Here is a 44,356-nt window from a genome sequence, read left to right as displayed (position 1 = left end):
GCTTGGGGCTGTCGTAAACCAGCCTAGAGGCCCGTGGTTGGCTTGCCAACTGCAGGGCTACCGAAAGCCCGCCCTGTACTGCGAAGCAGTCAGGGTCGGGTAGTTTACGTTTTTTCCATCGGTTAAGGCAGGGATCCCTTGCCGGCAGATCGAGTCTTGGCTGGCAGGAGTATTGTGGGTGGAGAAGCGTTTGCAGAAGGATTGTCGATGAGCTACGACGCGGTGGTGATTGGGGCCGGGCACAACGGGCTGGTGAGCGCTTGCTATTTGGCCAAGGCCGGGCAAAAAGTGCTGGTGCTGGAGCGCTATCACACCGTTGGTGGGGCTGCCATTACAGAAGAAATTCACCCGGGCTTTCGCGTGTCGGTGGCTTCCTATTCCTGTAGTTTGCTGCGACCGGAGATCATTCGCGATCTGCGCCTGCCGGACTATGGCTTTGAGGTCTACGCCAAGCAACCTTCCTACTTCATGCCTTTCCCGGATGGGCAGCACCTCTTCCTGTATGCCGATAACCGTGCCAAGAGCAAGGCGGAAATTGCCAAGTTTTCTCGCAAAGATGCGGAAGCCTACGACCGCTGGGAGGAGTTTTGGGATCGGGTGAACGAGGTGGTGGAGCCAACTTTGATGCAGCCGCCGATTTCACTGGGGCAACTGGCGGATCGCTTTGCAGCTGCTGGCTATGAAGACGATTTCCGCCGCATTATGCTCCTCTCGACCACTGATCTCCTGGATGAATTCTTCGAGTCGGAGCAAGTCAAGGCGGCGATGGCTCCCCAATCTTTGATCGGCACCTCTGCCGGGCCGATGACTCCAGGTACGCCCTACATTTGGCTAGTCCATGCGGTAGGTCGGGCCATTGGCTCGCGTGGGGTCTGGGGCTATGTGCGCGGTGGGATGGGATCCATTACCCAAGCGATGGCCAAGGCAGCTCTGGACTTAGGGGTGGAGATCCGCACGTCTGCTTCAGTGGCGGAGATCTTGATGGAGAGTGGGCAGGCCGCTGGGGTTATCCTCGAATCGGGGGAAACCGTGCGGGCGCGGGCGGTTCTCTCCAATGCCCATCCCCAGATCACCTTTTTGCGACTCTGCTCCTCTTTGCCCCCAGACTTGCGTGACCGGCTAGAACGGCACTACCGCACCTCAGGCCCGGTGTACAAGCTCAACTTGGCCCTGGAGGAACTGCCCCGCTACACGGCGGCCCCTGCTGAAGTGCCCCCAGAAGTGGTCAGTTCCGCCACGGTAGACATTGCTCCCTCGGTGGCCTATCTGGAGCGGGCTTGGGATGACTGCAAGTACGGGATCCCTTCCCGGGATCCGTTTATCGAGATCTACAGCCAATCCCCCACCGACCCGACGATGGCTCCCCCAGGCAAGCACATTCTCTCCTGCTTCTGCCAGTTTGTGCCTTACCAACCCAAAGGGCGAGACTGGAACGATGGCCTACGGGAGGAATTTGCCGATCGGGTAATCGACAAAATTGCCCAATTTGCCCCCAACATCAAAAATGCCGTGATTGCGCGGCAGATGTTGTCGCCTGTGGATCTGGAGGCCCGCTTCGGCCTTGTGGGGGGCAGCATTTTTCACGGGGAAATGACGCCGGATCAAAGCTACAACCTGCGGCCCATCTCCGGCCTGGCCGACTATCGATCCCCCATACCCGGCCTTTACCTCTGCGGCTCAGGGGCGCACCCAGGAGGCGGAGTGACCGGGATCCCTGGCCACAACTGCGCACAGGTGGTGCTCAGAGATCTACCCAAGCTCTGACCGACGAAAAGGCCAAGCCAGAGCGGATCCCTGCTCTGGGATCAAACGGGTTGCCTGGGTTACAGCCGCACCTCAGTTCCCTCAAAGAACCCACGGATGATCAAAATGGCCCCTTCTCTAGCTTCAAGGTTGTTAGTAGGGAACTCCTGTTCTATGAACCACTGGCCGGAAATGCGCTCAGCAGAGGTCGTTGAATCGAAGACAAGGTTCAGATTTCCTCTTTGTGTTCCCCCACCAATATCAAGCCGGTTAAACGGCCCTGATAACTGTGCTCCGGCCAAGGTGCGGAAGACGAAATCCCCCGTTGCAGGCACGATGCCCTGCAAAACAACTGGAGTATCCTCGCCTTCTTCCCTTTCAGTTCGTAATGAGAAAAAGTAATCAAAGACTGTTGGGGCACCCGGACGATCAGGAACCGGCAATTCCGGCAATTGCGGTATCGGTGTGGGGAAAGGTCGTGGCGGCGGGCTGACCTGCACAAAGTTGAGGACTGTGCTGACGTTGGCTGGATCAAACTCCGCCTGTACGCGGCCGTTCAACAGGCGCCGGATACGCACCAACTGATTGGGCAAGATGTTGGGCCGAGTCGGATCTGGAGCAAACAGCACTGACTGCGTACCCACCTGGGCGGGACGATAGACAATCTCCGCCTGGTTGGGCCGGAAGTTTAGGCGGGCAAAGAGAGCCAAGGCGTCCTCGGGAGTGCCATCGCCCGCAACGCCCCGCTGCCGCACCACAAAGCTGGCGGAGAAACTACCTGTCTGGAGAATGGCAGATACTCCTTCTGGTGGGTTCACGAAGCTTCCTGCTGGTGGGTCGCCGTTGGGGCCAGGATCTTCATAGAGTACCCCCGTGGTGCGGACAATGAGAGAAGAATCTCCCTCTAGGACAACTTGGTTGCCATTCCTATTCACCAAGATTCGGCGCACGGTGAGAGTCAAGACAGTACCTTCCCTGGCGGCTCTAAAGGTTGTGTTCACTCGAATGCGCTGATCATTGGGGTTTGTCGAAATTGCAACCAGCCCGGCGATATTAAATTGCGTAGATAGCCTGCCGTCATTAGGGCCGAAGGCAATGAGATTCACCAGCGGTGTGGTTCGCCCAATTTGGATGGCCAGGGTGCTGGAGCGAAGGGTGGAGTCAATCGTCAAGTCACTGGCTGGGATCTCGTTCACAGGCAAGATGCGGGCTTCAACATTGGCGATGCGAGCTTCACCGCTGCCTTGGAGGGGGTTGGTGCGCACAGGGATCCTGTTGTCAAACCTCGGATTGACATAGTCCAAGCGGAGGCTGGTGGTCTCCAGCACTGAGCCGGGGGTAAAGCGATACTCCTGGGCCGAGACAAAGGCAGCCGGATCCACCTGGACAGGCCCAGGCAAGGTCGGAGACTCATTAACCTCGCCGCAGCCGCCTAGCAGCAAGACTCCACACAAAACCGCTAATGAGCGACCTTTGAAGTTCATAAGGCACTTCCTCACACACCTTGAATCTGGGCAAATCCACACACAAAATGGGGAGAAGGCACCCAACCCCTAACACTACAGGTAAGCTGGCCGCCCCTGCTCGAGGCTATGATACCCCATATCTAGGGGATGGGCCATTTCCAGAACAATTTCTTGCATTTGCTCTGCCGCTCGCTTGACAACGCTCTAGGATGCAGTAGAACTAACAGCAGGCATCCCCCTTGAAATTGTGCAGATGCATAAGACTTGAGCAAGCTCGGTGGATCCCCGCTGGACGCTGCCTAAGACATTTGATGTGGTGTGAGTGAGTGGAGATTTTTCGATGAGACGACGTTTTGGCTCAGCCCTTGGCCGTGGCGGCCTCTCTCTTTGGGCAACCTGTGCTTCGGTTGCGCTAATTACCGGCTGCAGTAGCGAGACCACCAGCGGGGTGCCGCCTCTACTGGCTTCTAGCGGTGCCACGCCTCCTCCTGTGGCCGTTGCCCCCACGATTGCCCCCAATCTCACGCCTATCACCTTCCGCCCTGGTCCGGATTTCGCCCCCATCACCCCGCCGCCCATCCAGCCCGACCTACCGGATCCGCCTAGCTTGCGGCCAGCTCCAGCTGGGGAGTTTAATCTTTTGCTGCTTTCTGGCATTCCGCCAGTGGGATCCGCCTTTGTAACTATCACCTTGCGCGGCTTACTTGCTCCAGGAGTGATCAGGAGCGTAGAGGTTCAGTTTTTTAACATCAGTCGCGGCACGGATATTACCGGTATCTTTTTGCCGACGGCAATCGAGCAGTTTAGAAATACGCTGATAGGCAGAGGCAACAGCTACGACGACCGAATCAACGGGATCACCCTCACCAACGGCTTCACCTTTCCGGCTAGCCTGGCTGCTTACAATGCCAATGTTGCTGCGGGGGAAAGAGTTTTGGTGATCGTGGTCATCCGAGATTCATTTGGTCAGGCTCTGAGGCTGGAAGCGCGCGCCGAAGCCAACTAAGCTGGAGCTGAGTAAGGCTGTTTGGGTTTGTGCCACGAGAGAGTTGAATGGCAGGAGGATGAGGGAATGAAAACGGGAAAAGTAGCTGGGGTTTTGGCTTGCCTGTGTTTGGGCTTGTTAACAGCTTGTCAACAAACTAAAGAGGGGAATCCAATCAGCTCGCTGCCAGGGCCAATCATCCCTGTGCAAAACCCAAATACGGAACCCGGAGGAACGGGGGTAGGGCTGCCATCCACTCCTCCGATTGGATCTGTTCCCCCAGGTCAACCCAGCCCTCTTGTGCCCCCTCCTGTGTCGGCGCCGACGATCCCGCCCCTGCCCAGCCCGAACCCCTCTCCCAGCATCGTTGGCCTGCCTCCAGGCCCCCTGGCGACGTTTACCAAGAGCTTCAGTCCTTCCACAACCTCACCAAACGCTCCCGTAACCCTAAGCTTCACAATCACCAACAACTCTGGCATCCAACTGACTGGCCTCAACTTTGCAGACAACCTGCCTACAGGGTTGTTTGTTGCCAATCCGCCCAACTCCACCAATGCCTGTGGTGGATCATTTGCTCCGACTTCAGGCGCGGCCCTAATCACTCTAAGCGGTGGAACACTGGCTGCCAATGCAACTTGTACAGTTACTGTTCAGGTTGTTGCTGCAGGCACAGGTACCTATACTAACCCTGCCGTAACTCTGACCAGTAACCAGGCTCCTGCTGTTCAAAGCACACCTGTTAATCTGTCAGTGATCTCGGTTCCTGCTCCAACGTTCAATAAGCAGTTTGTTCCTAACTCGACTCAAAACGGCAACGTCGTGGCTGTTGTCTTCACAATTACGAACACTGCAACTGTTCCCATAACCGGCCTCAGTTTCATCGACACTTTGCCCACAGGGTTACAAATTACGAGTCCAGCAGTTACCTCAAACACCTGCAGTGGTATGCTTACCCCTGGGACCACGATTTCTCTCATGAACGGAAGCCTAGCAGCAGGCACCTCCTGCGTAGTTTCTGTATTGGTCGAACAAACGATGCCCATGTCTGCGATCTACACCAATCCACCTGTTACTCTCTTGAGCAATGGCGCGCCGCCAGCGACTTCTAGTGCAGCTACTGTAACTTTCTTTTAATTAGAGTTCTTACCCTTGACCCAAGTAAAAGTGAGGCAGATGGGTCAAGCTGTGAGCATTCCTATGCTGCTCAGCAGAGCTTGGGGGGAGAGGCCAACCCTGTAGGCTGCCGCAGTTTGGCAGCCTCTCAGTCTCTGCACTCAAGAGTCAAAGGGATCCAGCTTTGCGCAAAAGATTATCTGGGATATTAAGCTGTTGTGCTGTTCAAGCCGGCTGCCCAATCCAGCAGGCGATTCACTTCTTCCGGGGTTTTGGCTTCCGAGTACAGCCGCAGCAGAGGCTCGGTGCCGCTGCCGCGAATCATCACCCAACTGCCGTTGGCGAGGGTGAATTTGTGGCCATCTTTGTCGAAATGTTTGATCACCTGCTGCCCCAAAATCTCAAGCGGGGGATCCTTTTGCAGCCGCTGGAAGAGCTGGGTTTGTTGATTTTGATCGGCGAGGTGGAGATCGCGGCGCAGGTAAACAGAGGTGAACCCTTCCCGTTCCTGCAAAGCTCGGTAAAGGGCGCTGAGATCTTGGCCGGTTTCCGTAACCGCTTCGATGAGATACAGGGCCGAAAGCAGGGCATCCCGCTCGGGAATGTGGCCCAGGTAGCCGATGCCGCCCGATTCTTCTCCGCCCAACAGCACCTGGGTGCTCATCATGCGCTCGGCGATGTACTTAAAGCCCACCGGCATTTCCGTAACCGGCAGGCCGTAGTGCTCCGCAACTTTAACAAACAGTTCGGAGCCGCTGATGGTTTTGACAATCTCGCCCCGCAAGCCGCGTCGCCCGGCCAGGTGGTCGATCAAGATGGGGATCAGGATCTGGGGGCTGAGGAAATGGCCCTGCCCATCCAGGGCGGCAATGCGGTCGGCATCTCCATCAAAGACCAGGCCCATTTTCAAGGGGGCCGGATCCGCTGCGATGATCTGAGCGGAAGCCTGCAGGTTTTGCGGCAAAGGCTCAGGGGGAAATCCCCCAAATAAGGGATCCCGGTGGGCCTGCAATTCAATCACCTTCTCCCCCAGTAGGCGCTTGAGGCCACCGGCGCCAGAGCCAAACATGACATCCACCCAGATCTTGGCCGGGGATCCCTTGAGCTTTTCCAGATCCACAAAGCGGCTGAGCTGAGCCAGGTAGCCGGGCCAGGGATCCCAGGTGTGGATGGGGGCCTTGTGGGATCCAAGAGGTTGCAGGTGGCGCATATCCTGCTCGATGGCGGCGGTAACTTCCGGCGGCACGGAGCCACCAAATCCTCCCTTGACCTTGAGGCCGGAATAGTGGGGGGGGTTGTGGCTGGCGGTGATCACCAAAGCGCCGTGGCAGCCCCGCTCCTTGGCACCCCAGCTAAAGGCCGGCGTTGGGGCCACACAGGTGGAGAGATAGACCGGGATCCCCAATCGGGCCACCACTTCGGCAGCGTGGGCGGCAAAGCGCTCCGAGAGAAAGCGGTTGTCGTAGCCAATCAGGATCCCTTCGCCGGGATAGGTGCGGGCCAACACTTGGGCGCCGGCCTGGGCGGCAAGGGCCAAGTTTTGGAAAGTAAAGGCATCGGCAATCACGGCTCGCCAGCCGTCGGTGCCAAAGCGGATGGGGGGGGTGGGCATGGCTTGATGTATCGGATCCCGTCGCATCAACTCATAGCATGATGCCAAGGTCAATGGTTTCAAGGAGGACGAAAAAGCGGTTGATCTGCGGTTTCTCAGCCCACTCTCAGGCAAAATGGGCTGCATTCTCAGCTGGAGCGGGGGTAATAAGAGAGGAGTTTCTCTTGCAGGGTTCATCAATCCAGCTCCCAGCCTGACGGCCCAAGGTATCTGCGAGGGAGTTCCTCCGCGTATTTACGTGGGTACAGTTCTGCAAGTTGTGGTGCCAAGATGTTCAGCCTACTCCTTCTGCTGACCTTGATTGGGGTGATCTTCTTCACCCGGCGGCTACAGCAACTCCTGCACAACATTCCGCAGCGCTACTGGCTCTCTCTGGGTGGAGGGATTTCTCTGGCCTATGTGTTCACGGCTTTTTTGGCGGAAGTGACGGAGCTGCAACAACACTTGATGCCCCTAGAAGTGCCTGTGTTGGGCTATTTGATTGAACACATTCATCTGCTCATGTTGCTGGGCATTGTTACGGTATATGGGTTGGAGGGGCTGGCCCAATCTTCCAAGCAAGAGGCATTGCTGCATCCAAGGATATTTTCCGTTCACATTGGTTTCTTTACGCTCTACAGCGTAATTCTGGGTTATTTGCTAAGACACACGGTGCAAGAATGGCTCAGTTGCCTGTTGCTGACCATCGCTTTGGCTATCCACCTCAGCATCGTCTGTAAAGATCTATTTGAGCATCATCCCCACTTATTTCAGCACCAAGGGCGTTGGCTGTTGATCGGATCCCTTTTTGTCGGTTGGCTGATGGGGCAAAGGGCCATTTTGCCGGAGATAGCCTTAGCCGCCAGCATTGCCTTTGTAGCGGGGGTTTTAATCTTTCAAGTGCTGAAGCACGAGCTACCCGAAACCGAAGGGCACTTTGGGGCATTTTTGGCGGGTGTTGTCGGTTTTGGTAGCTTGCTGGTGGCCATTTCGGCCATTCGGGCCTGGGAGTGAGTTCTACGGGTAAACCCAGCGTATCAGTAGCAATCACTGGGATCCCTCTCTGAAATTCTGCGGATTTTGAGTGGAGATTACCTTTTCTGAATCTTCGCTTAACAAAAAGTTAACTCTAGCCTGCTATTTTCTATCTGTTCCTTGAAGAAACACTGAGCCCTCATTGAGGAGTCAATAGACACTATGATGAAAACTTTCTTGGCAGGCCGTCGCTCTTTGCTCGTGGGGCTAGTTGCCACCGTGGCCGGTGCTTCTGTAGCCCTGTCTGGACTGGTGCATGCCCAGGCCAAAGATTGCCCCCGTCCGCCGGAGATGGATGTGCGCTTCTGCGACCGCGATGGCGATTTGATTGCCGATGTGCCGGAAGATCCGAACGAGTGGATCAATCCGGATACCCTGATCTTTGCCTACACCCCCGTTGAGGATCCCTCAGTTTACAAGAACGTTTGGGCTGAGTTTCTCGATCACTTGGCAGAGGTAACCGGCAAGAAGGTGGAATACTTCCCAGTGCAGTCCAATGCTGCTCAGTTGGAAGCGATGCGGGCGGGCCGTTTGCATGTGACCGGCTTTAACACCGGCTCTGTCCCTTTGGCGGTGAATGCGGTGGGCTTCCGTCCTTTTGCTATGATGGCCAGCTTGGATGGCAGCTTCGGCTACGAAATGGAGATCATCGTTCCTGCCGATAGCGATATCCAATCCATCGAAGATCTGCGCGGTCGGCAATTGGCTTTCACTAGCGAAACCTCCAACTCTGGCTTTAAGGCTCCTTCGGCGCTGCTGAAAGGGGAATTTGGCATGGAGCCCGGGGTTGACTACCAAACTGTCTTCTCAGGCAACCACGAGAACTCTATCTTGGGTGTGTTTAACGGTGACTACGAGGCGGCGGCTATTGCCAACTCCGTGATGACCCGCATGGCCAAGCGGGGCACGATTGATCCCAGCAAAATTCGCACCATCTACAAATCTCAAACTTTCCCCACCACAGCCTATGGAGTTGTCTACAACCTCCACCCAGAAGTGGCGGAAAAAGTGAAAGAGGCTTTCTTCACCTTTAAGTGGGAAGGCACCAAGCTAGCGGAAGAGTTTGGCAAGAGTGGTGGGGAGCAGTTCATTACCATCACTTACAAAGAGTATTGGGAAGTGATCCGCACTATTGATAAAGCCAGCGGCGTGGAGTACAAGCTCTAAATCCTCTCCAGCAGATCTTTCACTTATGGGATCCCTTCTCGATCGGGGATCCCTTTTTGTTGTCCTGCAACAGTCAGGATCGAGCCGGACAGTATCATCGTTGCAGACCTATCCTGCAGATCCCAGCATCCTGATCCCCCATGGCCCTGTTCACCCTCAACTCCGTTCGCAAAGATTTTGGCATCAAGGAACTCCTGAGGAATGCCAGTTTCAGCCTAGAAGAAGGCGATAAAGTCGGCATCATCGGCACCAACGGTTCCGGAAAATCCACACTGCTCAAGATGATCGCTGGCCTAGAACCCATCGATGGGGGCGACCTCTGGGTCAGTTCTGGGGCGAGGATAATCTACCTACCCCAACAGCCAGAGATGGATCCCGAGCATACGGTGCTGGAGCAGGTGTTTGCGGCTGCCGGAGAAAAAATGCGCTTGATCCGAGCCTACGAGGAGCTTTCCCATCGCTTGGCCCATCAAGGTGGGGATCCCAGTCTGTTATCCCAGTTGGCCAGTATTAGCGAGCGTATCGAGGTGGAATCCGCTTGGGATCTGGAAACCCAGGCCAAAACCATTCTCAGCCGTTTGGGCATTGCAGACTTTCAGGCCCGCGTTGGCGATTTGTCGGGGGGATACCGTAAGCGGATTGCCATTGCGTCAGCCCTCTTGGCAGAGCCAGATGCTCTACTGATGGATGAGCCCACCAACCACTTGGATGCCGAATCGGTGGAATGGTTGCAAGATTATTTGAATCGTTTTGCTGGGGCAGTGCTGCTGATCACCCACGACCGCTATTTTTTGGATCGGGTTACCCAGCGCATTCTGGAAATTGATCGCGGCGATCTGTATGCCTACAGCGGCAACTACTCTTACTACCTGGAGAAAAAAGCGGCTGCTGAAGCGGTCGAAAAGGGATCCCAACGCAAGTATGCCAATCTCTTACGGCGGGAATTGGAATGGCTCAAACGAGGCGCCAAAGCCCGCAGCACCAAGCAAAAAGCCCGCAAACAGCGCATCGAAGACCTACAAAATCAAGAATTCAAGCAAGCTCTGGGACAAGTGGATATTGCGACCGCCGGGCGTCGCATCGGCAAAAAGGTGATCGAGCTAGAAGGGATCCACAAATCCTACGGCGACCAACTCCTCATTCAAGACTTTACCTATACCTTTGCCCCCGATGATCGGGTGGGCATTATTGGCCCCAATGAGGCGGGAAAATCGACTTTGATGAATATCATCATCGGCAAATTGGCTCCAGATGCGGGCCGAGTGGAGATTGGCCCCACCATCCACATTGGCTACTTCGACCAACACTCTGACGATCTCAGCCTCAACCCCGACCAACGGGTGATCGAGTACCTCAAAGAAGTGGCAGAGCTGGTGAAAACTGCCGATGGGGAGACGATCACCGCATCGCAAATGTTGGAGCGCTTTCTCTTTCCCCCCAATCAACAATATGCCCCACTCCACTTCCGGTGGTGAGCGCCGCCGCTTGTTTTTGTTGAGGGTGTTGATGCAAGCGCCGAATGTGTTGATTTTGGATGAGCCCACCAATGATCTGGATGTGCAAACCTTGGCAGTATTGGAAGACTATCTGGAAGAATTCAATGGTTGTGTGATCGTGGTGTCTCATGACCGCTATTTTTTGGATCGCACCGTGAATCGCATCTTCGCCTTTGAGGGATCCGGCCAAATCCGGCAATATCCTGGCAACTATTCTGTTTATCTGGAGCATAAGCAGCGCCAAGAGAGTGAGATCAAATCCGCCCGCCCTGAGTCTGTCCCTCTCATTCCCCAGCCTGAAAAAGAGCTTGATAGGATCCCACAAAGCAGAAAACTCTCCTTCAAAGAAAAACGGGAATATGAGCAGCTTAAAAGCCAAATTCCGCAGATGGAGGCAGAAAAAGCTGAAATTGAGCAGATCCTTTATCACAACCCTCCCAGCGGCTACAGCGAAGTGCAAAAGTTAGCCCAGAAACTGGCAGACTTAACCGCCGCCATCGACTCCGGGACCGCCCGTTGGCTAGAATTGGCCGAGCGCCACCTCAACTAGCGTCGAGCCTGCTTCCAGCATCTCTTCTGTCGAATTTGCAACAGCATCTGGGCAACAATCGTCAAAACCGGCAGCTCGATCAGGGGGCCGATCACCAAAGCCAGAAGGATCAACGGACGCTGCGGAAAAGCAGAAGCAGCAATGGCCAAAGCAAGCGGAGAATTGCGAGCCAAGGTTGTACAGGTCAAACAGACCCACTCCTCATAAGCCAAACCCAGCCAGCGGCTGACCTGGTAAGCCAAGAGGAAGTTGACGGCGAAAAAAACCAGAATGGGAGGCAGAAGCTTGAAAAGTAGGGCTGGATTCTCAGCGAGAATGCTTCCTTCAGTGGCAAAAATAAAAACTATCGCTAGATTCAAAGCCACAATCTGCATGATGCTAATCCGGTCTTGATAGCTTTCAAGGGATCCCCTCTCTCCACGTTCCGTTTTGATTTGCCGAATGGAGTATTGTGTGAGTGCTGCTGCCAGCAAAGGCAAGAAAAGGATCCAAAACAAGCCTGACAATAAAATTTCAACATTTAATTCGACTAAATCTCCTGCCAAAAGCAAAAGATAAACTGGCAAAAGCAAAACTTGCAGAACCAAATTAACAGGCAACAGGGCCGTTGCTAAAACCACATTTCCACCCGCTATCCCTGTAAAAACCAAATACCAATCCGTACAAGGAGTTACCATCAACATGAGCAGGCCAACCCACAAATCTGGCAGATCCGATAAAAAAACAGCCCCCAATCCCCAGGCAAAAATCGGAGTCCACAGAAAGTTGATCGACAAACTGGCCAACGCCACTGCCAATACAGCTTTAGAAGCGCGATTAACCTGCTCAAGTTTCTGAAAAAAAACCTTTCCCCCAGATGCGAGTGGAATGCCCAGGAAAGTGAGATAAAGCAGCAAAGCCAACAGAGGTTGTACCCAGCCTCTTAAGATTTGGACAGAGTTTGGCCATCCTGTGAGGGCCAGACCCACGCCGATCGATACCACAACGAGCAAAGGTTGAGCTCTTTCAGAGAAACGCATGGATACAACTCGATGGATAGTGAGCAGCATTTCCAGTCTCTCAGCCCCTGTCAGTGTGGGATCCCACCTCGCAAGAACCAGAGAAGCGGCTAGAGTAACCTGGAAAGCGTTCCGCTCCTGTGTGCCATGACTCAGCAACTGACTCTCGACGGACTGGGATCCGAATCGAACGGGGGGCCGCGTCAAGGGCGGGTGATTGCCACCGATTTGCAGGGGGAGATGCAGCGCTCCTACCTGGAATACGCCATGAGCGTGATTGTCGGGCGGGCCTTGCCAGATGTCCGGGATGGCTTAAAGCCGGTGCACCGCCGCATTCTCTATGCCATGCACGAGTTGGGCCTGACGCCGGATCGCCCCTACCGCAAATGCGCACGGGTGGTGGGGGATGTGCTGGGGAAATATCACCCCCACGGGGATCAGGCAGTTTATGACGCGCTGGTGCGCATGGCACAAGACTTTTCCAGCCGCTATCCCCTGGTGGCGGGACACGGCAACTTCGGCTCTGTGGATGATGACCCGCCGGCGGCTATGCGCTACACGGAGTGCCGGCTGGCGGAGCTGAGCCACACAGCGCTTCTGGAGCAGGTGTCGGAAGAGATCGTCGATTTCATGCCCAATTTCGACGGATCCCAGGCGGAGCCCACCGTTCTTCCGGCCCGCTTGCCCATTTTGCTGCTCAACGGCTCTGCCGGCATTGCTGTGGGCATGGCCACCAATATCCCACCCCACAACCTGGGGGAAGTGGTGGATGGCCTGTTGGCTTTGATCGACCATCCCGACCTCAGCCCTGAGGAACTGTTGCGCTGGATCCCAGGGCCGGATTTTCCCACCGGCGGCCAAATCTTAGACACCCAAGGGATCCGCGAAGCCTACCTCACCGGGCGCGGTTCCATCACCCTGCGGGGGGTAGCCCGATTTGAGGAGATCCAGCCGGGCAAAGGACGCCACCGGCGGCCTGCTCTGGTGATCACTGAATTTCCCTACCAGGTGAACAAAGCCGCCTGGATCGAAAAAGTGGCCGAGCTGGCCAACCAAGACCGCATCAGCGGCATCGCCGATCTGCGCGATGAGTCGGATCGCAGCGGCATTCGCGTGGTGGTGGAGCTGAAGCGAGAGGCCAACCCACAGGCGGTTTTGCAGCAGTTGTATAAGCTCACCCCTTTGCAAAGCAACTTTGGAGCCATCCTGCTGGCTTTGGTGAACGGGGAACCGCGGCAGCTGAGCCTCAAAGAGATCCTGCAGCACTTTTTGCAATTTCGCGAGGCCACCCTCAACCGGATGTTCCGTGCCGAGTTGCAGCAGGTGCAGCGCAAGGCGGAAGAGGTGGCAGGAATGTTGCTGGCGTTGGCGGATCTGGAGGGGGTGATCGAGCTGCTGCGGCAAGCGCCCGATGGCACCACGGCCAAAGCCCAATTGCAAACTCGCCTGGGCTGTACCCCCCAGCAGGCAGAGACGATTTTGGCCATGCCTCTGCGTCGCCTGACGGGATTGGAGCGGGAACGGCTGCACCAGGAACATGCCCAGTTGCAGGCCCGCATCGAAGAACTGCAGGGGCTACTCAGCGACCGCCGCAAGCTCTTGAACTACCTGAAAAAAGAGCTGCGCCACTTGAAGAAAATCTTCGGGGATCCCCGGCGCACCCAGATCCTCTCGGCCTCGGAGCTGGAAGCGGAAGTGGCCCAAATCCCCAGCGGCGAAGAGACGGAAGAGACCCACTTCTTGCTGCAATTCACCCGCAAGGGCTATGTGCGCCGCCTGCCTCTGCCTGGCCGTCGCTCCCGCAGCAACCCCGCGCAACGGGAACTGGGGGAAGATGTGCTGGTCGGCCTGGAATGCGTCACGCTGGAGCAGGAAATCTTGGTGCTCACCGCCGGCGGCAAGGCTTTTACCGTGCCCATCGCAGGGATCCCCCTCAGCACTGGGTCCTCACGGGGGGTGCCTCTGGTTACCCTTCTCCCCAACCCCGAGCCGATGGTTGCCACCTTCACGTTGGCTCCGGATCCGGGCAAGGCAAGTTTGGTGGTGCTCAGCCGGCAGGGGCGGATCAAGCGGCTGGCCCTGGCAGAGTTGATGGGCCTTACCCAACGGGGATCCACCGTCCTCAAGCTAAAAGAGGGAGATGAGCTGGGCTGGGCAGCCCTTTGGGATCCCGGCTGCCAAGGCTACAGCGTTGCTCTGGCGACTTCAGGGGGACGGGTGCTGCGGCTGGCTGCCGAAGGGATCCCTTTGATGGGTCGAGCGGCTATGGGATCGCCGGCCCTGCGTTTGGGGCGCGCCGAGCGAATAGTTGGTATGGCGCTGCTGCCCCCGCAAGGGATCCTGGTTCTGGCCAGCCGGTTGGGCCACCTGAAGCGCTTGCCCCTGAGCGAGATCCCCATCTTGGAGCGGAGTCCGGTGGGCGCGCCGGCCTTTCACTTCTCCGACCGAGGGGATGTGCTGGTGGGCTTGGTGGGTCTCCCCCCCGAGCTGGAGAGGCATTCCCATCTGCAACTGGATGTGATCACGGAGTCTGAACAGGTGTACTCCTTCTCTCCTGCCGAGATCCCGCTGCAAAGCCGCTCCGGGGGCGGATCCCTCCTGGTCAAAGGGGAGCGGGTCAGGGAGTTGCGCCTGTTCTGGCCGCAGTGGCTGCCGGAAGGCGATGTGGGATAGCTCTTGGGGGAGCAGAAGATCCCTAGGACGAAGAGCCTTCCCCAGGCGAGGCCGAATCGGTCGGCGGGGAGCCGGGATCCGTCTCCGGCACTTCGGGATGGCGAACGGGCTTGGGTAGGGTGCCACCTGACCTGATAACCAAACAGCGCACGGTTTGGTGCAGCTCCTCCAGCAAAATGCTGATGGCAGAGCGGAAGTCTCGGTGGTCATCTCGCATTTGCTCCAGCATGGCGCGGATGACTTCCTGACAATCCTTCAGGATGTGCTGCTGCTGGGCAACAATCTGCACCAGTTCGCTTTGTTCCTTGAGCAGCTCCCGCAGACAGGAGCGCAGCTCTTCCACATGGCTCTGCCAAAGGGCCTGTCCTTCCCGCAGCTCCATCACGCTGGTGCGCAAATCGGCGGTCGAGTCTCTTAGGGCTTCGCTGTGGCGGCGCTCGGCTTCCAGTTGCTTTTGCTGCTCCTGCTGCTGCTGCCGCAGCTCAGAGTTGGCCTTGAGGTTGGCTTCCGCTGCCCTGAGCAATTGAGCCAATCGAACCTCAGTAACAACCCAACGCTCTTCCGGGGAGAGAGATCGACCTCGGCCAACTCGCCTGCAGAAGTACTTCACAGTCGCTGCACCCTATACACAACTCTCTACTTTAAATCAAAGCACCATAGGACTTCAGCCCAAGCAGAGACCTGTCTATCGGGCTTTGTCCCGGCTGTTTTCTGGGTTTACCCAATGTAGCCATGATAGCGGATGCCGAATCCAGAAGTTCGGAAGACGGAGCTGCCCCTCTCCAGGGATCCCAGTCGTTCTTCTAGGATGGTGGAGAGTTTGGATAAAAGAAACCATGCCTTCACTTGCAAATCAGGTGGTGCTGATTACCGGCGCCTCTGCTGGAATTGGGGAAGCCGTCGCTCTGGAGGCGGCCAAACGCGGGGCTCGCTTGGTGCTGGCGGCCCGCCGGGAAGGGCTGCTGCGAAACGTCAAAGACTTGGTGGAGAGTCGGGGAGCGGAGGCGCTGGTGGTGCCCACCGACATGGCCGATACGGCCCAGGTGGAGGCGCTGGCCCAAAAGGCTCTGGATCACTTTGGCCGGGTGGATATCCTGGTGAACAACGCCGGCTATGGCCAGATGGGGCCGGTGGAAGAGGTGGATGTGGCGGCCATGCGGCGCCAGTTTGAGGTGAATGTATTTGGCTTGCACGCCCTCACCCGTGCCCTCTTGCCCCAAATGCGGGAACGGGGCAGTGGCCGCATCCTCAACCTCAGCTCGGTGGCCGGCCAGCTGTCCATGCCTTTCAGCGGCGTTTACAACGCAACCAAGTTTGCTGTCGAAGCCCTCAGCGACGCCCTGCGGGTGGAAGTGGCCCCCTTCGGCATCAAGGTTATCTTGATCGAGCCGGGGCCGGTAGCCACCGAGTTTGGCCGCGTGGCGGAAGAAACCTTTGCTGCCGTTGTCAACCCCAACGGCCCCTACAAGGCGATCTTGGACAAGACCGCCGAGCTGGCCAGCTCGTTCAGCAAAATGGCCTGGCCGGTGGAAAAAGTGGTGGAGCCGATCTTGAGGGCGATGACCGATCCTCACCCTTCCGACCGCTACACCGCTTTCACGGGGGGTAAGGTGGCGTTGGGGCTGATGCGGCTCATGCCCGCTGCTCTGGCTGACTCCATGTGGCGGCGCGTCTATGGGCTGGATGGTCTGGGATCCCCCGGCTCGGCCTAACTGCAGGCTGGTGGCGGGCATCGGATGGGGCAGGGATCCCTCAGGAGCTCATCCTTGCGGGGGTAGGGTTGTGCCTTCCAGGAGGGACAGGTTAAGTTTGTTAAAGGACTTTTAATAACCGAGCGTTCTCTTCCCTATGAACAAGCCTCTATCTCCCCAGCGCTGGCTGATCGCCCTCCTGCTGGGCTTTTGTCTCTGGCAGGGATCCGGCCTGGTGCTGCAGCCTGCACCCGCCCATGCAGCTTTGGCCTCGGCCCTCACCTACGATCGCTTTTTGCGCTACGTCGAGGAGGGGCGGGTTACGGATGTGCGCCTCACGGACAACAATCTGGTAGCTGAAGTTACGGCTGTGGATCCCCAGACCCAGCATTCCACCCGCTACCGAGTGAACCTGCTGCCCAACACCGTACCGCAACTGGTGGACCGCCTCACCGAGCAGGGGATCGAAGTGGCAGTGGTACCCACCCGCAATGGCAGCGCCTTTTGGGCGCTTCTGGGCAACCTGGTGATCCCGCTGTTGCTGTTGGGAGGGTTGTTCTTTTTCCTGCGGCGTGCCGGTGCTGGAGCGGGCGGCCCTGGGCAGGCAATGAACTTCGGCAAATCGCGGGCCCGCTTTCAGATGGAAGCCAAAACCGGCGTTAAGTTCGACGATGTGGCCGGGATTGAAGAAGCCAAAGAAGAATTGCAAGAGGTGGTTACCTTCTTGAAGAAGCCGGAGCGCTTCACCGCTGTTGGGGCCAAGATCCCCAAAGGCGTGTTGTTGGTGGGGCCGCCGGGGACGGGCAAAACCCTTCTGGCCAAGGCCATTGCCGGCGAGGCAGGAGTGCCTTTCTTTAGCCTGTCCGGCTCTGAGTTTGTGGAAATGTTTGTCGGGGTGGGCGCCTCTCGCGTGCGGGATCTCTTCAAGAAGGCCAAGGAGAATGCGCCTTGCATCGTCTTCATCGACGAGATCGACGCGGTGGGCCGGCAGCGGGGGGCCGGCATCGGCGGTGGCAACGACGAACGCGAGCAAACCCTGAACCAGTTGCTCACGGAGATGGACGGCTTTGAGGGCAACACCGGCATTATCGTGATTGCCGCCACCAACCGCCCTGATGTGTTGGATGCCGCTCTCTTGCGTCCGGGGCGCTTCGACCGCCAGATTACGGTGGATCGGCCTAGCTTTAAGGGGCGCTACGAGATCTTGCGGGTGCATGCCCGCAACAAGAAGCTGGCGGAAGAGGTCAGCCTAGAGGCGATTGCCCGCCGTACCCCTGGCTTTGCCGGCGCGGATCTGGCCAACCTGCTCAATGAAGCGGCCATTTTGGCGGCCCGCCGTCAGCGCATGGCCATCACCAACCAAGACATTGAGGACGCCATTGACCGCATCACCATTGGCCTGACCAAGCCGCCGCTTCTGGACGGCAAGAGCAAGCGCCTGATCGCCTACCACGAGTGTGGCCATGCCCTGTTGATGACACTTTTGCCCCACGCGGATCCCTTGAACAAGGTGACCATCATCCCCCGTTCCGGCGGTGCAGGTGGCTTTGCCCAGCAACTGCCCAACGAGGAGCAGATCGACTCCGGCATGTACAGCCGCGCTTGGCTGCTGGATCGGGTGGTGGTGGGCTTTGGCGGTCGGGCGGCCGAAGAGATCGTCTTCGGCTACTCGGAAGTGACCACCGGAGCCAGCAACGACCTGCAGCAGAACACGAATCTGGTGCGGCAGATGGTGACCCGCTTTGGCATGTCCGAGCTGGGGCCCTTGATGTTGGATCCCCCCAACAACGAGGTATTCTTGGGCGGCGGCTGGATGAACCGCGTCGAGTACTCGGAGGATGTGGCCGCCAAGATCGACCGCCAGGTGCGGCAGATCCTGGAGAGCTGTTACCAGAAAGCCAAGCAGATTTTGCTGGAGCACCGCCCTCTGCTGGATCGATTGGCCGATACCTTGGTGGAACGGGAAACCCTGGATGGCGACGAATTCCGGGCGATTGTCTCGGAGTATGTGCCCATCCCGGAGAAGGTCGGCCTACCCAGTCCATTCCCGGAAGCGGGACGGAGTCCAAAGTTGGTCTAGGGGATCCCATCTCCATTGCCAGATAGACAACTGGGGGGGGTGTTGGGGCTGGATCCCGGCAGCTGCCCCCTTTTCCTCGCGAGTTTTGGGTTGCGTTGGGCTGTCGCATGCTCTCTTCGCTCTCTGCTTTGCCGGTTCACCTCTATCGCTGCCTGAGCTGCGGTCGGGAAGGGTTGACCCAATCACCAGGGCGGGAACAGGGATCCGCGGCGGATCGGGTTTATTGTCCCAGTTGCGGCCAGGTTTACCCCATCACCGCTTCTGGGGCTGTGGATTTTATCGGCAGCTCATCGGACCTGCATCTCACGCCGGCCCAAGCCATTGCCCATCTGCCTGGGTTTGCCTGGGGCTACGATCGCCTCTGGCGGCCCTGGGCCCTGTCGCTGCTGACGGGAGAGAGCTTTGGCAGCGAGCGGGAGAGTCAACTGCTGGCCGAGTTGGTGGGGGAGGGGGATCCCATCTTGGATTTGGGCACTGCCGGGGGGTACTGGAGCCGCTTGCTCCTGGCCAAGGATCCACAACGGACGGTGATCGGCCTGGACAATGCAGCAGGGGTATTGGCGGAAGCCGCTCAACAAGCGCAGCCCCACTGGCAGCACTACAGCCTGATGCGGGCTCGGGCTGAACAGCTTCCCCTCGCCTCTGGAACTTTTGGGGCGGTGATCAGCGGGGCCACCTTGAACGAATTGCCTTTGGATCCCTGTTTGCGGGAAATTGCCCGTGTGTTGAGACCGGGAGGAGCCTTTGTCTCGATGCACAGCCAGCAGGTCCAGGGATGGGGGCAGATGGTGCAGCAATGGCTGGAAGCCACCAGCCTTCATTTTTTCTCAGAAACCCAGCTGCGCGAGCACCTTCAACAGGTGGGGCTGCAGTTGGAGCGTTATCTCAGCTTGGGTTGGGTGGCCTTTGTGCGGGCAGTGCGCCTCTGATCTGGGCTGGGTTGAGGTGGCCATTCATTGAGTCCAGAGCGGAGCCATCACCCAAATCCAAGTCGCGTCGATCCCCAGCCCTCCTCTTCCACCGGGAGAGGGCCTGGGAGTGAGGGCGAGAGCGCAGGCTAGGGGATCCACTCCAGCCCAACGCCAAAGCTAAACTCCCGATCCAGGGTCGAGTTGCGCAGGCTATAGCGAGCAGAAAGACGAAAGGAAGGGCTAATGGCATAGGCAGCGGTGATCTCCGCCAGGGTGGCCTGTCCTTCTTCCGGCTCCTGGGGGGCAACCCAACTGTAGCTACCGGTCAAATCTGCAGCTCCGGGAGCCAAGGCCAAAACGGCAAAAGCCCCATAGCTAACTCCACTGAGGCTGCGGTTCTTTTGTTCCAAAGCCCGATACCCCAGTTGTGGCGCCAGATTAAAACGGGATCCCAGGGGGGCCAGAAAGTAACGCATTTCCGACCCGTACTGGCGCACTTCGGGATGTTCGGAAGATTGGCGATAGTCACCACTGAGGGTGAGGCGATCTCCCAGGCGCAAATCCTGCAGGCTGATTCGCCAGTGCGAAGAGGACTCAAAGCCGGCCTGCAAGCGGGTGGGCAAGACGGGCGTGTTGCGGATTTCTTCCAGGAGATTGGGCGGGTTTTGCAGCCAGCGGCGCAACACGGGGCTGTCTTCTAAAATTCGGTCATCCAAGCCCAAATCCAAAGCGGCTGAGAGGGTGGCCGGCACCGGATCTGGAATAGGGGCTTGCTGGGAATTGGCCCAAACTGGCCGCTCAGGCACCAGTCCAGCCCAGAGGAGCAGCATACCCAGGCGAAGCCCTTTGCCAGACTGTCTCACCACCTGCAACCACATTCATTGCGTCCCTACTGTAGCCGCTTTCCAAGGGATTCTCCACGCAGACGGGCAAGGCTGGAGGTGCTCCACAGCGCGGCAACAACACCTCAAAGACGGCCCAGCGACAACAGAAAGCCTAGCTGCTCCGGCTGTTGGCAACCACCCGCAAGCGCTCGACCAATTTTTGCAGTTGCCGTTCAAATTGCAGACTTTGCCGCTGTAGCTGACTGACCTTTTCACAGCTATAGAGGACGGTGGTGTGATCTTTTCCCCCAAAGTAGTCGCCAATTTTGGGCAGGCTGAGGTTGGTGTAGTGGCGCATCAAGAACATGGCAATTTGCCGTGCTTGGCTGATGTCGCGCTTGCGGGAGGATCCCAGTAAACTGTCTCGGTCGATGCCGAATTCTTCACAGACCACATCGGTAATCATGTCGGCGGTGATCTCTTTCGGCTCGCTGGGGGGATTGAGGATGGGCTGAATCGTCTCCACGCTCATCGGCAAGCCAGAAATGGAAACATAGGCGACGGCGCGGATCAGGGCACCTTCCAGCTCGCGGATGTTGCTGGTGTAGGTGGTGGCAATGTACTCGATCACGTCGGCGGGCAGGTTCATCCCCTCGTACTCGGCTTTCTTCTTGAGAATGGCCATGCGGGTTTCGATATCGGGCGATTGAATTTCCGCAATCAAACCCATGGAGAAACGAGAACAAAGCCGCTCCTGCAGACGCGGGATCAGATGAGGAGAGCGGTCGGCGGCCAGTACGATCTGTTTGCCGGACTCGTGCAGCGTATTAAAGGTGTGAAAAAACTCCTCTTGGGTGTACTCTTTGCCTTCGATAAATTGAATGTCGTCCACCAATAAAATATCTACATCTCGATAGTGCTCCCGGAAAGACTGCATGCTGTCTCGCCGGATGGCATCGATTAAATCGTTGGTAAACCGTTCGGTGGACACGTAGAAGACCTTGGCGCGTGAATTGGCCTCCAGTTGGTAGTGGCCAATGGCCTGCATCAGGTGGGTTTTGCCCAGACCCACCCCACCGCAGAGAAACAGGGGGTTGTAGGCGCGCCCAGGCTTGTCGGCCACAGCCAGAGCTGCAGCGTGAGCCATGCGGTTGTTGGGGCCAACCACAAACCGCGAGAAGGAATACTTGGGGTTGAGATCCGGCGCCCGCATCGGCAGGCTGCCGCCGACTTCCAGTCCTAGGGTGGTGGAGGCAGGTAAGCTGCCGGCTCTGCCCGATGTTGGGGAAATCGCCCTTGAAGGGGGTTCTGCCTCGACAGAAGCGTGGGGGGAAACGGAAAACTCCACCTGCAAAGGGATCCCGGCTACCCGCTGCACCACCTCGGTGATGGTGGAAGCGTAGTGCTTTTGCAGCCAGCCCCGTGCCCATTCGCTGGGGGTACAGATGGTGAGGCGGTTGTCCACCAACGATTCAGCCCGCGCCGTTTTGATCCAAGCCTCGAAGGTTGGACGGCTGAGCTGCACCTGCAGATGACACAGGGCTTCATCCCAGAGCTGATCCAGGGAAATATCCACACCACACACTCAGAGCGACACAGCAGAAGCCCAGAGGAAACAGCGGCGGCTTCCTCGACAGGAGCTTCGGGATTCCCAATTTAACTGCTCGGCGCGGGGTGGCCAATCTAGCAATTTTCCATTGAGTCTGCTAGGATTAACCACCTGTGATCAGTTGCCAGCAGGCTGAATGGCAGTCTGGTCAGCTCTGGCAGATGATCTTGGCTTCATTGGTTGGCTTCTCACCATGACTCAGCGTACCCTTCGTGGCACCAATCGCAGACGCATTCGGGTTTCTGGGTTTCGGGCCAGAATGCGAACGGCAACTGGGCGTCAGGTCTTGCGGCGACGGCGGGCCAAGGGGCGTTATCGCCTGGCGGTTTCCTAAGCCCTTTGGTCAGAGATTTGATTTGTCTTGGTTTTTTGGAGCGTTGCAGCCCAAAACTCGCTGACTTCTGGGGCAGACTCTCCTCGGTGCCCAATGTTGCCGGCTCCTCATCGATTGCGGGATCGACGAGCTTTTCAGGCGCTCTACCAGGGAGGCCAACGTCGTTCCGGTGCAGGCTTGACCCTGCTGTTTCAGCCGATGCCGGTGGGGTGTGAAGGGATCCCTAGCCAAGTGGGGCTGGTGATCGGCAGAAAGGTGAGCAAATCTGCCGTAAAGCGGAATCAGCTGCGCCGCCAGTTGCGAGAAATCTTGCGCCCCCTGTGCCCAAACCTGAAACCCGGCTACCGGCTGCTGTTTATCTCCAAGGCAAACCTGCTGACCTACCGCTGGCCGGAGCTGAGGGCGGAGGTGCATCGTCTTCTCCAAAAGGCCGACCTGCTCGTCGGCACAGATGTAGACTCAACAGGTGCAGACTCAGATGCCAAGCCGTCCTAAGAAACTTGAGCTGCACAGGTTTTTGCTACCCATGCTAGCCTGTTGCCATCATCTGCCGGTGGTCACGCTAGATATGGGGTGTCATGTACGTCAAGCGGATTGAGCTGACCCGATTTAAGTCGTTTGGCAGCACCACCTCGTTGCCCCTGCTGCCGGGCTTTACGGTCATTTCCGGCCCCAATGGCTCCGGTAAGTCTAACATCCTGGATGGGATCCTGTTCGCGCTGGGGTTATCGTCCTCGCGAGGGATGCGGGCAGAAAGGCTGTTGGATCTGGTGCATTCCGGCAGCCTCAACGGCAATCGGCAGGTGGAAACCCACGTTTCCGTCACCTTTGAGCTGGGGCCAGGAGAAGATGGCCAGCCCAGGGAATGGAAAGTCAGTCGCCGGCTGCGGGTCAAGCCCGGAAAGGCTGAGGATCCCACTCGCGATAGCGGGACGGATTCTCTCCCCTACACCAGCACTTTCTACATCAACGATGTGCCCTGTACCCTGAGCGAGCTGCACGAACAACTGGAGGCGATGCACATCTACCCCAACAGCTACAACGTCGTTTTACAGGGGGATGTCACCAGCATCATTTCCATGCACCCCAAGGAACGGCGGCAGATCATCGACGAATTGGCGGGGGTGGCCACCTTCGACCGCAAGATCGCCCAGGCCAACAGCAAGCTGGAGGCGGTACGGGAACAAATTGAGCGCTTTCGGCTCATCGAACAGGAATGGCAAGCCCAGGGAGAACGGCTGCTCAAAGAGAGCGAAAAGGCCCAACACCATCAGCAACTGCGGCTGCAGTTGCAAACGCTGGAGCAGCAGCAACAGGTGTTGCTTTGGCGGCATTTGCAGGCCCAAGTGGAAGAAACCCAGGCGGCCATTCAGCGGTTTCTGGAAACTCAGGAGCAGGCCACTGCTCAGGTGCAGACCTTGAACGATCATTTGCAACAGGCCGAAGCCGCCCTGGCCGAGTTGCAAAGCCGCATCCATGCTCTTGGAGAGGAGGAATACCTGCACCTGCAAGCCCAAATCGCCGCCGCCGAAGCACAGCGGCAACAGGTCAGCCGACAGATCGCAGCCTGGCAGCAGGAGATCCAGCAAGCGCAGCGCCTACATCAGGAGCGGCAAACCCAACAGCAGCATCTGCAGGCGGAGCTGGAACACCTGCACAGCCAACAAGAGCAACTGGCCCAAGCCCAGGGATCCCTGCAGGCCCAGGTTCAGAAAGCCCAAATTAGCTTGGAACAGAGCCGCGAACAGCTGCGCGCCCTAGCCCAATCCGCTGATGCCTGGGTGAAACAGCAGCGCTACCTCACCCGCCACATTGAGGAACTTCGCGCCGAACAGGAGCCTCTCCAACAGGAGCAAATTCGCCTGCAAGAGCGACAACGGCAACTGGAACGGCAAAGCCAAGAGATCCAGGCGGAGGTTGCCCAGATCGAGGCGTGGCTGGGATCCCACCTGGCCCTCACCGCCGAGCTGGAACACACTTGCCGACAGTCGGAAGCTCAGGTTCAGACCCTGGCCCAAGAGCTGGCCCAACTGCAGGCCGGCCTGGAGCTGGATCGCGCCACCCACGAGCGCCTGGCCGCCGAGCTGCACGCCAAGCAGCGGCAACTGGACAAATGGGAAACCCGCCGCCAAGTGTTGCAAGAATCCCAGGGATCCCGAGCGACCCAAGCCATCCTGAGTGCCCGTCTGCCGGGGGTTTTGGGGTTGGTGGCCCAGTTGGGGCAGGTGGATCCCCAGTATCAACTGGCGCTGGAGATCGCGGCAGGGAACCGGCTGCACTTTGTGGTGGTGGAGGATAACACCGTGGCCGTGAGCGCTGTCAACTTTTTGAAACGGGAAAAAGCCGGACGCGCCACCTTTTTGCCCTTGAATAAGCTCCAGCCCACCCGCCCCCCCAGCCCCCTGAAATTGGACGGCCTGATCGACTACGCCATTCGTTTGGTGCGTTTTGAAGAGCGCTACCGGGATGTTTTCGGCTTTGTGTTCGGCTCCACCCTGGTTTTCCAAAGCCTAGAGCTGGCCCAGCCCCACATCGGCAAGCACCGCATGGTTACTCTGGAAGGGGAGCTGTTGGAAACTTCGGGCGCCATGACCGGCGGCAGCGCCCCCCAGCGAGCTGGGATCCACTTTTCTGCCGGCGAACCTTCCGAGGAGGCCGCCTTGCGCTCCCGCTTGGCCGAGCTGGAGGAACTGCTGGCCGCCCTCACCCTGCGCCTACAAGCAGCCCAAGCCCGCGAAAAACAACTGGCCCAAGCCCTGCTCCTGGCTCGCCAAGACGCCCTGCAAGCCCAGCAATATCTGGAGCGGCACCAAGCCGACTGCCAAAAGCAACAGGCCCGCCTGCAACACCTGCAGGGATCCCTGGCGCAAAGGCAAAGCGAAAGCCACCAGATCCAGCAGCGGCTCCAGCAGATTCAACTGCGTTGGGATCCCTTGCAACAGCGCCTAGCCGATCTCACCCTCAAGCTCAGCCAACTGGAGGGATCCCCGGTGAACCAGCATTGGCAGCAACTGCAGCAGACGGTGCAGCAGCAAGAAAGTCGCTTGGCAGAGCTGCAGCAGCAACTGGCCCAACTGGAGCGGCAACAGCAGGAGAACTCCGGCCAACAACACCTGAAACAGGCCCAAATCCAGCACCACCAGGAGCGCCTGCAAGAGAGCGAACAGCGCCAAGCCCATCTGCAGGAGCAGATCGTCCAAGCCCAAGCCACCCTTGGTCACATCCAGCAACACCTTGCCGAGCAACGGCAACAGATAAGCCAGATCGAGGCCCGACTTTCCCACCTGCGCCAAGAGCGAGATCGGCAGGAATTTCAACTGCGGGCCCAACAACAGCAAATCCAACGCCTGGAGTGGGAACGCTACAACGCCCTCACCCAACAACAGGAAAAAGAGGCCCTGCTGGCCCAACTGCAAACCCAACTGCAAGCGGTGGCCCAAGAGCTGCCGGATCCGCTGCCCGACTTGCCCGCCACCCTGACCTTAGACGAGCTGCAGCGGCAAAAACGCAAAACCGAAGATCAACTGCGTTCCCTAGAGCCGGTAAACATGCTGGCCATTGCCGAATACGAACAGACCCAAGCTCGCCTGCGGGATCTCAGCGCCAAACTGGAAACCCTGCACCAAGAGCGCACCGAGTTGTTGCTGCGCATCGAGAACTTTTCCACCCTGCGTCGGCAAGCCTTCTTGGATGCCTTTCATGCCGTCAACGGCCATTTTCAAACCATCTTTGCCCAACTTTCCGATGGGGATGGCCATTTGGAATTGGAAAACCCAGAGGATCCCTTCGCAGGCGGTCTAACCTTGGTGGCCCACCCCAAAGGTAAGCCGGTGCGCCGTCTCAGCGCCATGTCGGGAGGAGAAAAATCGTTGACAGCCCTCAGCTTTATTTTTGCTCTGCAGCGATTCCGCCCTTCCAGCTTTTACGCCTTTGATGAAGTAGATATGTTTTTGGACGGGGCCAATGTGGAAAAATTGGCCAATATGATCTGGCAGCAATCTCGTCAGGCGCAGTTTTTGGTGGTCAGTTTACGCCGCCCCATGATCGAAAAAGCTGAGCACACCATTGGTGTAACCCAGGCCCGCGGTGCATACACTCAGGTGATCGGCCTGACCAAACCCGCCCCTCACCCCAGTTAAGATGTGGCTTGGTTAAGAGCAGAGGGCAAATCCTGAGGTCCCATTAGACTCATTCTAAGAATGGTTTAGGAGTGTCCAAACGCCTGCCATGGTTGCTCTGACTCTGAATCTATCCCCCCTGACAACCCTGAGCCGAGCAGATTTTATTCGGCTTTGTGCCGCCAATCCTGACCTGAAGCTGGAGCGTACCGCTCAAGGAGAATTGGTTATCATGTCTCCAACCGGCGGGGAAACCGGCCACTGGAATGCCGAAATCACCACAGACTTAACCCTTTGGAATCGGCAATCGGGCCGAGGGAAAAGCTTTGATTCTTCCACCGGATTTTCCTTGCCTTCAGGCAGCGACCGCTCCCCTGATTTGGCCTGGATCCCGATTGAAAAGTGGGAAGCTTTGGATCCCTCAGTCCGTCAAGGATTTTTGCCCTTGTGCCCCGATTTTGTGGTGGAGATCCTCTCGCCCACCGATTCTTGGATCCAAACTCAGGCCAAGATGCAAGAATACATGGACAACGGCTGCCGGCTGGGGTGGCTGCTGGATCCCAAGGCCAAGCGGGTGATGATCTACCGACAAGGGCAAGCGCCGGAATTGGTCGAAGATCCGGAAACCCTATCAGGAGAGGACGTGCTGCCGGGCTTCACCTTGCCCATTCGCAAGATCTGGTCGGCTTGATATGAGTAGCTTTCACGGATTTACGATCCCTGATACAGCTTTTTTCCACACCCTTAACCCAGCCAACTCTGATGGATCTCTTGCATGACAGGGATCCCACGCAATTGCAGAACTCTCCCAACCTTGGAAACAGCTGCAGTAAAAATGTTGAGCGATAGGCCAAAAACAGGCGGAGTCACACTACCATGGCTGCTCTGACTCTGAATCTATCTCCCCTGATAACCCTCAGCCGAGCAGATTTTATCCGGCTTTGTGCCGCCAATCCTGAGCTGAAGCTGGAGCGTACTGCCCAAGGAGAATTGGTCATCATGTCTCCAACCGGTGGGGAAACGGGCAATCTTAACTTTGAAATTGCCGGGGAAGTTTATGTTTGGAATCGGCAATCGGGCCGAGGGAAAAGCTTTGATTCTTCCACCGGATTTTCCTTGCCTTCAGGCAGCGACCGCTCCCCTGATTTGGCCTGGATCCCGATTGAAAAGTGGGAAGCTTTGGATCCCTCAGTCCGTCAAGGATTTTTGCCCCTGTGCCCCGATTTTGTGGTGGAGATCCTCTCGCCCACCGACTCTTGGATTCAAACTCAGGCCAAGATGCAAGAATACATGGACAACGGCTGCCGGCTGGGGTGGCTGCTGGATCCCAAGGCCAAGCGGGTGATGATCTACCGACAAGGGCAAGCGCCGGAATTGGTCGAAGATCCGGAAACCTTATCGGGAGAGGACGTGCTGCCGGGCTTCACCTTGCCCATCCGCAAGATCTGGTCCACCTGACATTCTACGGTCGTTTTATAGTCATTTTAGACAGGAATGAAACATTTCTGTTGTATTGTGTATTGGTTCCTAACTCCCCTCTCCCAAAGGAAGAGGGGCTGGGAGTGGTCGCAGAAGCTGCACGGAATGCTTGAGGAGTGTCTCAATCTAGTTTGGAATGACTATAGTCCTCAGATTGGGGTCTTTCGCGCAATTCTGGCGAGACTGGGATCTTGGCCAGGCTGGATAAGGCCCACCGATGCCTTTTGCACCTGCTGGACTTCTTGCAAAAGCTGCAAGTAAAAAGTCCGTCGTTCCCAATCCAGATCTCGGAGCCCACAGCCCGGCTCTCGATGGTGCAGGCAATCGCGAAACTGACAGGCGCCCAAGCGATCCCTTACTTCGGGGAAGCACCGTATCAACTGCAAAGGATGCACCGGCGGGATCCCTTCGCCAGCATTGAATCCCGGCGAATCGGCGATCCAACCGCCTTCCGGCAAAGGAAACAGCTCCACATGGCGGGTGGTGTGCCGACCATGGCCCAAACGTCTGGAGACGGCCTGAGTGGCCAGCCGAACGTCCGGCAGCAGCCGATTGAGCAAGCTGGATTTGCCCACCCCGGAAGGGCCTGTCACCACCGAGATCTGATCTCGACAGCACTGTTGCAACTGGGGGATCCCAGCTTGGGTGTGGGCACTGACCAACAGAGGCTCATATCCCCACCTCTGCAGACGCTCCACCCAAGTTGTCGCCACTTCTGGATCCACGCAGTCGCATTTGTTCAACACCACCTGAACCCGCAGTTGGCTGGCCTCGGCTTGCACCAGCAGACGACTGAGGGCGTTGGGCTCAGGGTCGGGCTCGGCCAGGGCCACCACCACCAGAACTTGGGTCGCGTTGGCAATAGCGGGTCGAGGCAGCTGAGTGCGCCGCGGCAGGATCGCCTCGATCACCCCCCGCTCCGGCCAGAGGTCGGCGGCAGCAGGCGGCAAGCGCACCTCCACCCAGTCCCCCACCATCACCTGCTGACCCATTTTTTTCAGCTTGGCCCGACTGGTACAGAGAATCTCTGCCGGCGTGGGCTTTTCAACCGGAAACCGAGCCGGGATCTCGGGAAAAAGGGCAGCCAAACTTGGATCGATCCGCACGCGATAAAAGTTGGCCTGCGCTGCTCGCACCCAGCCGGTACAACTGGATCCCGGATCCCCCTTTCCTTCCGGTTTCACCGGGTTCATGGCGACGCAGGTGTGCCGCGACGCACCCAGAGAATGTAATGGCCTTCGGGGGAAGCTGCCTGTCCCTCAATCCGATGCCCGGCCATGGCTAGACTGTTGGGCACCTGCTCCAGAGGTTCTCCCGCATCCAGCCATAGCTCCAGCAGTTCTCCAGGAGCCATGCGCTCCAGGCGCAGCTTCGCCCGCACGTAGTTAAGTGGGCAAGGGATCCCGCGCTGGTCAAGGATAAACTTGACCTCTTCCGACGAAACAGCCTCTGCAGTCATTCTTCCTCACGCTCCCGGTTGCCAGGCATCTGGGCCAGCCCCCGCAACAACCCGCCCAAGAAACCATCCCGCTTGTTGATGCGTTCTCCGTGCAGCTCAGCCAGGCGCATGAGCAATTCCCGCTCTTCTGAGCTGATGCGGGTGGGGATCTCCACCACCAAGGTGATTTGGTGGTCGCCCCGAGACATCGGGTTGCCAATGCGAGGTACCCCCTTGCCCTCCAGGGTCAGCACTGTACCCGGCTGGGATCCGGCTGGGATGGTCAGCTCCACCTCTTCCTCCAGGCCGGCTTTCGAGTCCACGGTGGGCACAGAGACTTTGGCCCCCAAAATGGCCTGCAAATAGCTCACCCGCACCTCCGAGAGAATGGTCAGGCCATCTCGCTGGAAGTCGGGATCCGGTTCCACAAATAGGTAGACGTAGAGATCCCCGGGCGGGCCACCGCGTCGACCGGCATCGCCTTCCCCGGAAACCCGCAAACGGGTGCCACTATCCACGCCGGCTGGGATGTTAATGCGCAGTTTCTTCGTGGTTTGGGCCAAGCCCTCGCCATTGCAGTTGTAGCAGGGCTCTTCCAACACCTGACCGCTGCCACCACAGGTGGGACAAACCGAGACCTGGGTAAAGTTGCCAAACGGCGTGCGGGTTGCCCGCCGCACCTGACCGCCGCCCCCGCAGGTGGGGCAAGTTTTCACCTCCGTACCGGGCTTAGCCCCGCTGCCCCCACAGACATTGCAGACCTCCAGGTGGCTGATGCGAATTTGCTTTTCGCCGCCGAAGATGGCTTCCAGAAACTCCAGTTTGAGGTCAAAGCGCAGATCATCGCCCCGTACCGGCCCCTGGCGACTGCGGGCATAGCTGGCTCCTGCCCCTGCAAAGTTGGTGAAAAAGCTCTCGAAAATGTCGGCAAAGCCACCCATCCCCGCAAAATCCTGGAATCCACTTGCTGCCGCGGCAGCTCCACTCAAACCCGCCTCTCCAAAGCGATCGTAGCGGGCTTTCAGCTCATTATCAGAGAGCACCTCATAGGCACGGTTGATCTCCTTGAAGCGCTCCTCGGCGCCTGGCTCCTTGTTGACATCCGGGTGGTACTTACGAGCCAACCGTCGATAGGCGCGCTTGATCTCCTCTTTGGAGCTATCGCGGCTAACCCCCAAGATTTCATAGTAGTCGCGAGCCATAGAAGCGCTTCAGAAGAGGTTAAAGATCAAAACATCAGACACACTTGAGATGCAACTTGTCAGGCAGCACAACCGAAGCAGACCTACAAGGCACCGGAGCTGGGGGAGAGCAAGCAGTTGCCTAGAATCCTCAGCGAGCTCCATAGATCTCGCTACCCATCTCCAGCAGGACAGCCCGCAGTTCTTCCATTGCGTTCCGTAAAGTTGCTAAGTCTACGTTATCATTTGCCAGCAATGCCCTCAATGTGCCCGCCACTTGAGCCCCCCGCTGGATTCGAGCTTCGCTGAGGCGATTGCCATGCTCCTGCAGGGTTTTGTCGTAGTTGTAGAGCAGGCTATCTGACTGGTTGCGGGCTTCCACCAACTGCCGCCGGCGCTGATCTTCTTCGGCATAGGCCTCCGCTTCCCGACGCATTCGCTCGATCTCGCTGCTGCTCAAGCCACCGTTGTTGGTGATCTTGACGCTCTGCTCGATTCCTGTCCCCTTTTCCCGAGCCGAGACTTTCAAGATCCCGTTGGCATCGATGTCAAAAGAAACCTCGATCTGGGGCACCCCACGGGGAGCCGGCGGGATCCCGGTCAGCTGAAAGCGGCCCAAGGTTTTGTTGTCTTTGGCCATGGCCCGCTCTCCCTGCAGGACGTGAATCTCCACCACACTCTGGCCATCGGTGGCAGTGGAGAAAATCTGGGTTTTACTGGTGGGAATGGTGGTGTTGCGCTCGATGATGCGGGTGAAGACTCCCCCCAGCGTTTCCACCCCAATCGAGAGAGGGATCACGTCCAGCAGCAGTAGATCTTTCACTTCTCCACCCACCACGCCTGCCTGGATGGCAGCGCCAAGGGCCACCGCCTCGTCCGGGTTGACGGAGCGATCTGGGTTTTTTTTGAAGATTTGCCGAATTTTCTCCTGGACAGCGGGAATACGAGTAGAGCCGCCCACCAGCAGCACGCGGTCGATGTCTGCAGGGGAGAGGCCAGCATCCCGCAGCGCCTGTTCTGTAGGCTCCACGGTGGCCTCCACCAGATCCCGCACCAACTCCTCAAACTTGCCGCGGGTCAGCTCCACTTCCAGGTGCTTGGGCCCCGAATCGTCGGCGGTGATAAAAGGCAGGTTAATGAGTGTAACCTGGGTGCTGGACAGCTCAATTTTGGCCTTCTCGGCAGCCTCCCGCATCCGCTGCAGGGCCATGCGATCCCGCGAGAGGTCGATCCCTTCCGTCTCCAAAAACTGACGGATGAGCCAATCGACAATTCTTTGGTCGAAATCATCTCCCCCCAGGTGGTTGTTGCCGGCAGTCGCTTGCACCTCAAACACGCCGCTGCCCAGTTGCAGCACCGAGACGTCGAAGGTGCCGCCACCCAAATCGAAAACCAGAATGCGCAGGTCTTGATCTTGTTTGTCTAGGCCATAGGCCAGGGCGGCTGCTGTCGGCTCGTTGATGATGCGCAGCACCTCCAGGCCGGCAATGGTGCCCGCATCTTTGGTGGCCTGCCGCTGGGCATCGGTAAAATAGGCGGGAACGGTGATCACGGCTTGGGTCACCGGCTCCCCCAGATAGGCCTCCGCATCGGCCTTCAGCTTTTGCAGGATCATGGCGGAGATCTCCTGCGGAGTGTAGGCGCGATCTTGCACCGCCACTTCCACCATGTTGTCTCGACCGGGGATGACTTTGTAGGGAACCCGCCTCCGCTCATCTTCGGTCTCGGCAAAGGTGCGGCCAATGAAGCGTTTGATGCTGAAGATGGTGTTTTCGGCATTGGTAACCGCCTGGCGCTTGGCCAGTTGGCCCACCAAGCGGGTGTTGTTCTTGGCAAAGCCGACAATGCTGGGGGTGGTGCGCCCTCCCTCGGCGTTGGTGATCACAACGGGCTGACCACCTTCCAAAACCGCCACGCAACTGTTGGTGGTTCCCAGGTCAATCCCGATGACTTTACCCATAGCCCCCTCTCCCCGTGTGCCAAGTCTCAACCCAAGAACGCGATTCCACGGATCTTAAAAGCATTCTGCCCAGAATCCCGCAGAAACCTTCAGACGGTGCTTTCGTCTCCGTAGCTTTACTGTAGCGTTTCTGAGACTGCTCTGGCTCTGTTTGTCAAGGTTCAAGTGAGCAAGTTCGGCTAGGAAGGTTGGGGGTTTTGGGGAGAGGCAGGAGTGCTCTCCGGGCCGGGTTCGCTGGTGGCCTGGGCTGGCGGGGATGGTTCAGAGCTGGGGCTGCCCGCCGAGACGGCCACCATGGCATGACGGATCACCAAGTCCCCCAGCTTGTAACCTGGCTGATATTCGATGGCTACCACATCCTCGGGATAGTCTGGGCTGGGCTGACGGGCTATGGCTTCGTGCAGGTTGGGGTCGAAGGGCTGGCCCACCGATTTCATGCGGGAGACGCCCATCTTCTTCAGGCATTCCACCAGCAGGCGGTAGACGCTCTGGTAGCTGTTGTGCAACTCCCGCTCGCGGTCGGTTTCCAGCTTCAGCTGCTGCTGAGCCCGCTCAAAGCTGTCCACAACAGGCAAGATCTCCAGCACAAATTTCTGCCGTTCTTTTTGGCTGAACTCTTCTTTTTCCCGCTGGGTACGCCGCCGGTAGTTTTCAAAATCGGCGTAGAGGCGCAGGTAGGCGTCTTCTTTCTCTTTGAGTTGCTGGCGGACAACTTCCAACTCGTGCTGGAGCTGCTTGAGAGCTTCACCGGGATCTGGAGAAGGCTCAGCTGCGGTTTCTCCGGAAGAGGTACCGGCTTCTGCTTCGCTATCTTCCAAAATCAGCTTCTCCAGCTCTGCCTCTACGTCGATCTCTTCTTCCTGTAGTTCAGGATAGGTATCTTCTGGGGCCATCGGTTGCTTCTCTTCGGCAGTCATGGGCGATGTCGGCAAGTGTGAGCAATGAGCAGTGACTCGGATATCCCCAGTTTGGCAGTTTCAAAACCGCCGCTGCACTCAGCCAAACCAGGCTCTGTGTTGATCGTATTCTACCGGGTTCTCTTTCAGCCAGTTGAAGTCAATATCTTTTCTTTCCTAGCCGACCAGCAGATGTTCCCGTGGCCGGCCCAGGCAATCGGGGAAGTAGATCTTGGCCAAGTCGGGGATTAGGCGCCAGTTGGGGCTGTAGATGGGTTGAATGGGGGAGTGGGTGTGAATATAGTAGACCAGAAAGTCGCGGATGCTATCGGCTGAGATCCACAGGGTTTGGGCTTCTTGGAACATGCTGTAACCGCCGCCGCCGCCGGCTCGGTAGTGGTTAATGGCCAGGCGAAAGGTCTGTGCTGGTTCCACCGGCTGTCCGCGGAATTGTAAGGTCACCAGGCGCTTTCCTACGGGGCGGGTGAGATCGAAGCAGTAGTCGATGCCGTGGTAGAGGTCGAAGGTGTAGCCGCGGGCTTCGGGGGCCACGACGGCAGCAGGATCGGCGGGAAGGTGATTGGGATCCAACTGGCGAAAATAGCCGGCAGTCTGTTCCAGGGCGCGCCGCAGAATATCTCCGGTGATCTCCAAAACGCAGAGGGTGTTGTCGTAGACGGTGAGGCTGTAGGCATCTTGCAGGGAGATGGGGCCTGCTGACAGGCCGGCGCTACTGCAGATGTTGACCAGGGAGAGCTCTGCGGGGAATCCTGCCTCCCGCACTGCTTGCAATTGGGCCTGATGGAGCAGCTCTGCCAGAGGGTTGGCCCCCAGACGGGCTGCCAGACCGCCGCTATAGGCAGAACGGGCTTGGCCAATGGGCTGACGGATGTAGCGCAAGGTGGCTTGATGGTAGGGCTCTGTCAAGGCCAAGAGTTCGGGATCGGGAGGGATCCCTTCGGCGGAGAGGAGCTGTGCGCTTTTGCTGATGATTTGCCAGCGGCTGCCCTGGCGCTCCAGCTCCAGGGATACCTGGGAGAGGTGGCTGCCCCAATAGCCGGGCTGAACTACCAGAGCTTGGGATCCCCCCAGACCGGCGATGGTCTGGTGGGTATGGCCGGAGAGGATGACGTCAATGCCGTCCAGTTCGGCCAGGGCCAACAGTTCGTTTTCCCCTGCCAGGCTTTTGTTGCTGCACCAGCCGGAGCGATCCGGGTTGTGCCAATGCTCAGGGGTGCGCAGGGGGGGCAATTGGTTGGGGCCGCTGTGCAGGATCAAGATCAAGACATCCACCTGAGGTCGCAGCAGCGACAGGTAGTGGCGGGCGGTCTCCAGCAAGGGGGCAAAGCGTAGGCCCAAGATGTAGTCCGGGCGCTCCCAGGTGTCGATGCGGGGGGTGGTCAGCCCTAGCAAGCCAACGCGAACCCCGGCCAATTCCCGGATCAGGTAGGGCTGGAAGAGGGGATCCCCATTCTGGCGGAGGATGTTGGCGCAGAGCACCGGACAGCGGAGATCGCCGACAAAATCCCGGAGAACTTGCAGCCCAAAGTTAAAGTCGTGGTTGCCGGGGGTAAAGGCGTCGTAGCCCAAGGCGTTGAGAGCATGGGCCAAGGGGTGAGGAGAGACGCGCTCCACTTGCGCATAGTAGGTGCCCAAGGGGGATCCCTGAATGGTGTCGCCGCTGTCGATGAGCAGGACGGGATCCTCACTGGCTGCTCGCACGCGCTTGATGAGGGTGGCCAGCTTGGCTAAACCGTGCTCCGCAGGGATCCCGGTGAAGTAGTTCCAGGGATGTAGATTGGCATGGAGATCCGAAGTGTGGAGAATTGTTAATCGCATTCTCATATCATAGCCAAAGTCAAAGCCCAACCCAAACTCGTCAGCCCAGCAAGAACAGCACCTGCACACAGCCCACCAAAAAGCCGAGGAGGCCGCCTAAGTTGACGATGGCCTGGAGTTCTTGGCGCACGATCTGCTGGATGGCCTGCTCCAGGTCGGCAGGGGAGGTGGCGTTGACTTTATCGGCAATGACCTGATCCAGGTTCAACACCGGGATCACCTGCATCATCAGGGATTCGAGATCCCGTTCTAGGTAGCGCTCCAAGACCAAAGCCAGGTCGGCGCTGATCTGATCGATGGAGGTGATCAACGCCTTGGAGTTGCGCAGGCGTCCCAACACCAGGCTGGCCACTTTTTCCCAATCGATGGTCTCCCCCAGCCCTTTGATAACCTCTGGCCCTTGGCTGCGCAGGTAATCTTGGATCCCGTCGCGGAGGGCACGGCGCAACTGACGCACGGCGGAAACCGGCAGGTTTTGCAGCGAGAGGTTCTGCAGGATCTCGGTCAGGCGGCGGGAGGCGTTGATGTCTTTGAGCAGATCTTCCAAGATGGCTTCTGCCCCTTCCGGCTCTTCTAGACAATAGGTGCGCAGGCGCAACAGGGCATTTTTCAGGCCGAACAAGTTGGCCACCACCCAGTAGGAGCCGGTCGCTCGTTCACGAAACTCCTCGTCAAGGGATTCGATGTTGCGATCGGTGAGAAAGTCCACCAAGTTCTGCCGCAACACCTTTGGGGGCAGCGCCTGCTTCAGGATCCACTCCGAGAGCTGCTTAGCCTGCTCGCTGCTGAGGCGCAGCTCCAGCAACACTTGGTCGAACAGTTGGTTAATGGGCCCTTCCAAAAAGGTTTCTTGGCGGGCAAGCACCTTCACCAGGCGGGGCAACGACTCGTTAAACAGGTCGGCTAAAATGCGCGCCAACACCTGAGCAGTTTGCTGCTGTTGCTCAGGGTTTTGCAGCCGATCCAGGGCTACCCCCAGCAGCCAGCGGATCCCTGCTTGCATGCGCTCGGTTTGCAGCAGCTTACGGGCCAGATTGTGCAGTTCCTCCGGCGTGAGCAGGGATCCCATGATGGTCTTGGCGATCTGCTTGGCCAGACGAGGCTGGTTCTGCGGGATCAGGCCGGGGGTAAAGGGGATGCGCCAGCCGAAAACCCGATAGGGGCGGTAGGGCCGGAACAGCATTTTGATGGCAATGTCGTTGGTGAAATAGCCGATCACCAGCCCGGCCAGCGGGGGCACAACGTAGATCCAGAAGGCCATGGAAGCAATTGAGGGTGCTCTCTTCTACTCTACTGACCTGCCCCAGCGCAAGAGAGCGTTGACCAGTTATTGGATGATCAGGCTATCGGTCAGTTCCAGCTCCACCAACGTATTGGGCTGTAGCGTCACCACCCGGTCGATATTGGTACTGCCTGCCGCAGCACCTGCCAAGCTGCCGGCCAAGATCGGCAAAAAGCCCCATCCCCCCGTGAGGATCCCCAAGGCCAACCCACCTGCTGCCCCATAGCCTGCCCCGCGGGCTACAGTTGTGCCGACATCGGCGTTGCGATCCAACCCGACTGGTAGCGGCGCAGATTGGCCTCTCACCAAGTAGGTGGAAGAGCCGATGGTGAGGCGGTTGGCCACAAAGCGGCTGCCGACGACCCGCTCTTGGGGATCGGCGCTCTCCGCCTCCCGGCCAGACAACTTCAGTTCTCGGTAAACCGGCTCAAAAGTGCCCCACACCACACTCCCTGCCGGGATCACCACCTGGCCAAAGCGATCCACCACCGGCTCGGAGACTTCCAGGTGGCCGTTGATGGCCTGGTAGGGCTGGAAGGTGATGGGGCGGTAGACCGTGAGGAGAATACGGGTGCCGGCAGGCAGCTCGCCCCGCGTGGCTCCAGGGAGATCCCCACCTGGACTGAGGTCGGGCCGACGTTGATAGGAATAGGCCTCGCCTTGGGGGAGTTGTCCACCTGGGGCCACTGGAACGGGCACCACCGGGATCGGATCCAAGGCCGGAGCTGTGGGATCCAGCGGCATTTGCGGCACCTGAGGTACCGGTGGCAGGGCCGTGGCAGAGCTGGGGGAGGGCGGAGCACTCAGCAAGGGCAAGGTAGGGACGGGATCCCCCCTGGGGGGCACCGGCTGAGGGGTGAACTCGAACTGCTGAGCGGCAACCGGGGCAACAGCAGCGGCCATCAACATCCCACCCAACACCCCCCAAAAGGAACTCCTCTGCAACAAATGCAGGAACGGCTGCAAGGTTGAGCTCATGGATCCCATCCGGTCGCAACTGGCAGTAGCTTAACATCCTGCCCCGCTTGTGCCCACTAGATTTAGTAGGTATTAAGGGATCGGAAGCTCTTAAAACACTATTGAGCCTGTTCGGGGTCTGGATCGAGTTTTCCCTAGGGGCTGGGGGAAGGAGAAGGAGTCGGTCCGCCGGGATCCCCTGGCTGGGGGGCTGGGGATTCTGGCTTAGGAGACTCTGTAGCCTCACTCTCCTGAGCCTCGGGGCTGGACTCCGGCTTGGGTTCTGCAGGAGACCGTCCTTCTGGAGAAGGAGAAGGTGAAGGCTGATACATTTACGCTGAACACTGCTGAACATCACTGTTCAACTATGCAGCGATAGCATTCTGTTTGTTTCCATTCGCGTTAGCGGGACGGAGTCCAAACAGAATGGCGGTATCCCGCAAAGCTTTGAGTAGAATACCCAAAGCGCAGTTTCCGTGTCGTCTTACTACCAATCTTCTGCTTTGCTTTGGCTACCATGTTGGCAGACTCGAAAGTAAACAGAAAGATCAACTGGTAGTAATCCGTACTGAACATATTATACATTATTTTCAGTATAGTTGAGCTTATTATTGACTAGAGTCATGCTCCCCGCCAGGCTGTGGAGTGGGAGTGGGTGTAGCTTCCGGCGTGGGTGTGGGAGTAGGCGTAGCTACCGGTGTTGGGGTTGGCGTTGGGGTCAGAGCTGGAGTCGGCGTTGGGGTCGGTGTGGGCGTGGCTGTCGGTGTTGGGGTTGGTGTTGGGGTCGGTGTGGCAGTGGGCTGGGCGGCCTGCACCTGGAAAGACCACTGCTGGATGGTGGTGTTGCCGCTGGTATCGGCAATTTGGACGGCGATCAAGGTCGGTCGATCGGTGGGCAGCGGCTCGGCAGGGGTGTAGGCGAAGCCGGTGCGGGTGAGCTGGGCTTGGGCGGTGACATCCACATTGTTCACCAGCAAGGTAAAGCTATTCAGGTCAATTCCTTGGTCATCTTGGAAACGGGCTGAGATGGAGGGGCGAGGGTTGTCTGTTAGGGATCCATTGGGAGGGGCCAGTTCGCTGATGGTGGGGAAGGTGGTGTCGGTCACCCGCCCGATGGTAATGGTTTTGTCCGGCAGCTGCACCAGGGTTACCAGTCCATCCCGCTCCAAGCGGGCAAAAACAGGCGCTTCTGAGGCCCGGTCTTGGCTGCGGAAGGTGTAGCTGCCCTCGTATTGCCCTGGGCGGGTTTCCTGCAGCGGCAGGTTGTAGGCAATGCCGGGGATGGAAAACGATCCCTGCGCCCCTGGGGATCCCAGCAAAAACACGGTAATCGTATCTCCTGGGTTTACAGATCCCAGCTCTTCGCGGGCAAAGAAGGTTCTCACCTCTGGAGCGGCGGGCAGCGTTTCCACCAGAGGCTCAATGGGAATGTCCGGCGTGGCCAGGGGTTCGGGCGTAGGAGTGACCTGGGCAAGGAGCTCGGTACGGATCCCAGGGCCGGGGATGGCAGCCCCCACCGGCGGATCCAAATTGGGTACTCGACCCACCTTGGCCAGCGCTTGGTAGGTAAGGGCAGCCACTTCCCCCCGCGTGGCCACCGCCTGGGCATTCAATTGAGTGGGGTTGGGGTAGAGCACCAACAGCCCTTCCTGAACCGCTGTCGCGATGGGGGCGCGGGCAAAGTTGGGAACCAAATTGGCATCGCCGAACGCGGATAGGATCGCGTCAATTTGACCGGGATCCTCGATGAGCCTACCGTTGGTGGCTGCACGGGTCAGGACGGTGATGGCTTGTGCACGGGTGAGCACATCGTTGGGACGAAAGGTGCCGTCCGGGAAGCCGGAAACAAACCCTGCCGCTGCCGCTGCGCCGATGGAGGGAGCCGCCCAACTGGGAATCGGATCGGCAAAGGAGCGCACAGGAACGTTGGTATCTAGGCCAAAAGCTTTGGTGACAATGACGGCAAATTGGGCACGGGTGATGGACTCGTTGGGGCGAAAGGTGCCATCCGGGAAGCCACCGATGATCTGTCGTTCATTCAACCCGGCAATGTACTGGGCACCCCAATAGGTGCTGATATCAGAAAGTTGGGCCCAAGCGGGATCCCCAAGCCAGGCCAAGCTGCTGCAACTGATCACCAGAGCCGCAGTCTTCCAGCCCTGCCAAAGGGAAAGCTCACGCATCGTTCACACCTCAGGTTCTGGGTACGGGATTTACAGTCTTGGATCCCCACTCTCGGTTGGGAGGGGCCCTGGAAGTTGGCCGGACAGAAGTGTAGGAGAGGATGATCCAAACCGCACATCCAGACGAGGAAACCTTCTGAAAAGTTCTATTTGGCCGTCGGTTTCGCCAACCTTTCAGGGGGCAGGATTGGGGTAGCGCTGGTGCACCGCCTCGATCTCCGCCAGGAGCTGCGGGGACAGCTCCACATCCAGGCAACTGAGGTTCTCTTTGAGTTGGGTCAGGCTGGTGGCCCCAATGATGGTGCTGGTGACAAACCAGCGGCTGCGCACAAAGGCCAAAGCCAACTGGGCCGGTGTCAGACCGTGCCGGCGGGCAATTTGCACATAGGCGGCCACCGCTTCTTCCACATTCGGCTTGCGGTACCGCTGGCCAAAGCCTTCAAACAAGGCCAAACGGGATCCCGGCGGCTTCACCCCCCCCAGATATTTGCCCGTCAGCAGCCCAAATCCGAGCGGGCTGTAGGCCAGCAAGCCCACCTGCTCGTGGCGGCAGACTTCCGCCAGGCCCATTTCAAACGTGCGGTTGATGAGGCTGTAGGCATTCTGAATCGAGACCACCTTGGGCAACCCCAGTTGCTCGGCCACCTGGCAGAACTTGCTCACCCCCCAAGGGGTTTCGTTGCTCAGGCCGATGTAGCGAATGAGACCCTCTTGCACCAATTCCGCCAGAGCCTGCAACTGCTCGGCAATGGGAACGGTGGGCCGCTCCTGGCTGGGATCGTAGGCAACGCCCCCAAACAGGGGCACGTAGCGATCCGGCCAGTGGATCTGGTAGAGGTCGATGTAGTCGGTCTTCAGGCGCTTGAGGCTGCCGGCCACCGCCTGCTTGAGGTTGTCGCGGGTAATGGACAGGGATCCGCCGCGAATCCAATGCCAGGGCCGACCAGGGCCGGTGATCTTGGTGGCCAGGATCAGGCGATGCCGCGGTTGGTGTTGCAGCCACTCGCCGATGTAGCGCTCGGTGGATCCCTGGGTTTCCGCCCGCGCCGGCACCGGGTACATCTCGGCGGTATCGATGAAGTTGATCCCGTGCTCCACCGCGTAGTCGAGCTGTTCGAAAGCCTCAGACAAAGTATTCTGCTGCCCAAAGGTCATGGTGCCCAGGCAGATCTCGGAAACTTGCAAAGGGCTGTGGCCAAGCTGGCGGTAGCGCATGGGGAATCTCCATCTAGACAGCGCGCCAGTCCCCATTGTGCCCAAAACCTGTCGGCCTACGGGATCCCCCGCTATGCCCCCGTTCCTATTTCGGTGCGGATCCCAGCAGGGGAACGTACTCGCGGTAGAGCTGACCCAAAATTTCCAGACCAATGCGGGTGCGGCTATCGGGGGGGCGAGCCTCAATGGCCGCCTTGACTTGTAAAATCGTGCCCACCGGATAGGGGGAGCGCAGCTCCTCCCGCTTGCCCAAAAACACATCCGTAAAGTAGTCGATCAGCCGCTTGACTTCCCCCACGTCTTTGCGGGAAATGTCCATATCCAAAACGGTGGTCAACTTGGCCCGCATAGCCTGAAAACTTTGCTGGCCGGTGTTGAGGGCCACCCGCTTGGCCAGGCTATCCACCACAATTTGGGTGATCTTCTCCACATTTTGGGTGACGATTTCTCGGTGGCGGGCGGCAAAGCGCAACTGAACCTCATCCAGGAATCGTTCTCGTTCCAGAATCTGGATGCCCTGTTGCTCCAGATCCACTCCATAGCTTTGCAACTGCTTGTACTGATTCAAAACCCATTGGTTGTAGAAGGAATCGGCCAAAACTCGCCAATAGCCGATGAGGGTGGCCTCGGCAGAGGGAACGCTGACCAAATAGGCCTCGCTGGTGATCAGGCGCAAATGCTCTGTCAGCTCATCTCGCTCCTTCTCATCCAAGTAGGAGGTGCGCGGCACCCAAACTGCCCCGTACTCGCTTTTCACTTCTCCGGGCAGGGATCCGAAGAGGGTGTCAAAAAACTGATGAATGCTGAAGAGGAGAAACTTTCCCGGATCCTGAAGGCGGTTGAGCAGTTCCTGTTTTTTCTCCTCCTGATATTGGGCCACCAATTGCTGGGCCTCGGCGATCTGGCCGCGGGCCACCTCCACATCTTGCCGCAGCTTTTCAATCTCTTCTGAGCTCACCATCTCAACGCCGGCAGGCTCCCGTTCCCCGCTGAAATAGCTGCCCCCCAGCCCGCTGCCCCCAATGCCCACCAGGGGAGCGTCGCTGTCGTTGTCCAGGGTTAGAAGGCGAGCAAGAGCCTGGAGTCGAGCCTGCCGATTGGAGGAGCGCAGGGATCCCAGCTCCACCGGATCCCCACTTTCCCAACCGTCCAGCCCGCCGATGCGGTAGAGCGTGTAAAAATACTTGCTGAGCAGAAGCGCCAGCAGATGCCTGTTCTTGACCTCGTTGTACTCCAGGTAGGCTCGCAGACACAGTTGGAAGGCGATGTTGGGCAAGCTGCGACACACCTTCATAATCTGGGTGTAGACCCTTTGCAGGTGAGGCCGAAAGCTGCGTGGGATCGCCTCGGGCCGTAGGCCGCGCAACAAGAACTCCTGCTGGCGCAGATCTTGAGGGGTAAAGTAAAAACTTTCTTGCCAAAGCAGCTCATCCAAGTCACGGGCAAAAATCGGTTTCAAATGGTCGATGATTTGCACCACAACCGACTCGGTGAAGACCGGTATAATCTTTTCGATGTGAAGCTGATCGTAAACGGAGCGCAGCCGCTCGCTGCGGAAGTCTTCGATGGAGATCAGCCCCTTCATGGTTCCGATCCGACCATCGCTCAGCAGGAACTTATAGACCACTTCGGCAGTGGCCCCTGGGGAGAGAACAAGAGTTCCCGTCAAGTCAGGGCAGATTTGCAGGGGGCGTAGCAGGCGACTGGTTTCACTGACGCTGAAGCAACTCCAAGCTGCCGGGTTTAACACCACCGACGATAGGGAGGCCAACAATTGCTTCTCGTCCAAGTCCTCCAGCCGAATTTCTCCCCTGTGAGCTTCGCTAGGTCCCGGAGGCAAGCTCGCCCGCGAATCCTGAACGGCGGAAGGAGATAAGGATGGGGGAGATGTGCTCATGCGGTAAAGGCTATTGAATCTTAACGTTCACTCTAAGTCGGCGAAGGATGGATGAGTGTGATCTGTATCTCTGTATCCAATGAAAGTCTCTCAAGAAGAATCTGCCCAGAATCTGCCTCGAATTGTCTCCCGCCACCAGTATCTGGAAACGGTTAGCTTTTGGGTAGCGTGCAACCACGGTTTTGAGGATCCACAAATCGATACGTACCTTCAGCTCTGATGGATGAGGCTGCTGAGGCTTCACCCCTTTGTCGTGGACTGCTTGCCGAGCTGGTTTTCCTGACGCAACGCCTAAGCTACGATAAAAGGTCTGCCTACCAGTATGGGGTATTGGGCTGGAGTTGGGTTTGGATGCGTTTTGACTTTGGGATTGGGGTGCAGCGGTCATGGCGGCCATTTTGATTGTCGACGACGATCCGACGATTCGGCTGGTGTTGAAGCGATCCCTGGAACGACAGGGCTACACCGTGGAGATGGCCAGCAACGGTTCCGAGGGGCTGGAGCAAGCCCACCTGCTGGTGCCGGGGCTGATCATCTGTGACTGGATGATGCCGGACATGGATGGGCTGGAGGTTTGCCGACGCATCAAAGCCGATCCCAAGTTTTCCACGACGTTTTTTATTTTGCTCACCGCCCGCACTGAGGTGGAAGACCGCATCCAGGGCCTGGATGCCGGAGCAGATGAGTTTCTAAGCAAGCCCATCGACCCCAATGAGTTGCGGGCACGTGTGCGAGCCGGATTACGCTTACACCAGCTCAGCTATGACCTGCAGCAGCAAACGGCCAGGTTACGGGCAGAATTGGCCGAGGCGGCCAGCTATGTGCGTTCCCTCCTGCCGGAGCCAGCCTATTTCCCCGACTGCAAAGTGGCTCTCGAGTGGCGCTTTTTGCCCTCCCAGGAATTGGGGGGAGATTCGTTTAACTATCATTGGCTGGATGAGGAGCACCTGGCCATCTATCTGCTGGATGTGTCGGGGCATGGGGTGGGATCCGCTCTGTTGTCGGTGTCGGTGATGAACCAGTTGCGCACTCAAGGCTTGGCCGATGCCGATCCCCGCCAGCCGGACGCGGTCTTGCGCGCCCTCAACCACTCTTTTCAAATGGGATCCCACCATGAGATGTACTTCACCCTTTGGTATGGGGTTTATCAGCCGGGATCCCGTCTGCTCTCTTTTGCCAGTGCCGGCCACCCACCTGCCCTGCTCATCCAGGGTCAGGATTCGCTCCTGCTGAAGACTGCCAACTTGCCCATTGGCATTTTGCCCGACCTCACTTTTCAAAGGGATCAGGTGCGGATCCCGGAGAACAGCCATCTCTACCTGTTCAGCGATGGAGTTTACGAAGTCATAAACCCGCAGAGAGAACTCTGGGGGCTGGACAATTTGATAGCCCTGCTGAGCAAGAGCGCTGACGGTGGCCTGGATCAGGTGATCCATGAGGCCCAATCCTTTCAGGGGCGGACGGACTTTGAGGATGATTTCTCCCTGCTCCGGATCAGCTTTGGTTAGAGGTGGGTTGTGGCTGTTTCAAGCTGCTTTGAGGCGATCCCCTGACCAAAAGGCGCGGCAAGCCCCGTCCTTCAGGGCGGGGAAGGATAGCGCCGACCGTAGCCGACGCCCTTTAAAAACGCAGTGTCGGCCATGTG

General features: G+C 58.1%; 32 protein-coding genes and 1 pseudogene. 16 read left to right on the top strand and 17 right to left on the bottom strand.

The window, feature by feature from the left end; all coding sequences use genetic code 11:
- The first annotated feature begins 156 nt into the window (after positions 1–156).
- Entirely contained in the window at positions 157–1,764 is a 1,608-nt protein-coding gene (locus tag ACVWXW_RS11925; RefSeq protein WP_457403985.1) for a phytoene desaturase family protein, read from the top strand.
- A 59-nt stretch (positions 1,765–1,823) separates the two neighbouring features.
- On the opposite strand, the gene ACVWXW_RS11920 is transcribed toward ACVWXW_RS11925, so the two are convergent.
- The gene (locus ACVWXW_RS11920; RefSeq protein WP_457403984.1) at positions 1,824–3,227 is read right to left on the bottom strand and encodes a hypothetical protein; all 1,404 of its coding nucleotides are present in this window, start codon (positions 3,225–3,227) and stop codon (positions 1,824–1,826) included.
- 322 nt (positions 3,228–3,549) lie between these two features.
- On the opposite strand from ACVWXW_RS11920, the gene ACVWXW_RS11915 reads away from it, so the two are divergent.
- Positions 3,550–4,215, top strand: coding sequence for a hypothetical protein (locus tag ACVWXW_RS11915; protein ID WP_457403983.1), 666 nt, complete (start codon positions 3,550–3,552; stop codon positions 4,213–4,215).
- Between the two features lie 66 nt (positions 4,216–4,281).
- Positions 4,282–5,328, top strand: coding sequence for a DUF7933 domain-containing protein (locus tag ACVWXW_RS11910; RefSeq protein WP_457403982.1), 1,047 nt, complete (start codon positions 4,282–4,284; stop codon positions 5,326–5,328).
- 187 nt (positions 5,329–5,515) lie between these two features.
- Here the strand turns inward: ACVWXW_RS11910 and ACVWXW_RS11905 are convergent, their stop codons facing one another.
- On the bottom strand, positions 5,516–6,919 hold the full coding sequence (locus ACVWXW_RS11905) for a phosphoglucomutase/phosphomannomutase family protein (protein WP_457403981.1): 1,404 nt from the start codon (positions 6,917–6,919) through the stop codon (positions 5,516–5,518).
- 270 nt (positions 6,920–7,189) lie between these two features.
- On the opposite strand from ACVWXW_RS11905, the gene ACVWXW_RS11900 reads away from it, so the two are divergent.
- The 3 genes and pseudogenes from ACVWXW_RS11900 to ACVWXW_RS11890 all read left to right on the top strand — a co-directional run bounded on the left by ACVWXW_RS11900 (position 7,190) and on the right by ACVWXW_RS11890 (position 11,146).
- The gene (locus ACVWXW_RS11900; protein WP_011431684.1) at positions 7,190–7,912 is read left to right on the top strand and encodes a hypothetical protein; all 723 of its coding nucleotides are present in this window, start codon (positions 7,190–7,192) and stop codon (positions 7,910–7,912) included.
- A 183-nt stretch (positions 7,913–8,095) separates the two neighbouring features.
- Positions 8,096–9,100, top strand: a complete 1,005-nt coding sequence (gene phnD, locus ACVWXW_RS11895) for a phosphate/phosphite/phosphonate ABC transporter substrate-binding protein (protein WP_457403980.1) — start codon at positions 8,096–8,098, stop codon at positions 9,098–9,100.
- A 140-nt stretch (positions 9,101–9,240) separates the two neighbouring features.
- Positions 9,241–11,146, top strand: a pseudogene (locus ACVWXW_RS11890) (ABC-F family ATP-binding cassette domain-containing protein).
- Here ACVWXW_RS11890 and ACVWXW_RS11885 read toward each other — a convergent pair.
- Positions 11,143–12,195 (bottom strand): arsenic resistance protein, encoded by a 1,053-nt coding sequence (locus ACVWXW_RS11885; RefSeq protein ID WP_457398334.1) that lies wholly within the window; start codon positions 12,193–12,195, stop codon positions 11,143–11,145. The pseudogene ACVWXW_RS11890 and the gene ACVWXW_RS11885 sit on opposite strands and share 4 nt — an antisense overlap.
- Positions 12,196–12,291: 96 nt before the next feature.
- Between ACVWXW_RS11885 and ACVWXW_RS11880 the strand changes: the two genes are divergently transcribed.
- Complete coding sequence (locus tag ACVWXW_RS11880) at positions 12,292–14,817, top strand: DNA gyrase/topoisomerase IV subunit A (protein ID WP_457403979.1); 2,526 nt, start codon at positions 12,292–12,294, stop codon at positions 14,815–14,817.
- A 22-nt stretch (positions 14,818–14,839) separates the two neighbouring features.
- Here ACVWXW_RS11880 and ACVWXW_RS11875 read toward each other — a convergent pair whose 3' ends face one another.
- The gene (locus ACVWXW_RS11875) at positions 14,840–15,349 is read right to left on the bottom strand and encodes a hypothetical protein (protein ID WP_457403978.1); all 510 of its coding nucleotides are present in this window, start codon (positions 15,347–15,349) and stop codon (positions 14,840–14,842) included.
- A gap of 304 nt (positions 15,350–15,653) precedes the next feature.
- Between ACVWXW_RS11875 and ACVWXW_RS11870 the strand changes: the two genes are divergently transcribed.
- The 3 genes from ACVWXW_RS11870 to ACVWXW_RS11860 all read left to right on the top strand — a co-directional run bounded on the left by ACVWXW_RS11870 (position 15,654) and on the right by ACVWXW_RS11860 (position 19,517).
- Positions 15,654–16,529, top strand: coding sequence for an SDR family NAD(P)-dependent oxidoreductase (locus ACVWXW_RS11870; RefSeq protein WP_457395729.1), 876 nt, complete (start codon positions 15,654–15,656; stop codon positions 16,527–16,529).
- A 136-nt stretch (positions 16,530–16,665) separates the two neighbouring features.
- Positions 16,666–18,588: an ATP-dependent zinc metalloprotease FtsH gene (gene ftsH, locus ACVWXW_RS11865; protein WP_457395727.1), complete on the top strand. Its 1,923-nt coding sequence runs from the start codon at positions 16,666–16,668 to the stop codon at positions 18,586–18,588.
- A gap of 107 nt (positions 18,589–18,695) precedes the next feature.
- Entirely contained in the window at positions 18,696–19,517 is an 822-nt protein-coding gene (locus tag ACVWXW_RS11860; RefSeq protein WP_457403976.1) for a class I SAM-dependent methyltransferase, read from the top strand.
- Between the two features lie 128 nt (positions 19,518–19,645).
- Here the strand turns inward: ACVWXW_RS11860 and ACVWXW_RS11855 are convergent, their stop codons facing one another.
- Complete coding sequence (locus ACVWXW_RS11855) at positions 19,646–20,365, bottom strand: hypothetical protein (RefSeq protein ID WP_457403974.1); 720 nt, start codon at positions 20,363–20,365, stop codon at positions 19,646–19,648.
- Between the two features lie 130 nt (positions 20,366–20,495).
- Positions 20,496–21,899, bottom strand: a complete 1,404-nt coding sequence (gene dnaA / locus ACVWXW_RS11850; protein WP_457403972.1) for a chromosomal replication initiator protein DnaA — start codon at positions 21,897–21,899, stop codon at positions 20,496–20,498.
- Between the two features lie 226 nt (positions 21,900–22,125).
- Between dnaA and rpmH the strand changes: the two genes are divergently transcribed.
- The 5 genes from rpmH to ACVWXW_RS11825 all read left to right on the top strand — a co-directional run bounded on the left by rpmH (position 22,126) and on the right by ACVWXW_RS11825 (position 27,842).
- Positions 22,126–22,266 (top strand): 50S ribosomal protein L34, encoded by a 141-nt coding sequence (gene rpmH, locus ACVWXW_RS11845; RefSeq protein WP_011434477.1) that lies wholly within the window; start codon positions 22,126–22,128, stop codon positions 22,264–22,266.
- Between the two features lie 93 nt (positions 22,267–22,359).
- Positions 22,360–22,761, top strand: a complete 402-nt coding sequence (gene rnpA, locus ACVWXW_RS11840; protein ID WP_457403970.1) for a ribonuclease P protein component — start codon at positions 22,360–22,362, stop codon at positions 22,759–22,761.
- A gap of 83 nt (positions 22,762–22,844) precedes the next feature.
- Positions 22,845–26,405, top strand: coding sequence for a chromosome segregation protein SMC (smc, locus tag ACVWXW_RS11835; protein WP_457403968.1), 3,561 nt, complete (start codon positions 22,845–22,847; stop codon positions 26,403–26,405).
- An 88-nt stretch (positions 26,406–26,493) separates the two neighbouring features.
- Entirely contained in the window at positions 26,494–27,075 is a 582-nt protein-coding gene (locus tag ACVWXW_RS11830; protein ID WP_011434474.1) for a Uma2 family endonuclease, read from the top strand.
- Positions 27,076–27,260: 185 nt separating this feature from the next.
- Complete coding sequence (locus tag ACVWXW_RS11825; protein WP_414382545.1) at positions 27,261–27,842, top strand: Uma2 family endonuclease; 582 nt, start codon at positions 27,261–27,263, stop codon at positions 27,840–27,842.
- Between the two features lie 170 nt (positions 27,843–28,012).
- Here the strand turns inward: ACVWXW_RS11825 and rsgA are convergent, their stop codons facing one another.
- From rsgA to ACVWXW_RS11770, 11 genes are all read right to left on the bottom strand, one after another.
- On the bottom strand, positions 28,013–29,056 hold the full coding sequence (gene rsgA / locus ACVWXW_RS11820; protein ID WP_414427877.1) for a ribosome small subunit-dependent GTPase A: 1,044 nt from the start codon (positions 29,054–29,056) through the stop codon (positions 28,013–28,015).
- A complete protein-coding gene (locus tag ACVWXW_RS11815) occupies positions 29,053–29,322 on the bottom strand; it encodes a sulfurtransferase TusA family protein (protein WP_414329168.1) in 270 nt (89 codons plus the stop codon). The genes rsgA and ACVWXW_RS11815 overlap by 4 nt, the downstream gene beginning before the upstream one ends.
- Positions 29,319–30,503, bottom strand: coding sequence for a molecular chaperone DnaJ (gene dnaJ / locus ACVWXW_RS11810; RefSeq protein WP_414329167.1), 1,185 nt, complete (start codon positions 30,501–30,503; stop codon positions 29,319–29,321). The genes ACVWXW_RS11815 and dnaJ overlap by 4 nt, the downstream gene beginning before the upstream one ends.
- A gap of 130 nt (positions 30,504–30,633) precedes the next feature.
- Positions 30,634–32,442 (bottom strand): molecular chaperone DnaK, encoded by a 1,809-nt coding sequence (gene dnaK / locus ACVWXW_RS11805; RefSeq protein ID WP_414329166.1) that lies wholly within the window; start codon positions 32,440–32,442, stop codon positions 30,634–30,636.
- A 179-nt stretch (positions 32,443–32,621) separates the two neighbouring features.
- Positions 32,622–33,359 carry a nucleotide exchange factor GrpE gene (gene grpE / locus ACVWXW_RS11800; protein WP_457403966.1) on the bottom strand — a complete coding sequence of 246 codons (738 nt, stop codon included), beginning with the start codon at positions 33,357–33,359 and terminating at the stop codon, positions 32,622–32,624.
- A 156-nt stretch (positions 33,360–33,515) separates the two neighbouring features.
- On the bottom strand, positions 33,516–35,177 hold the full coding sequence (locus ACVWXW_RS11795) for a bifunctional metallophosphatase/5'-nucleotidase (RefSeq protein WP_457395721.1): 1,662 nt from the start codon (positions 35,175–35,177) through the stop codon (positions 33,516–33,518).
- A gap of 40 nt (positions 35,178–35,217) precedes the next feature.
- Positions 35,218–36,438 carry a DUF445 domain-containing protein gene (locus tag ACVWXW_RS11790; RefSeq protein ID WP_011434466.1) on the bottom strand — a complete coding sequence of 407 codons (1,221 nt, stop codon included), beginning with the start codon at positions 36,436–36,438 and terminating at the stop codon, positions 35,218–35,220.
- Positions 36,439–36,504: 66 nt separating this feature from the next.
- Positions 36,505–37,437 (bottom strand): hypothetical protein, encoded by a 933-nt coding sequence (locus ACVWXW_RS11785; protein WP_457403964.1) that lies wholly within the window; start codon positions 37,435–37,437, stop codon positions 36,505–36,507.
- A gap of 587 nt (positions 37,438–38,024) precedes the next feature.
- Positions 38,025–39,599, bottom strand: a complete 1,575-nt coding sequence (locus ACVWXW_RS11780) for an S-layer homology domain-containing protein (protein WP_457403962.1) — start codon at positions 39,597–39,599, stop codon at positions 38,025–38,027.
- Between the two features lie 174 nt (positions 39,600–39,773).
- The gene (locus ACVWXW_RS11775) at positions 39,774–40,814 is read right to left on the bottom strand and encodes an NADP(H)-dependent aldo-keto reductase (RefSeq protein WP_457403960.1); all 1,041 of its coding nucleotides are present in this window, start codon (positions 40,812–40,814) and stop codon (positions 39,774–39,776) included.
- Positions 40,815–40,899: 85 nt separating this feature from the next.
- The gene (locus tag ACVWXW_RS11770) at positions 40,900–42,654 is read right to left on the bottom strand and encodes a hypothetical protein (RefSeq protein ID WP_457403958.1); all 1,755 of its coding nucleotides are present in this window, start codon (positions 42,652–42,654) and stop codon (positions 40,900–40,902) included.
- Between the two features lie 443 nt (positions 42,655–43,097).
- Here ACVWXW_RS11770 and ACVWXW_RS11765 point away from each other — a divergent pair, with 443 nt between their 5' ends.
- Positions 43,098–44,219: a PP2C family protein-serine/threonine phosphatase gene (locus ACVWXW_RS11765; protein WP_457403957.1), complete on the top strand. Its 1,122-nt coding sequence runs from the start codon at positions 43,098–43,100 to the stop codon at positions 44,217–44,219.
- Positions 44,220–44,356: the final 137 nt, after the last annotated feature.

The organism is Thermostichus sp. MS-CIW-30, assembly GCF_054058015.1.
The sequence above is the reverse complement of the archived record's forward strand: the minus strand, read 5'-3'. Positions and strand labels throughout refer to the sequence as shown.

Bases quoted from the DNA above. Each gene is read 5' to 3' on its own strand.
- ACVWXW_RS11920 (WP_457403984.1), bottom strand. From the start codon at position 3,227: ATGAACTTCAAAGGTCGCTCATTAGCGGTTTTGTGTGGAGTCTTGCTG.
- ACVWXW_RS11915 (WP_457403983.1), top strand. From the start codon at position 3,550: ATGAGACGACGTTTTGGCTCAGCCCTTGGCCGTGGCGGCCTCTCTCTT.
- ACVWXW_RS11910 (WP_457403982.1), top strand. From the start codon at position 4,282: ATGAAAACGGGAAAAGTAGCTGGGGTTTTGGCTTGCCTGTGTTTGGGC.
- ACVWXW_RS11905 (WP_457403981.1), bottom strand. From the start codon at position 6,919: ATGCCCACCCCCCCCATCCGCTTTGGCACCGACGGCTGGCGAGCCGTG.
- ACVWXW_RS11900 (WP_011431684.1), top strand. From the start codon at position 7,190: ATGTTCAGCCTACTCCTTCTGCTGACCTTGATTGGGGTGATCTTCTTC.
- phnD (WP_457403980.1), top strand. From the start codon at position 8,096: ATGATGAAAACTTTCTTGGCAGGCCGTCGCTCTTTGCTCGTGGGGCTA.
- ACVWXW_RS11885 (WP_457398334.1), bottom strand. From the start codon at position 12,195: ATGCTGCTCACTATCCATCGAGTTGTATCCATGCGTTTCTCTGAAAGA.
- ACVWXW_RS11880 (WP_457403979.1), top strand. From the start codon at position 12,292: ATGACTCAGCAACTGACTCTCGACGGACTGGGATCCGAATCGAACGGG.
- ACVWXW_RS11870 (WP_457395729.1), top strand. From the start codon at position 15,654: ATGCCTTCACTTGCAAATCAGGTGGTGCTGATTACCGGCGCCTCTGCT.
- ftsH (WP_457395727.1), top strand. From the start codon at position 16,666: ATGAACAAGCCTCTATCTCCCCAGCGCTGGCTGATCGCCCTCCTGCTG.
- ACVWXW_RS11860 (WP_457403976.1), top strand. From the start codon at position 18,696: ATGCTCTCTTCGCTCTCTGCTTTGCCGGTTCACCTCTATCGCTGCCTG.
- rpmH (WP_011434477.1), top strand. From the start codon at position 22,126: ATGACTCAGCGTACCCTTCGTGGCACCAATCGCAGACGCATTCGGGTT.
- rnpA (WP_457403970.1), top strand. From the start codon at position 22,360: ATGTTGCCGGCTCCTCATCGATTGCGGGATCGACGAGCTTTTCAGGCG.
- smc (WP_457403968.1), top strand. From the start codon at position 22,845: ATGTACGTCAAGCGGATTGAGCTGACCCGATTTAAGTCGTTTGGCAGC.
- ACVWXW_RS11830 (WP_011434474.1), top strand. From the start codon at position 26,494: ATGGTTGCTCTGACTCTGAATCTATCCCCCCTGACAACCCTGAGCCGA.
- ACVWXW_RS11825 (WP_414382545.1), top strand. From the start codon at position 27,261: ATGGCTGCTCTGACTCTGAATCTATCTCCCCTGATAACCCTCAGCCGA.
- rsgA (WP_414427877.1), bottom strand. From the start codon at position 29,056: ATGAACCCGGTGAAACCGGAAGGAAAGGGGGATCCGGGATCCAGTTGT.
- ACVWXW_RS11815 (WP_414329168.1), bottom strand. From the start codon at position 29,322: ATGACTGCAGAGGCTGTTTCGTCGGAAGAGGTCAAGTTTATCCTTGAC.
- dnaJ (WP_414329167.1), bottom strand. From the start codon at position 30,503: ATGGCTCGCGACTACTATGAAATCTTGGGGGTTAGCCGCGATAGCTCC.
- dnaK (WP_414329166.1), bottom strand. From the start codon at position 32,442: ATGGGTAAAGTCATCGGGATTGACCTGGGAACCACCAACAGTTGCGTG.
- grpE (WP_457403966.1), bottom strand. From the start codon at position 33,359: ATGACTGCCGAAGAGAAGCAACCGATGGCCCCAGAAGATACCTATCCT.
- ACVWXW_RS11795 (WP_457395721.1), bottom strand. From the start codon at position 35,177: ATGCGATTAACAATTCTCCACACTTCGGATCTCCATGCCAATCTACAT.
- ACVWXW_RS11790 (WP_011434466.1), bottom strand. From the start codon at position 36,438: ATGGCCTTCTGGATCTACGTTGTGCCCCCGCTGGCCGGGCTGGTGATC.
- ACVWXW_RS11785 (WP_457403964.1), bottom strand. From the start codon at position 37,437: ATGAGCTCAACCTTGCAGCCGTTCCTGCATTTGTTGCAGAGGAGTTCC.
- ACVWXW_RS11780 (WP_457403962.1), bottom strand. From the start codon at position 39,599: ATGCGTGAGCTTTCCCTTTGGCAGGGCTGGAAGACTGCGGCTCTGGTG.
- ACVWXW_RS11775 (WP_457403960.1), bottom strand. From the start codon at position 40,814: ATGCGCTACCGCCAGCTTGGCCACAGCCCTTTGCAAGTTTCCGAGATC.
- ACVWXW_RS11765 (WP_457403957.1), top strand. From the start codon at position 43,098: ATGGCGGCCATTTTGATTGTCGACGACGATCCGACGATTCGGCTGGTG.